The 57,671-nt window shown below is 42.1% G+C and carries 55 protein-coding genes and 2 tRNA genes (2 of these 57 only partly in view); 38 read left to right on the top strand and 19 right to left on the bottom strand.

Annotation, left to right across the window (positions count from 1 at the left end; translation table 11 throughout):
* The 3 genes from NKI27_RS11805 to NKI27_RS11795 form a co-directional block, all read left to right on the top strand.
* Positions 1-391 carry the 3' portion of a spermidine synthase gene (locus NKI27_RS11805; protein ID WP_265046251.1) on the top strand. 284 nt of this gene lie to the left of the window's left edge, so the window shows 391 of its 675 coding nt (coding positions 285-675); the start codon falls outside the window, past its left edge; the stop codon is at positions 389-391.
* A gap of 39 nt (positions 392-430) precedes the next feature.
* A complete protein-coding gene (locus tag NKI27_RS11800) occupies positions 431-1,369 on the top strand; it encodes an RluA family pseudouridine synthase (RefSeq protein WP_265046250.1) in 939 nt (312 codons plus the stop codon).
* A gap of 99 nt (positions 1,370-1,468) precedes the next feature.
* Positions 1,469-1,996: a VF530 family DNA-binding protein gene (locus NKI27_RS11795; RefSeq protein ID WP_265046249.1), complete on the top strand. Its 528-nt coding sequence runs from the start codon at positions 1,469-1,471 to the stop codon at positions 1,994-1,996.
* 37 nt (positions 1,997-2,033) lie between these two features.
* On the opposite strand, the gene elbB is transcribed toward NKI27_RS11795, so the two are convergent.
* The gene (gene elbB / locus NKI27_RS11790; RefSeq protein WP_265046248.1) at positions 2,034-2,696 is read right to left on the bottom strand and encodes an isoprenoid biosynthesis glyoxalase ElbB; all 663 of its coding nucleotides are present in this window, start codon (positions 2,694-2,696) and stop codon (positions 2,034-2,036) included.
* Between the two features lie 179 nt (positions 2,697-2,875).
* Between elbB and NKI27_RS11785 the strand changes: the two genes are divergently transcribed.
* Positions 2,876-4,036 (top strand): methyltransferase, encoded by a 1,161-nt coding sequence (locus NKI27_RS11785; RefSeq protein ID WP_265046247.1) that lies wholly within the window; start codon positions 2,876-2,878, stop codon positions 4,034-4,036.
* 69 nt (positions 4,037-4,105) lie between these two features.
* Here the strand turns inward: NKI27_RS11785 and NKI27_RS11780 are convergent, their stop codons facing one another.
* Positions 4,106-4,711, bottom strand: a complete 606-nt coding sequence (locus NKI27_RS11780) for a riboflavin synthase subunit alpha (protein ID WP_265046246.1) — start codon at positions 4,709-4,711, stop codon at positions 4,106-4,108.
* Positions 4,712-4,907: 196 nt separating this feature from the next.
* Between NKI27_RS11780 and NKI27_RS11775 the strand changes: the two genes are divergently transcribed.
* Positions 4,908-5,867 carry a tRNA dihydrouridine synthase gene (locus tag NKI27_RS11775; RefSeq protein ID WP_265046245.1) on the top strand — a complete coding sequence of 320 codons (960 nt, stop codon included), beginning with the start codon at positions 4,908-4,910 and terminating at the stop codon, positions 5,865-5,867.
* Positions 5,868-5,871: 4 nt separating this feature from the next.
* On the opposite strand, the gene NKI27_RS11770 is transcribed toward NKI27_RS11775, so the two are convergent.
* Complete coding sequence (locus NKI27_RS11770) at positions 5,872-6,282, bottom strand: CBS domain-containing protein (RefSeq protein WP_265046244.1); 411 nt, start codon at positions 6,280-6,282, stop codon at positions 5,872-5,874.
* A 213-nt stretch (positions 6,283-6,495) separates the two neighbouring features.
* On the opposite strand from NKI27_RS11770, the gene NKI27_RS11765 reads away from it, so the two are divergent.
* The 7 genes from NKI27_RS11765 to NKI27_RS11735 all read left to right on the top strand — a co-directional run bounded on the left by NKI27_RS11765 (position 6,496) and on the right by NKI27_RS11735 (position 13,788).
* The gene (locus tag NKI27_RS11765; protein ID WP_265046243.1) at positions 6,496-7,344 is read left to right on the top strand and encodes a hypothetical protein; all 849 of its coding nucleotides are present in this window, start codon (positions 6,496-6,498) and stop codon (positions 7,342-7,344) included.
* A gap of 372 nt (positions 7,345-7,716) precedes the next feature.
* A complete protein-coding gene (locus NKI27_RS11760) occupies positions 7,717-9,006 on the top strand; it encodes an ammonium transporter (protein WP_265046242.1) in 1,290 nt (429 codons plus the stop codon).
* Between the two features lie 434 nt (positions 9,007-9,440).
* Entirely contained in the window at positions 9,441-10,082 is a 642-nt protein-coding gene (locus tag NKI27_RS11755) for a TetR/AcrR family transcriptional regulator (protein ID WP_265046241.1), read from the top strand.
* 123 nt (positions 10,083-10,205) lie between these two features.
* On the top strand, positions 10,206-10,700 hold the full coding sequence (locus NKI27_RS11750; RefSeq protein WP_265046240.1) for a L,D-transpeptidase: 495 nt from the start codon (positions 10,206-10,208) through the stop codon (positions 10,698-10,700).
* Positions 10,701-10,736: 36 nt separating this feature from the next.
* The gene (nagZ, locus tag NKI27_RS11745; RefSeq protein WP_265046239.1) at positions 10,737-11,807 is read left to right on the top strand and encodes a beta-N-acetylhexosaminidase; all 1,071 of its coding nucleotides are present in this window, start codon (positions 10,737-10,739) and stop codon (positions 11,805-11,807) included.
* A 50-nt stretch (positions 11,808-11,857) separates the two neighbouring features.
* Positions 11,858-12,997, top strand: a complete 1,140-nt coding sequence (locus NKI27_RS11740; RefSeq protein ID WP_265046238.1) for a mechanosensitive ion channel family protein — start codon at positions 11,858-11,860, stop codon at positions 12,995-12,997.
* Positions 12,998-13,035: 38 nt separating this feature from the next.
* Positions 13,036-13,788: an S-methyl-5'-thioinosine phosphorylase gene (locus NKI27_RS11735; protein WP_265046237.1), complete on the top strand. Its 753-nt coding sequence runs from the start codon at positions 13,036-13,038 to the stop codon at positions 13,786-13,788.
* A 97-nt stretch (positions 13,789-13,885) separates the two neighbouring features.
* Here the strand turns inward: NKI27_RS11735 and NKI27_RS11730 are convergent, their stop codons facing one another.
* Together NKI27_RS11730 and mfd are read right to left on the bottom strand one after the other, a co-directional pair.
* Positions 13,886-14,752, bottom strand: coding sequence for a peptidoglycan binding protein CsiV (locus tag NKI27_RS11730; RefSeq protein WP_265046236.1), 867 nt, complete (start codon positions 14,750-14,752; stop codon positions 13,886-13,888).
* 57 nt (positions 14,753-14,809) lie between these two features.
* The gene (mfd, locus tag NKI27_RS11725) at positions 14,810-18,277 is read right to left on the bottom strand and encodes a transcription-repair coupling factor (RefSeq protein WP_265046235.1); all 3,468 of its coding nucleotides are present in this window, start codon (positions 18,275-18,277) and stop codon (positions 14,810-14,812) included.
* A 364-nt stretch (positions 18,278-18,641) separates the two neighbouring features.
* On the opposite strand from mfd, the gene NKI27_RS11720 reads away from it, so the two are divergent.
* The 10 genes from NKI27_RS11720 (at position 18,642) to sthA (ending at position 29,265) form a co-directional block, all read left to right on the top strand.
* A complete protein-coding gene (locus NKI27_RS11720) occupies positions 18,642-20,114 on the top strand; it encodes a glyceraldehyde-3-phosphate dehydrogenase (RefSeq protein WP_265046234.1) in 1,473 nt (490 codons plus the stop codon).
* A 469-nt stretch (positions 20,115-20,583) separates the two neighbouring features.
* Entirely contained in the window at positions 20,584-21,930 is a 1,347-nt protein-coding gene (locus tag NKI27_RS11715) for a Na(+)-translocating NADH-quinone reductase subunit A (RefSeq protein ID WP_265046233.1), read from the top strand.
* A gap of 2 nt (positions 21,931-21,932) precedes the next feature.
* Positions 21,933-23,132: an NADH:ubiquinone reductase (Na(+)-transporting) subunit B gene (locus NKI27_RS11710; RefSeq protein WP_265046232.1), complete on the top strand. Its 1,200-nt coding sequence runs from the start codon at positions 21,933-21,935 to the stop codon at positions 23,130-23,132.
* Positions 23,125-23,928, top strand: a complete 804-nt coding sequence (locus NKI27_RS11705) for a Na(+)-translocating NADH-quinone reductase subunit C (RefSeq protein WP_265046231.1) — start codon at positions 23,125-23,127, stop codon at positions 23,926-23,928. Before NKI27_RS11710 ends, NKI27_RS11705 begins: the two co-directional genes overlap by 8 nt.
* Before the next feature lies 1 nt (position 23,929).
* On the top strand, positions 23,930-24,595 hold the full coding sequence (locus tag NKI27_RS11700; protein ID WP_265046230.1) for an NADH:ubiquinone reductase (Na(+)-transporting) subunit D: 666 nt from the start codon (positions 23,930-23,932) through the stop codon (positions 24,593-24,595).
* Positions 24,595-25,206 (top strand): NADH:ubiquinone reductase (Na(+)-transporting) subunit E, encoded by a 612-nt coding sequence (nqrE, locus tag NKI27_RS11695; protein WP_265046229.1) that lies wholly within the window; start codon positions 24,595-24,597, stop codon positions 25,204-25,206. The genes NKI27_RS11700 and nqrE overlap by 1 nt, the downstream gene beginning before the upstream one ends.
* A 48-nt stretch (positions 25,207-25,254) precedes the next feature.
* On the top strand, positions 25,255-26,481 hold the full coding sequence (nqrF, locus tag NKI27_RS11690; RefSeq protein WP_265046228.1) for an NADH:ubiquinone reductase (Na(+)-transporting) subunit F: 1,227 nt from the start codon (positions 25,255-25,257) through the stop codon (positions 26,479-26,481).
* Positions 26,447-27,571 carry an FAD:protein FMN transferase gene (locus tag NKI27_RS11685; protein ID WP_265046227.1) on the top strand — a complete coding sequence of 375 codons (1,125 nt, stop codon included), beginning with the start codon at positions 26,447-26,449 and terminating at the stop codon, positions 27,569-27,571. Before nqrF ends, NKI27_RS11685 begins: the two co-directional genes overlap by 35 nt.
* Before the next feature lie 10 nt (positions 27,572-27,581).
* Positions 27,582-27,818 carry a (Na+)-NQR maturation NqrM gene (gene nqrM, locus NKI27_RS11680; protein WP_265046226.1) on the top strand — a complete coding sequence of 79 codons (237 nt, stop codon included), beginning with the start codon at positions 27,582-27,584 and terminating at the stop codon, positions 27,816-27,818.
* A 52-nt stretch (positions 27,819-27,870) separates the two neighbouring features.
* Entirely contained in the window at positions 27,871-29,265 is a 1,395-nt protein-coding gene (gene sthA, locus NKI27_RS11675) for a Si-specific NAD(P)(+) transhydrogenase (protein ID WP_265046225.1), read from the top strand.
* Between the two features lie 79 nt (positions 29,266-29,344).
* On the opposite strand, the gene NKI27_RS11670 is transcribed toward sthA, so the two are convergent.
* The 4 genes from NKI27_RS11670 to dusA all read right to left on the bottom strand — a co-directional run bounded on the left by NKI27_RS11670 (position 29,345) and on the right by dusA (position 32,668).
* Positions 29,345-30,082 (bottom strand): glycerophosphodiester phosphodiesterase, encoded by a 738-nt coding sequence (locus NKI27_RS11670; RefSeq protein WP_265046224.1) that lies wholly within the window; start codon positions 30,080-30,082, stop codon positions 29,345-29,347.
* Between the two features lie 27 nt (positions 30,083-30,109).
* Complete coding sequence (locus NKI27_RS11665; RefSeq protein ID WP_265046223.1) at positions 30,110-30,574, bottom strand: tellurite resistance TerB family protein; 465 nt, start codon at positions 30,572-30,574, stop codon at positions 30,110-30,112.
* Positions 30,571-31,527, bottom strand: coding sequence for a transaldolase (gene tal / locus NKI27_RS11660; RefSeq protein ID WP_265046222.1), 957 nt, complete (start codon positions 31,525-31,527; stop codon positions 30,571-30,573). Before tal ends, NKI27_RS11665 begins: the two co-directional genes overlap by 4 nt.
* A gap of 100 nt (positions 31,528-31,627) precedes the next feature.
* The gene (dusA, locus tag NKI27_RS11655) at positions 31,628-32,668 is read right to left on the bottom strand and encodes a tRNA dihydrouridine(20/20a) synthase DusA (protein ID WP_265049510.1); all 1,041 of its coding nucleotides are present in this window, start codon (positions 32,666-32,668) and stop codon (positions 31,628-31,630) included.
* 304 nt (positions 32,669-32,972) lie between these two features.
* Here dusA and NKI27_RS11650 point away from each other — a divergent pair, with 304 nt between their 5' ends.
* Positions 32,973-33,350, top strand: a complete 378-nt coding sequence (locus NKI27_RS11650; RefSeq protein ID WP_265046221.1) for a YajD family HNH nuclease — start codon at positions 32,973-32,975, stop codon at positions 33,348-33,350.
* Positions 33,351-33,420: 70 nt separating this feature from the next.
* Entirely contained in the window at positions 33,421-34,332 is a 912-nt protein-coding gene (locus NKI27_RS11645) for an AEC family transporter (protein WP_265046220.1), read from the top strand.
* Between the two features lie 28 nt (positions 34,333-34,360).
* Here NKI27_RS11645 and NKI27_RS11640 read toward each other — a convergent pair whose 3' ends face one another.
* Positions 34,361-35,362, bottom strand: coding sequence for a zinc ABC transporter substrate-binding protein (locus NKI27_RS11640; RefSeq protein ID WP_265046219.1), 1,002 nt, complete (start codon positions 35,360-35,362; stop codon positions 34,361-34,363).
* Between the two features lie 182 nt (positions 35,363-35,544).
* Between NKI27_RS11640 and NKI27_RS11635 the strand changes: the two genes are divergently transcribed.
* The 4 genes from NKI27_RS11635 (at position 35,545) to NKI27_RS11620 (ending at position 38,027) form a co-directional block, all read left to right on the top strand.
* Positions 35,545-36,177, top strand: coding sequence for an MBL fold metallo-hydrolase (locus tag NKI27_RS11635; protein ID WP_265049509.1), 633 nt, complete (start codon positions 35,545-35,547; stop codon positions 36,175-36,177).
* Positions 36,178-36,294: 117 nt separating this feature from the next.
* Positions 36,295-37,788, top strand: coding sequence for a glutamate--tRNA ligase (gltX, locus tag NKI27_RS11630; protein WP_265046218.1), 1,494 nt, complete (start codon positions 36,295-36,297; stop codon positions 37,786-37,788).
* A gap of 69 nt (positions 37,789-37,857) precedes the next feature.
* Positions 37,858-37,933 (top strand) — tRNA-Ala (locus tag NKI27_RS11625).
* Between the two features lie 18 nt (positions 37,934-37,951).
* Positions 37,952-38,027: transfer RNA gene (locus NKI27_RS11620), tRNA-Glu, on the top strand.
* A gap of 234 nt (positions 38,028-38,261) precedes the next feature.
* Here NKI27_RS11620 and NKI27_RS11615 read toward each other — a convergent pair.
* From NKI27_RS11615 to NKI27_RS11595, 5 genes are all read right to left on the bottom strand, one after another.
* Entirely contained in the window at positions 38,262-38,690 is a 429-nt protein-coding gene (locus NKI27_RS11615) for a DUF3010 family protein (protein ID WP_265046217.1), read from the bottom strand.
* Positions 38,691-38,787: 97 nt separating this feature from the next.
* Positions 38,788-39,639: a 6-pyruvoyl trahydropterin synthase family protein gene (locus tag NKI27_RS11610; protein WP_265046216.1), complete on the bottom strand. Its 852-nt coding sequence runs from the start codon at positions 39,637-39,639 to the stop codon at positions 38,788-38,790.
* A 196-nt stretch (positions 39,640-39,835) separates the two neighbouring features.
* Entirely contained in the window at positions 39,836-40,903 is a 1,068-nt protein-coding gene (locus tag NKI27_RS11605) for a response regulator (protein ID WP_265046215.1), read from the bottom strand.
* 86 nt (positions 40,904-40,989) lie between these two features.
* The gene (locus NKI27_RS11600) at positions 40,990-42,486 is read right to left on the bottom strand and encodes a PEGA domain-containing protein (RefSeq protein WP_265046214.1); all 1,497 of its coding nucleotides are present in this window, start codon (positions 42,484-42,486) and stop codon (positions 40,990-40,992) included.
* Positions 42,487-42,667: 181 nt separating this feature from the next.
* Positions 42,668-43,198: a hypothetical protein gene (locus tag NKI27_RS11595; RefSeq protein WP_265046213.1), complete on the bottom strand. Its 531-nt coding sequence runs from the start codon at positions 43,196-43,198 to the stop codon at positions 42,668-42,670.
* Positions 43,199-43,421: 223 nt separating this feature from the next.
* On the opposite strand from NKI27_RS11595, the gene NKI27_RS11590 reads away from it, so the two are divergent.
* The 3 genes from NKI27_RS11590 (at position 43,422) to NKI27_RS11580 (ending at position 47,358) form a co-directional block, all read left to right on the top strand.
* Positions 43,422-43,862, top strand: a complete 441-nt coding sequence (locus NKI27_RS11590; RefSeq protein ID WP_265046212.1) for a methylglyoxal synthase — start codon at positions 43,422-43,424, stop codon at positions 43,860-43,862.
* A 7-nt stretch (positions 43,863-43,869) separates the two neighbouring features.
* Positions 43,870-44,352 (top strand): DUF2846 domain-containing protein, encoded by a 483-nt coding sequence (locus tag NKI27_RS11585; RefSeq protein ID WP_265046211.1) that lies wholly within the window; start codon positions 43,870-43,872, stop codon positions 44,350-44,352.
* 72 nt (positions 44,353-44,424) lie between these two features.
* Complete coding sequence (locus tag NKI27_RS11580) at positions 44,425-47,358, top strand: insulinase family protein (protein WP_265046210.1); 2,934 nt, start codon at positions 44,425-44,427, stop codon at positions 47,356-47,358.
* 73 nt (positions 47,359-47,431) lie between these two features.
* On the opposite strand, the gene ppsR is transcribed toward NKI27_RS11580, so the two are convergent.
* The gene (gene ppsR, locus NKI27_RS11575; protein ID WP_265046209.1) at positions 47,432-48,250 is read right to left on the bottom strand and encodes a posphoenolpyruvate synthetase regulatory kinase/phosphorylase PpsR; all 819 of its coding nucleotides are present in this window, start codon (positions 48,248-48,250) and stop codon (positions 47,432-47,434) included.
* 281 nt (positions 48,251-48,531) lie between these two features.
* On the opposite strand from ppsR, the gene ppsA reads away from it, so the two are divergent.
* From ppsA to rraA, 4 genes are all read left to right on the top strand, one after another.
* On the top strand, positions 48,532-50,904 hold the full coding sequence (gene ppsA, locus NKI27_RS11570; protein WP_265046208.1) for a phosphoenolpyruvate synthase: 2,373 nt from the start codon (positions 48,532-48,534) through the stop codon (positions 50,902-50,904).
* Between the two features lie 82 nt (positions 50,905-50,986).
* Complete coding sequence (locus NKI27_RS11565) at positions 50,987-51,988, top strand: alpha/beta hydrolase (RefSeq protein ID WP_265046207.1); 1,002 nt, start codon at positions 50,987-50,989, stop codon at positions 51,986-51,988.
* A gap of 110 nt (positions 51,989-52,098) precedes the next feature.
* On the top strand, positions 52,099-52,779 hold the full coding sequence (locus NKI27_RS11560) for an NAD(P)H-binding protein (protein ID WP_265046206.1): 681 nt from the start codon (positions 52,099-52,101) through the stop codon (positions 52,777-52,779).
* A 10-nt stretch (positions 52,780-52,789) separates the two neighbouring features.
* Complete coding sequence (gene rraA / locus NKI27_RS11555; protein WP_265046205.1) at positions 52,790-53,275, top strand: ribonuclease E activity regulator RraA; 486 nt, start codon at positions 52,790-52,792, stop codon at positions 53,273-53,275.
* A 58-nt stretch (positions 53,276-53,333) separates the two neighbouring features.
* On the opposite strand, the gene NKI27_RS11550 is transcribed toward rraA, so the two are convergent.
* From NKI27_RS11550 to NKI27_RS11540, 3 genes are all read right to left on the bottom strand, one after another.
* Entirely contained in the window at positions 53,334-53,642 is a 309-nt protein-coding gene (locus NKI27_RS11550) for a PilZ domain-containing protein (RefSeq protein WP_265046204.1), read from the bottom strand.
* A 201-nt stretch (positions 53,643-53,843) separates the two neighbouring features.
* Positions 53,844-54,515, bottom strand: coding sequence for a TIGR04211 family SH3 domain-containing protein (locus NKI27_RS11545; protein WP_265046203.1), 672 nt, complete (start codon positions 54,513-54,515; stop codon positions 53,844-53,846).
* An 84-nt stretch (positions 54,516-54,599) separates the two neighbouring features.
* Positions 54,600-54,899 carry a YciI family protein gene (locus tag NKI27_RS11540; protein ID WP_265046202.1) on the bottom strand — a complete coding sequence of 100 codons (300 nt, stop codon included), beginning with the start codon at positions 54,897-54,899 and terminating at the stop codon, positions 54,600-54,602.
* Between the two features lie 174 nt (positions 54,900-55,073).
* Between NKI27_RS11540 and NKI27_RS11535 the strand changes: the two genes are divergently transcribed.
* From NKI27_RS11535 to NKI27_RS11525, 3 genes are all read left to right on the top strand, one after another.
* Positions 55,074-55,925, top strand: a complete 852-nt coding sequence (locus tag NKI27_RS11535) for a PHP domain-containing protein (RefSeq protein ID WP_265046201.1) — start codon at positions 55,074-55,076, stop codon at positions 55,923-55,925.
* Positions 55,926-56,081: 156 nt separating this feature from the next.
* Complete coding sequence (locus NKI27_RS11530) at positions 56,082-56,381, top strand: STAS domain-containing protein (RefSeq protein WP_265046200.1); 300 nt, start codon at positions 56,082-56,084, stop codon at positions 56,379-56,381.
* Positions 56,382-56,398: 17 nt separating this feature from the next.
* Positions 56,399-57,671 carry the 5' portion of a fused response regulator/phosphatase gene (locus tag NKI27_RS11525; RefSeq protein WP_265046199.1) on the top strand. It continues 407 nt past the right edge of the window, so the window shows 1,273 of its 1,680 coding nt (coding positions 1-1,273); its start codon is at positions 56,399-56,401; its stop codon lies beyond the right edge, outside the window.

Below are 57,671 nucleotides of genomic sequence, written 5' to 3'. Positions count from 1 at the left end.
GCTTGTGCCGGAGGTTGTGGAGTGGAATAGAGGGCCGCTAGGGGCTGCATCAGGTTATCCTTTAAATGACCCTAGAACAAAGATTCACTTGGGCGATGTCGGTCAGCTGATGAAGCGTGAAGAGGGCTTCTATGATGCGATTTTGCTCGATGTAGATAACGGGCCAGAAGGCTTAACACGCAAAGAGAACGATTGGATTTATTCACCTGAAGGTATCGCAGAAGCGCAAAGTGCACTTAAATCGGGCGGTATATTGGCGTATTGGTCAGCGGGTGAAGACCCCACATTTACCGAGCGTTTACGCCGTGCGGGCTTTCAGGTTACAGCTGAAACCGTCAGAGCGCACAAGCCCGGTAAAGGGGCTAAACATGTTATTTGGTTGGCATGGTAACCAGCAAGTAGGTCAACATTAAAATAGAGGCTCAGCACGTTGGATGCTCAATTTTCCTTTACTGTAACCCAGCGGCAAGCCTCTCAATCTTTACTCGATTGTTTGTTACCTTGTATACCTTATCTTAATGCCGATCAGTGGCTTTCGTTGCTGAATTCCGGCCACATTCAAGTCGATAATACGGCTGTTCGTGAAAGTGTAGTCATCGCCGAAGGGCAGCTTGTTAGCTATACGGTTCCTGATTACCAAGAAGCTGAGGTTGATACGAATTGGCGGTTACTCTGGTCTAACCATGAAATAGCGGCTATTCATAAACCTTCAAATCTGCCGGTTAACCGCACGACGCGAAACGTTTATAACACGCTAATTCAGCTTTTGCGTCGAGAAAGTCCCTGGCCTGAAGCCCATTTATTACATCGCCTAGATCTTGAAACCTCGGGAGTGTTGTTAGTCGCTCAGACTAATGCGATGGCTAAACAATATCAGCCCGAACTCTCTCGACTCATCAAACGAAAAATATATCATGCAATAGTCTATGGTGAGCCTACTTGGCAAGCGCTAGAGTATGAATGTGATTTATCGACGCTTGCAGATAGTCCTATTAGGTGCCAAATGCACAAAGTCGTAAATGGTGAAGGTAAAAAGAGTAAAACCGGGTTTAAAGTGTTGGGTCAGCGCGCTGGATTTTCATTGATTCAGTGCGAACTGTTTACTGGCCGAAAACACCAAATTCGAGCACAGCTCGCAAGTTTAGGGCACCCGATAGTGGGCGATAAAATATATAGTCTTAATGGTGAGATGTATTTAAAGCGATTAGAACAGCCACTTTCAGCCAGTGATGATCTAAAGTTACTGACAAGCCATCATCTATTACATGCGTGTGAAGTTCATTTAAATAATATATGGCAACAGGATGGAACAGATATAATTATTCAAGATCGAGACGTTTCTGAACAGTGGACTCGTTTTCTGCCTTAAGATGGAGCCGATAATCAAACAAAGTTATAACGGCTATAGGTTGTCTGTGTGCTCACAGGTATAATGCATGAACCTACACTAATTTGTTTGGATACTAACATGAATGATGAAGTCAACTACAAGAATAACCCGTTACACGGCTTGAGTTTAAAAAACTTGTTGATTGAATTGGTCGATTATTATGGTTTTGAGATTTTATTCGCCTACTTGAATATCAATTGCTTTAAGACTAATCCAAGCATTGAGTCCAGCGTGAAATTTCTTAAAAAAACCGATTGGGCGCGTGAAAAAGTCGAAAGCTTTTATTTGTATCAGTTTAAAAACTTGCCTAATGCGTCTTCTGAGCAGTTTTCTGTCCCTCCAAGAGATCGTATCGTACCTGAGGGTCATACGCCTGGAGAACCTGCGGAATTGAGTTTTGAAGATGCTGAGCGTTTACGCGAAAAACAAGCGAAGAAAGCAGCGGCCTACCGCTCGTCATCTGCGTCAGGTAAAAAGTATGGAGGGCAGCGCAGTGGCGGTTACGCTAGCAGTAGAGGGGGTGAGCGTAGCCATCCAAAACCTGCTAGCTCACCCAACTCTAACGATGGCGGTCGTGTAGATCCTTGGGCTAATTCAAGAAAGTAAGAACACTGAATGAGTCTTCCAGAATCACTCGCTAGGTCTATTTAGCATCAGTCATGTTGAGAACACTGCCGACTAATTTTTCTATGCCTGCTGCCGCCTCTGATATTCTTTCTGCTAGCATATAAGCAGGCGTAGAGACAATCTTGTTTTTCTCATCAATGACAACATCATCCACCTCACAATTAATATGCTTGGCGCCCATCGTATTAATGGCAGCAGCCGTATCAGGATCATTACCTATGGTGCATTCAGCGCCATGTTCATAAATACCCGCAATTAATGTCGGTGCGATACAGATATAGCCGGCAGGTTTCTTGGCTAGAGCAAAGGCTCGGGCAGCGGCTTTAACCTGAAGGTTAATAACCATTGATGCGCCGTTTACTGCAAAATCACTTAGATTCTTCGCTGCGCCAAATCCACCTGGGAAGATAATCGCATCAAATTCTTTTTCATTTAGGTCAGCTAAGTCTTTAATCTCACCGCGCGCTAAGCGAGCCGCTTCAACTAAAACATTGCGGGTCTCACCTACTGCAATATCCCCCTTTAAATGGTCTATAACATGAAGTTGCGGCGTGTTAGGCGCAAAGCACTGATACTGAGCATCGTGGCTATCGAGTGCTAGTAACGTAATTACCGTTTCATAGATTTCTGAACCATCAAATACGCCGCAGCCAGAGAGAATTACCGCTACTTTCTTCATTTATTGCTCCATATGTTTATGTTGAGTCGATAGAGACACATCTACGTTCGTGAGGGCTCTAATAGTTGATGAGTATGCATCACCTGTCAAGGCGCACTTTAGTACTATAAACCTAACGTATTTAGTGTGTACAATAGCGGGCTGTTTTATATCAATGATTAGAGGCGTGCAGGATCCCAATGACCGAAACCGAACTACAAACACCATTAGGCTTACTTACGCTAAAACGTTTCCCTGTAAGAGCTGCTGATAGGCTTAGAGCATGGGATGCTGCCGACGAGTTATTGATCAAACATCTGCATGAACAGCAGGCGGAGTTAAAGGACAAGAAACGTGTTTTAGTTTTTGACGATCAATTTGGTGCTATTACCAGCTTTATGTGCCAAATGCTGGCTGCTTCAGGTCACCCCGTCTCTATTGATGTAATAACGGACTCTCTTGTTTCTCAGCACGCCATTTCACAAAATGTTAAAGGTAATGGGTATGGTGAACGTGATGTTTCGTTTATCGACAACACGGCAATACCGGTTAAACCGTATGATTTAATTATTTACAAACTCCCTAGAAATCATGGCTATTTTGCCGATGTGATGCAACGTTTGCGAAGCAATATGAGCGACGATACACATATTGTGGGTGGTGTGATGGTTAAGTACTTACCTATGACGGTATTGACGACACTCGGTCAAATAGTCGGCGAGACAACCACCTCGCTAGCGACCAAAAAAGCGCGACTTATTTTTAGTCACTTTGATTCATCACTCACGCCTACAAATCCCTATCCAACCACCTATACCATTGAAGAAATTGATGTTGATTTACTTAATCACTCAAACGTATTCTCGCGTGATAGCTTGGATATCGGAACCCGTTTATTGTTAGCGGTCATGCCGGAATCTGATGACCTACTAACAATTGTTGATTTGGCTTGCGGTAATGGCGTAGTCGGTATTTCAGCTGCACAGTTAAACCCTAATGCAGACTTAATATTTTGTGATGAGTCGAATATGGCTGTGGCGTCGGCAAAAGCGAATGTCGCGCGTTATTTTCCAGAGCGTAATGCCGAGTTTTATCAAACGGATTGCTTAGAAGGCATAGCGAAAAACAGTGTTGATCTGGTGTTATGTAACCCACCATTCCATCAGCAAAATGCCATTAGTGAGCATGTTGGTTGGCAGATGTTTAAAGAGTCTTTGCAGTGTTTAAAGTCGGGTGGTGAGTTTTGGGTAGTAGGCAACCGACACTTGGATTACCACATTAAACTGAAAAAGTTATTTGGTAATGCAACGCTGGTAGATTCAAGTAATAAATTTGTAGTGATTAAATCGGTTAAACGATAACGACGTGTTTATACAGCACAAAAATATCCATATACCCATACACCTATAGGCGTATGGGTATTGAATGGATTAAATTTTTAGCCCTAAGCGCTCAATCGTATCAACAATGGTTTGGGTTTGATGATCTACTTCTAAGTTTATGATGTCGCCGGGGCTTGCAGCTCCAAAGGTCGTAATGTTTAGTGTTTCGGGTATTAGGTAAACATTAAACGTGTTATTGGCTACTTCTCCAACCGTTAAACTACAGCCGTTAACCGCTACGAACCCCTTAGGCAAAATATACTTAGTCCATTTAGTTGGCACTTTAAACGTAATAATGCAGTTGTTTTCAGTCTTTTCTACTGACGAAACCTCTACCGTCGTGTGAATATGGCCTGATAGTAAGTGCCCTCCAATTTCATCGCCAAACTTGGCTGCTCTTTCAAAATTAACAACACCATTAACCTTGAGTTGGCAGAGATTCGTGACGCGTAGGGTTTCCATCATTACATCAAAATAAACCGTATTATCAGTGAATTCAGAAACCGTTAGGCAGGTGCCATTGATGGCGATACTTGCACCTTGAGCGACATTATTTAAAGCAGTCTTGGGGAACTCTATGGCAATTCGAGAAAATAGATCTTTTGGGGCGATAGATTTAACAAAGGCAGTACCTTGAACAATACCTGTGAACATAAACGATTGACTCCTTGATTAAATCAATAACACGGATACTTAAAGTGAGGTGACGTTATTAAACAAATTGATGCTATGTAAAAGTTGAAAGGAATTATATCATACGCATCGTAATTCGTAGATGAGCGCTTGGGGTTTAATAAGTCGTGACAGATGTAAATGGTCGTATCAGTAATAAAGGGCGAGTGGTTTTTCAGTGAGAATATTTTTAGCTCCAATGGATGGCTTAACTGACGATATCATGCGCCAAATACTGACGCGAGTCGGCGGTATTGATGTGTGCGTGACTGAATTTGTCAGAATTACTAACACGCTATTGCCCAAAAAAGTATTTTATCGTGCTAGTCCAGAGTTACTTAATGGCGGGAAAACCCTCGCAGGGGTGCCTGTTAGGATGCAACTTTTGGGCAGTGACCCTGTTTGTTTGGCAGAAAATGCAGCATTAGCCGCATCCTTAGGGGCTCCCGCAATCGACCTTAACTTTGGTTGTCCCGCAAAAACGGTTAATAAGAGCAATGGGGGCGCTGTATTGCTGACAGACCCAGAAAACTTATTCAATATTGTTAAGGCGGTAAAAGCAGGCTTACAAGACGGTACGCCATTAACCGCTAAAATGAGATTAGGTTATGAAGATAAATCTCTTGCTTTAGCATGTGCTTCGGCAATAGAAGAGGCGGGCGCTGATGAGTTGATTGTACACGCAAGAACCAAAACTGAAGGTTACAGGCCTCCCGCCTATTGGGATTGGATAGCCAGAATACGAGAAGTGGTCAATCTACCGGTTGTCGCGAATGGTGAGGTATGGAGCGTAGAGGATTATTTGCGATGTAAAGAACAGAGCCAATGCAGCGATGTCATGATAGGGCGGGGCCTTATAAGTAACCCGAACTTAGCCAAACAGTGCAAACTATTGGTAGATGGCGAGCTTTTTACACCTCTTGTTTGGCCAGAGGTTGTCGCATTACTAATAGAGTTTTTTAACAATACTCTTGAGAAAATGGGCGAGAAACATGCAACTGGGCGAATAAAGCAGTGGTTGCGGTATTTATCGCGAGAGTTTCCAGAAGCTGAAGCGTTCTTTCTTACGGTAAGGCAAGATAAAACCCCTCAGCTCATCAGTGATAAACTTAGCATTTATCAGGCAAACCTCATTTAATCAACTAATGCTTTACCTTAGGTGTCGTGCCAAGCGCTCTTAGAACATCTGCGCGTGTAATAATGCCAATCACTTCATCGTTCTCTACTACAGGGTACAGTTTAGGTCGCTTACCTAACATTTCTTCAGCTAGATTAATAATATCAGTGTTAGGTGAGACTGATAATGGGTTTGTACGCATAATATCTCTAGCAACATGATTATGTTGGCTGTAATAGCTGTTATTAAGCATTTTCTTTAGGCAGTCTTTTTCAGAGATAAAACCAACCAGTTTTTTATCTTTGTCGAGTACTGGAGCACCCATCAGTTTATTCTTTACAAGTGTCTTAACAACTTCTTCGACACTGGTGTCAGGCGAAAAATATTCTGTGACTGGCTTCATGTAGTCACTTACTAAAAGCGATGATGTAGTCATTGCTAGTCCTCTGGTTTATTTGCTTTTATTATCTTATTTATAGTCAGCTTTCTGTGAAAATGACACTGAACTATTAAAGAGTTTTACTTCATATTATCGTAACAATGCTTCATGTTTAATGGTCTGACACTAATCAATTTTGAAAAACACTTAAAGATCAGCGAGCTGTGAACGATACAGTAATAAGTACCTTAACAAAAATGAAGTGCATAAATGGATAATGAGCAGGTAAAACAAACTAAGGTTGAAGGCAGCGCTTCCAATAGTGCTGTTTCTGGTGCGGCAGCGTATAGGCCAACAACCACTAAAGAATTAGACTTGGAAAAAAAGCGTAAAGAGCAAGAAAATGCTGAGTTTAAACGGGTAGCAGAGTTACGGAATAAGCAGCATGCACGAAAAAAACTTCTTGCTGATTGTCAGACGTTACTCAACGTTAATTACGACTGGTTGCTGCTTGATGATTACCCTGACAACCGCTCTGTAGCCATTGCTAAGCGAAGCCGTGATTATTGGCTTTTTATCTGCTGTATTGAATTTATCGTTTTTTGCGCAGGCGTTTTGGGGCTAGTCCCTGCTTGGGTAGGTGGGAGTGCGTTTGGTTTACTTTTTATTACGCTTTGTTTTTCAATTAAAACATTTAGGCGGTTTTTTATTTCTGAACCAACATACTACGAACTGCTACAAGAGCGTAAAAAACTAGAGTTTAGAGCACTTAATCATATTATGTTGCTCGAGGGGCAAGATGGGCTTGCTTGGCGCTGCCGAAGATTAACGAGTTACAACCAAAACTTAGATCGAAAAATATACCAAGGACTTATGGATGTTTCTGCTAATAAACGCTTATTCAGTTTCATTAGAGAAAAAAAACATATTCGTCTGTACCTACAGTTGATGCTAGAGGCAGAAAAAGCGTACAAAAGAGTGCAGAAAGAATATATGAAGAATCATTTTAACAATCTTGAAAATGGTATTGATGATACCGTTGTAGAACCCTCAGAAACTCAAGAGACGTCGGTAGTGGTACCGCCAGAACAGGTTGTGACGGTAACAGTGCCTGAGTAAAAACATTCTATAACATGGCCTTACATTCACGTTCAATGCTATGGTCACCGAGCACATATTCATGTTGCTCAATTTAATGCACCTTTCTGACTACATTAAACACCTTTATTTTCTATTTTTGCGCCTTATGGGTGCAACCTACCCTTGAATGGCACAGATCATGCTGATACTTGGTGCGTTTTGTTTTTAATTACCATTAAGTCATTTAACCCTGTTGTTAAAAATATAGCGTAACTAATTGAATATAAATAATAATATATTGTTATTTAACGTATTTAATTCAAATTTTTAGTGGTGCTGAGGCGTTATATTGGTGCGTGATTATGATATCGCACAGCCTTGGTGCATTGAATCAATTTTTTGGATGAAGGCATGAACAAATTAACTTTAACGTTTGGGGCATTAATGTTGCCTGGGTTGGCGCTAGCCGATGAAACACAGATGAATGGAGCCAATACGGCGTGGATGTTAACGGCTAGTGCGCTAGTGTTATTTATGACATTACCTGGGCTTGCTTTGTTTTATGGTGGCTTGGTGCGCTCTAAAAATGTGCTTTCTATTCTGATGCAGTGCTTCGCTATTGCGGCTGTCTCTTCACTGCTTTGGTTGATTATTGGATATAGTCTCACGTTTGGCGAAAGCAACGGGGTGATCGGTGACTTTAGTAAGGTGATGTTAACGGGGATTGGGCGAGATACGCTATCTGGAGATATTCCAGAGCCGTTATTTATGATATTTCAAATGACATTTGCGGTTATTACGCCTGCATTGATAATTGGCGGTTTTGCAGAGCGTATGCGTTTCTCTGCGGTGCTTCTTTTTAGCGCATTGTGGTTGTTGGCTGTTTATGTGCCCGTTGCGCATTGGGTTTGGGGCGGCGGTTGGCTTGCAGAAATGGGGCTCTATGACTTTGCCGGTGGCGTGGTTGTTCACATTACAGCGGGTGTGGCTGCATTAGTCGCGGCACTTGTATTAGGGCCACGAAAAGGGTTTCCGGGTACGGCGATGCCTCCACATAATATGACAATGACGGTTACTGGCGCTGGTATGCTATGGGTTGGGTGGTTTGGCTTTAATGGAGGCAGTGCGTTAGGCGCGAATGGTGATGCTGCCATGGCCATTCTAGTCACTCATATCTCAGCCGCCATGGGGGCTTTGGTATGGATGGCGATTGAATGGAAAAAATTTGGTAAGGGGAGTGCGTTAGGTGTTGTAACGGGTATGGTTGCAGGCTTAGGTGCCATCACCCCCGCGTCAGGGTTTGTAGGCCCAGGTGGAGCATTAGTGATTGGCTTATCGGCTGGGTTTGTGTGTTTTTATGCCACACAGTATGTAAAGCGAGTATTGAAGATAGATGATAGTTTAGATGTATTTCCGGTCCACGGTATTGGTGGTATTTTGGGTACGTTTTTAGTCGGTATTTTTGCATCTACAGAGTTGGGTGTTTTTAGCGGGTTTGGTTTTGCTGATGGTATTGTATCGATAGGCGGGCAGCTTAAAGTTCAGTTGATCGGAATTATTGTAACGACTGTCTATACCGCAGTAGTCACGTATGGAATATTAAAGCTTGTTGGTGTATTTACATCGCTTCGCGTTTCAGAAGAAGAGGAAGTAGAAGGTCTAGATACAGCGTATCATGAAGAAAAAGGCTACAACCTCTAATAAAACGGAAATAAGGGGCTACCGGCCCCTGAATTACCGAGAGACAAAAAATGCAAAGGTATATCTAAACGTAGGCTCAACAGAAAAGCCCGACCTACAAAACGTGGTTAAGTCTTTGCTTTGTGCAAAGCCCTCTATCTAAGTCGATTATCCTTTTTTGCTTTCAGAAAGTTGTCTATTTAGACGCCATTGATAGCGATTAAAATTACCCCATTCTATATACAATAAGTGATTGTCCGCACTCGATTTACGTTATTTATAGCTGCGTTAGATGCTTTAACGATCTGTTAAACATGCTTGACATAAGTACCAACCAAACGTATGTTTAAAACAATTGTTTGGAATGTTTATACTAATAAAAGCAAGAGGCTTTATTGGGTTATTAAACACTCTAATTCTTTAGTATAGTTTAATGAATAGATGAAGTTTTCAGCATGGCGCAATCAGATACGGTAGATCGAATACTTGATGCAGCAGAGGTTCTTTTCGCAGAACGGGGATTTTCTGAAACCTCATTGCGGATGATAACCAGTAAAGCAAAGGTTAATTTGGCGGCTGTTAATTACCACTTCGGGTCTAAAAATGCCCTGATTCAAGCTGTCTTTTCTCGATTTCTTTCTCCCTTCTCTAGCAACCTTGAGAACGAGTTAAAGCGTGTTTCTGAAAAACATGCAGGTAACCCGATTGATATAGAAACGTTAATGGGGCTTGTTATAACCTGCATTATTAAAGTGCCAACGCAGAGCAAAACCGGAGTATCCGTTTTTATGCGTTTACTGGGTTTGGCATATACTCAATCGCAAGGTCATTTACGTAAGTACCTCGAACAAGAATACAGCCGTGCGTTTAAGTTATTTATGAAGCATGTGCGTGAGGCTACCCCTGAGTTGTCGCCTGTTGATCGCTTTTGGCGAATTCAGTTTATGCTGGGTACAACCGCGTTTACGATGTCTAGTATAGAAGCACTATCGGGTATTCTTGAAAATGAAATGCATGTTAATAGTTCGACTGAAGAAGTCGTTAGGCGATTAGTGCCGTTTTTAGCTGCAGGCTTACAAGCTCCACTGCATAAATAAACGGCTTTACTGATTCAATACTTTCGTTTTATGTTTGTTTATTGTGGCAATCCGCGCTTTAAATTCGGGCTTTATAAGATTAAGGTGTATGGCATAAAGTGAAAGGACGGTTAAAATCAGTTTATGCCTAATATAGATGCCTCACTCTCCCTAGAAGTTAACATCCAACACCAAACGCTGACGCTTTTAAAATATGCTAAGCCTTGGTTGTGTTATCGAGTTTCAACTGCGCTCAATGGTGCAGGTGAAATGTCTAGTAGTGGCTGCACACCTCGCGGTCATCATATCGTTAGAGCCAAAATAGGCCAACAAAAACCGATCAACTCGGTTTTTGTTGCTCGTAGACCTACTGGTGAAATATATTCAGGAACACTAGCCAAGCAATACCCTAATAGAGATTGGATTCTTAGTCGCATCCTGTGGCTTTCTGGTACGCAGCCAGGTGTAAATAGATTAGGGGCTGTTGATACTATGCGCCGATATATTTATATTCATGGTACTCCTGATACGGAGCCTATGGGGGTTCCGTTATCCCACGGCTGTATCCGTATGAAAAATTTGGATATAGTCGATCTATTTGACAGGGTTTCAGTAGGGGCCCGTGTTATTATCGTTTAATCATCATGACTAAAAACCTAGGGAATAATAATTAACATGCAGAAGACGACACTATCTGCGAAGCTTTCGACGTCAGAACCTACCACGCACATAGGTCCCTTGATGGTTGATGTTGCAGGCTTGGTATTGAGTGAGGAGGATCGACAACTGCTCTCTAACCCGTTGGTGGGCGGTTTGATTCTTTTTACACGCAATTATTCATCATTAGACCAACTTTCTGCATTGATTGCCGATATAAGGGCGTGTAACCCGACTATATTGATTGCAGTTGATCATGAAGGTGGTCGTGTTCAGCGGTTTAGAGAAGGCTTTACTCGCATCCCCGCTATGCGAGTGTTTGGTGATCTCTATGCTTCAACCCCTACAAAGGCGATTGCCTTAGCCAAAGAGTGTGGTTGGCTGTTTGCGTCTGAATTAAGAGCATTTGATATTGATTTTAGCTTTGCCCCAGTGCTTGATCTTGATTACGGTGTTTCGTCTGTCATTGGTGATCGTGCATTTTCAGGTGATGTGACGGTTGTGGCAAACTTAGCATCGGCGTTGATCGAGGGTATGGCTGAGGCGGGTATGGCGTCCACTGGAAAGCACTTTCCGGGGCATGGTGCGATTGAGGCAGACTCACATGTGGCATTGCCTGTTGATAATAGACCCTTTTGTGATATTGAAACTCGCGATATTGAGCCGTTTAAACAACTTATGAAAAATGGTTTAAATGCGGTTATGCCCGCCCATGTTATTTATTCTGATTGCGATGAAAGTCCTGCCGGCTTTTCGTCCTTTTGGTTAAACGATATTCTGCGTACCAAGCTATCATTTGATGGGGTTATCTTTAGTGATGACTTGACCATGGAAGGTGCGAGTGTTGCTGGTAGTTATGCGGGTAGGGTAAAAGCTGCGTTAAAGGCCGGCTGCGATATGGTATTGGTGTGTAACAATAGGGCGGGTGCGTTAGAGGCTCTAAATTACCTAGAAACAGAAGGCCGTGGTGATATCAATCAACGATCGAAACCTAGGTTAACGAAGATGAAAGGCGCCAAACGTTTCGATATTCTTGCCCTTCAGCAGTCAGATCGGTGGCAGAGTGCGATTAAGGCAATTACACATTAAGTAAAATGTTTCATTGTATTGTTTTTGACATTATTAATTGAGGTTTAGGTATGGATTTCTCTGCTGTAGATCAGTGGTTCGAAACGCTGAATTTTGGCGATGAGGCTTATCGAGGAATGTTCCAGATTTTCGCTGTTGTGTTATTGACGGCGATTTTAAGTTTTGTATCGGGTAAGTTTTTCTCGCAGCTTGAAAAACAGCTCAATAAAACGAGAAACTTATGGGATGACACGTTGCTTCATGCTGGACGTAAGCCTGCTTCTTATATGATTTGGTTGCTGGGTTTATCGATTGCAGCACATACCGCCAACAGGTATTCAGGGTCAGAAATATTCTCAATTGTAGGCCCTATTCGAGAAGTAGGGGTTATTGCGTTGCTTTGCTGGTTTATTGTTCGATTTATTAGCGGTGCAGAGAAAATCGTAGTGTCACCTGAGAAAATGAAAGAACCCATGGATCTGACCACTGTGTCTGCGATGGGTAAATTACTTCGAGCATCAGTGCTTATTACGGCTGGGTTAATAGTGTTACAAACGTTGGGCTATAGTGTTTCAGGTGTGTTGGCGTTTGGCGGTATTGGTGGTATTGCGGTTGGCTTTGCTGCGAAAGACTTACTTGCAAACTTTTTTGGCGGCCTAATGGTGTATTTAGATCGACCGTTTAAAGTGGGTGATTGGGTGCGTTCTCCTGACAAAGAAATAGAAGGGACTGTTGAGCATATCGGCTGGCGCTTAACCACGATTAGAACCTTTGATAAGCGGCCTCTTTATGTACCCAATGCAACCTTTACGAGTATTTCGGTGCAAAACCCATCGAGAATGAGTCATCGACGGATTTATGAGACGATTGGTGTGCGTTATCAAGATGGCGCCAGTGTTAATAAAATCATTGCTAAAGTTAAAGATATGCTGATTGCGCATGATGAAATAGCGAGCGACCAAACTTTGATCGTGAACTTTGATGCGTTCGGAGCATCGTCATTAAATTTCTTTATTTATACGTTTACCAAGACCACTAACTGGATTAAATTTCACGAAGTTAAGCAAGATGTACTGATGAAAATTATGGCCATCATCGAAGAAGAGGGGGCTGAATTTGCGTTCCCAACGACGACTGTTCACTTGCCTGACGATTTGAAAATAACATCAAGCTCACCAGAATTTGCGGGCATCTCTGCGAACGAGAAATAATAAGTATTTGAACGCTGATATCAATAGAGACAACGGGTATGACTAACACGATAAAAAAGTTGGCAGTAATCGGGGGCACTGGATTAACAGAGCTTGAAGGCCTTGAAATTATTGAAAGCAAAGAGGTTGCAACACCTTACGGTAAGCCGAGTGGCCCTTTGGTTTTTGGTAAGCTAGACGGTAAAGAGGTAATCTTTCTTGCGCGCCACGGTAACCCACATCGTATTCCTCCTCATGAAGTTAATTATGCGGCTAATATCTTCGCACTCAAGCAAGAAGGGGTGACGAGCATTATTGGTGTTAATGCAGTTGGCGGAATTGAATATTTAATGGGGCCTGCTCATGTGGTGATTCCAGATCAATTAATTGACTACACTCACAGTAGAAAAAATACCTACTTTGAAGGCGAGATAGATGCCGTAACGCATATTGATTTTTCTTATCCGTACACGGAGTCAGTACGACAGCTATTAATCGATGCAGCTGAAGCGCATGATGTTGCCTATAGTGACTATGGTGTGTATGCCTGTACTCAAGGGCCAAGATTAGAAACTGCCGCAGAAGTTGCGCGATTAGAGCGTGATGGCTGTCATATTATCGGGATGACAGGAATGCCTGAGGCGGCCCTTGCTGCAGAGCTAGAGATTGAATATGCGTGCTTGGCGTTGGTTGTAAATTGGGCCGCAGGCAAAACAGCTAACATCATCACGATGGATGAGATAGACCAAGCGATTGATGAAGGTATGGGATACGTTCGACAGATATTGGTTGAAACGATTAAGCAGGCTTGATGTGCGGTGTATTAGATCACGGCGTCAAAGAAATGTAGTCTCAAATGGATACAAAGAGCGTGAGTTAATCACAGCTCTTTACTTATAACGATTTTGATTAGCGTGGGTTATACACAAACGGTGGATCCGTCGGCTCAATAGTCACTAATAAGCCAAACTTTGGGTGGTCGAGATAATGAATTTCGCCACTTCTCATCCTTCTGGACTCATCCAGATGAACGATATTGCTCGCAGTATAATTCGTATCAGCATCCTGTGAACTGAGCGCAAGATCAGGGGTGTTTGTGTCGCCTTGTTGGGCTTGGTTCGTTTTATTTGTCTGCTCGATGATATGATTTAGCATCATGCTACGGCTAGCATTTGATGCCGTATTAGAATTGTTTGTGGGGTCATTTAATTGAGTGATACGGGCTGCAACGTTGTCGTCTTCTAGTAGCCAGCTTTTCATGTTTATAGCAGGGCCAAGAGTGTAGTCGGCCATAAATAAATCGGCATGAAGGTGTAAGTAACGGCTTTTTCTAAAGGTTAGTGTCCCTTCAAGCTCATAATGTGGTCCATATTGTTCACCAGAAGTGATGATGAGCGGTGTGCCGGGTTGGTCTTTAATAAGGGGCTGCTTCCAGCCTGAAAATTCAAGCACTTTATAATTCTTGCTTCGCTTCAATGCGTTAAATGATTTGGTCAGGGTTAGTTTAGACGGGTCTAACCGCTGAAGTTGATTGCTAACCATCGGCTTGCCTTTGACCAACACAAAATGCTGATCTGAAGAGGGGATATCAATGGTCACATGTTCTTTATCCAGCTCATACGGCTGTATATTTTTAAACAATATGACTTCGATTTGATACCAGGTCACGGGCTGCTTGTTGCTTCCACTTGAGTAAACAGTGCTAGGCGTCGATAGCAGTGCTGTAAAAATCAGTGCGAGTGCTGTTGTGGTTGTTTTTAGCGTCAAGGTGTTCATTTGCTCTCAGTCAATTGGCGTCTAATGGCGAACTTTAACGTTTGGCTAGTCAAAGCTTTACGGTTGTGTACTTTTGCTTAATGTTGCTAGCAACTGATTAATTTGTTTAAGTTTACCATCTGTGTCGCCATGGTCTATCTCAAATTTCAGGGCGCTTGCGCCATCTAGTCGATATTTCGAAGGGTTGGCCTGAATGAGCTGGATAATAGTAAGTGGGTCAACATCCGTATCACCTGAAAACTCGACTCTACCCGAGGTTGCACCTGCATCGAGTTTTATAATGCCCAATGATTCGGCAATTAACTTAAGTTCAGTTTGCCTGAAAAGATTTTTGACTTGATCTGGGAGTAGGCCAAATCGATCAATCATCTCGACTTGTAGTTCAGTTAATTCAGACTTGTTTTTTGCGTTTGCGATGCGCTTATATAATATTAGGCGATTATGTACATCGGGTAGGTAATCATCGGGAATTAACGCTGCAATGCGAAGGTTAATTTCAGCGCCGTGTTTTAATGGTTTATCTAAATCAGGTGTCTTACCTTCTTTTATTGCTTCAACGGCTTGTTCCAGCATTTCCATGTAAAGTGTAAAGCCGATACTTTGAATTTGGCCGCTCTGTTCATCCCCTAATAATTCACCTGCGCCCCTAATTTCTAAGTCGTGTGTTGCTAGCATAAAGCCTGCGCCAAGATCTTGAGCTGCTGATATGGCTTCAAGCCGTTTAGTCGCATCGGGTGAAACTGATTTCTGGTTGGGTGTTAGTAGGTATGCGTAAGCTTGGTGGTGCGATCGACCTACACGCCCTCTAAGTTGATGAAGTTGAGCGAGGCCGAATTTATCTGCGCGTTCAATAATAATAGTGTTAGCACTTGGGATGTCGATCCCTGTTTCGATAATGGTAGAGCACACCAGTACATTGAAGCGTTTATGGTAAAAGTCTGACATGCGTTGTTCAAGTTCGCGCTCGCGCATCTGACCATGAGCTACACCGACACGAGCTTCTTGCACTAATGCTTGTATTTCTTCAGCAGCTTTGTCGATTGTCTTAACTTCGTTGTGGAGTAAATAAACTTGACCACCACGGAGTAATTCTCGAAGAATTGCTTCTTTTATAGTCGCCTCGTCTCGCTCTCTAACAAAGGTTTTTACTGACAGACGTCTGGCGGGTGGGGTTGCAATAATGGATAGGTCACGAATTCCGCCCATTGCCATATTTAATGTTCTAGGAATGGGGGTTGCCGTTAGATTAAGTATATCGACTTCAGCACGCAGTGATTTTAAGCGCTCTTTTTGCTGAACGCCAAATCGGTGTTCTTCATCAATAATGACTAAACCGAGCTCTTTAAACTTAACATCTTTTTGGATGAGTTTGTGGGTACCTATAATGATATCAGCCTTACCGTTTTCAATGGCAGATAACGCTTTGTTTTGTTCTGTTGTGGTGCGGAAACGAGATAATAGTTCTACTTGTACGGGTGTATCTGCGAACCGATCTTTGAATGATTCATAATGCTGCTGAGCGAGTAGGGTAGTCGGCACCAGAACGGCGACTTGTTTACCAGAATTTGTCGATATAAAGGCTGCGCGCATGGCAACTTCGGTTTTACCGAAACCTACATCTCCGCATATAAGGCGGTCCATGGGTCTTGAGCTTAACATGTCATTTTCAACTGCTTCGATTGCCGCAGCTTGGTCAGGCGTTTCTTCAAATGGGAAGCCAGCACAAAATACTTGGTAGCTTTCGTCTGGTTTAGTCGCGGCAAAGCCGACTCTGGCTTCTCGTCTCGCGTAAACATCTAATAACTCGGCTGCAGTATCTCTAATGCGTTCGGCCGCTTTTTGTTTAGCTGTAGACCACTTATCGCTACCAAGTTTATGAAGTGGGGCAAGAGACTCATCTGTACCGCTGTAGCGAGAAATAAGATGAAGCGACGATACCGGTACATAAAGTTTGGCACCTTGTGCGTATTCCAGCATTAGAAATTCATTGGTTTGCCCATCAAACTCAAGGGTTTGTAATCCTTGGTAGCGGCCTACACCGTTATCTATGTGGACTACTGGGGCCCCAATTCTAAGCTCTGATAAATTTTTAACCGCAATTTCGCCAGAATCTGTAGCGCTTTTTCGTCTACGACGTTGCATCACTCGCTGACCAAATAATTCTGACTCAGAAATGATCGTTATATTGCGAGAAGGGTCATTAAACCCATCTGATAGTGGTGCAATAGTAAGGCATAAGGGGGCTTTGCTATTTTGAAAATCATTCCAGTTGCGTACTTTTTGTACGGCCAATTGGTGGTCAGAAAACAACTCTTCTAAGGCTTCTTGCCTGCCGGCTGACTCTGCACATATCAGGATGCGAGAAGTAGAGGTGTCTTTAAAGGCTCTCAGGTTAGAAAGCGGATCTGATGCTTTTGCATCAACTGAAACATCTCCAAGGCTCGACGTTGACATGTTGGTAACAGAGGCGCCAGAGTCAAGCTCCTCTTTAACAATGCTAACTCTTGGGAATGACTTTAATTTTGAGAATAAATCATTGGTGGCAACAAATAATGCTTCAGGTGGGAGTATAGGCCTTAATCTATCGTGTCTGCGCTCTTCATAGCGATGATGAATATCGCGCCAGTAATGATCACTGACTTGATGGAGTTCAGGTGGTGTGAATATAAGTGTATTACTAGGCAGATAGTCAAAAAGCGTGGCGCTCTCATCGAAGAAAAGAGGTAGGTAATACTCTATTCCGGGTGGTTTAATACCTGATTGTACATCTTTATATATTGAACAGTCCTTTGTAGGGGCTGATTCAAATTGCTCGTGCCAGCGAGTTCGAAATGCTAATCGAGAACTTTTATCCCAAGGGAATTCATTGGCCGGTAGTAGATTTATTCGATCAATTTTGTCAAGTGATCGCTGAGTTTCAGTATCAAAGGTTCTTAGTGTTTCAACTTCATCATCAAACAGTTCGATTCTGATGGGTAATTCGCTGCCCATCGGATAAATATCAAGAATTGACCCTCTAATAGCATATTCACCATGTTCATAGACAGTGTCAACGTAGCGGTATCCGTTTGCTTCAAGCTCTAGGCGGTACTTATCGATGTTGAGTGTTTGACCTATTGATGTTAGTAAGCCGGCGCCCTGTAAAAAAGAAGTCGGCGCGAGTTTATGCAGTAGTGTGCTGATCGGTATGATTAATATGCCGCGTGTGAGCTTTGGGAGTGTGTAGAGGGTCTCGACACGTTGAGAAATAATATCTTCATGAGGTGAGAAGTTATCGTAGGGGAGTGTTTCCCAGTCAGGCAAATTAAGCACTTCGAGTTCACGGTCGTCGTTAAAAAACTTGAGTGCGGTTTCGTAGGTGAGCGCAGTATCAGTGTTTGGGGTAATTAAAAGACCCAAACCTTTGTGCTGTTTTATGGCTTCGAGAACAATAAGAGGCGAGAAACCAGGCGCTACTGCTCCCCATTGACGGTGGTCGGCAGGTGAAGAAGGTAAACCTGGAATGCTTAACGTTTTGGCGGTCATGTATAAGTCATTTATTGAGTCGGGTTGTCACAGAGGATAAGTGTACCAAGGGTGCATATAGTGCAAAGGCATACTTTCTTGTGTGTTAGTTGCAGATTATTCTAACCTCGATCGTTGTCACTGTCATGATGATATCGTGATTGAGTTCGAATAATGGCGCTATGGCTTAGAAGGTTGTCGCTCTGAGAGTGCTCTACTGAGGCTTGTAGTGGCTGTTTGTGTTATTGGTTATGGTGTGTCGATCATGGCATTACTATAATTGATTAAAATAAGAGCAAATTTCTTAAAACAGAATTTGCTTATAGTTAAACTAAGGTGGATAATATGCGGCCTTATTTTTTGTGCAACTTGAGAGGTGCCTAACGTGGCTCAGAACATTACGGATACGTGTTTTGTTGACTGGAACGAGCGAGAAACTATTGCTGAAGCAATGATTCCAATGATTGGACGTTTATATCGCAAAAACAATGTTGTTACATCAGTCTACGGCCGTGCCATTATAAATCAATCTGTAATCGGGCTTCTCAAGTCTCATCGATTTGTTAGACAGGTTGAAGATAATGAGTTGTCTGTTCACGACACTTATAAAGTACTACAGATTTTAGATGAGCTAGCGTTAGGTCATGCGCACGTTGATATTGGTAAGCTTGCCGTTAAATATCAAAAAGAAGCTGGTGATACATCACTAGAAGCATTTTTGAGAGAAGAGTTAGCGGATATCGTCGGTAAGTACGATGCAGAAGATGCTAAGCAGCACATTTCTAAAACTAAAGATGTTGTTCTATATGGCTTTGGCCGAATTGGTCGTTTACTTGCGCGCATCATGATAGAAAAAGCGGGCGGTGGTGCTAACCTTCGTCTACGTGCTATCGTCGTACGAAAAGGTAAGGCTGATAATGATTTAGAGAAACGTGCTAGCTTGTTACGTCGTGACTCTGTTCATGGCTCGTTTGATGGTACGATTTCTGTCGATGAAGAGCGTAAAGCGATCATCGCAAATGGTAACTACATCCAGGTTATTTACTCAAATTCTCCTTCAGAGGTTGATTACACCGAGTACGGTATTGATAACGCACTTGTTATTGATAATACGGGTATCTGGAGAGACGAAGCAGGTCTTGGTCAACACTTGCAGTGCAAGGGTGTAAGTAAGGTTCTATTGACTGCACCAGGTAAAGGCGATATCAAAAATATCGTTTATGGCATTAACAACAGCATGCTAACGCCTGACGATAAAATTGTTTCTGCTGCATCTTGTACCACAAACGCTATTACACCTGTGCTTAAAGCTGTAAATGATCAGTTTGGGGTTGTTAACGGTCACGTTGAAACAGTGCACGCTTACACTAACGACCAAAACCTGATTGATAACTATCATGCGGGCAGTCGTCGTGGACGAAGTGCGCCGCTTAACATGGTGTTAACTGAAACAGGCGCAGCTAAGGCTGTTTCTAAAGCGCTTCCAGAAATGGAAGGCAAGTTAACCGGTAACGCCATTCGTGTACCTACACCAAACGTATCAATGGCTATTCTTAACTTGAATCTTGAGAAAGAGACAACGTTAGAAGAAATGAATGCTTATTTGCGTGAAGTTTCTTTGCACTCAGAGCTTCAGAAGCAGATTGCATACACTAACTCTCCTGAGGTTGTGTCGTCTGACTTCGTAGGATCTCGTTCTGCAGGTATTGTCGACGCTCAGGCAACTATCGTGAATGGTAATCGTGCTATCCTTTATGTTTGGTACGATAACGAAGCAGGATATAGTGCTCAAGTTGTTCGTTTATCAAACGAAATGTGTGGCGTAGACTACTCTGTATTTCCAAAATTGAAAAAGTAGGCTGAAATGTAGTTGTTAATAAGTTTACCTTAAGGAATTAAGTGTCAGTTTATTACAAGTGCGTCTTAGTATTAAAAAAGCTCGGTTTTACCGAGCTTTTTTGCGTTTGGTGTACTAGGTTTAAAGTGGTTTCTATCTTATGGCTATGTAAGGCTAGGTTTTTAGTCGCTTTTGTACTACTAAATGGTTAGTGGTTTTTTCGCCTTCACTTGATCTTGTTCAAGGATATAGCAGAAGAGGCTCACTAATAGCGATTGAATGAATAGATTAACGATTAAATTGTGAAGTTGTATAGAAAAATAGCGCTATGCTCTTTATAATTGGGGCGTTTTTGGGTGCGTTAAAAATATAGCAGGCAAAACTTTCTGGTTCGGGAGCAACCAATAGGAGGTTTTGATTAAAAAATGCCTTAAGCATTTGTTATATGTTGGCGTAAACGTTTTAAGTTTCTGATGATTAGGCGGGGCTAATGATTAATATCAAGAAAGGCCTGGAATTACCTATATCTGGTGCCCCTGAGCAAAAGATTACCGATACAAAGACTGTGAGCAATGTGGCTCTAGTCGGGTTTGATTACATCGGTATGAAGCCAACTATGGCTGTTCAGGTGGGAGATAAGGTTAAGCGCGGGCAGTTGCTGTTTGAAGATAAGAAGACGGCAGGTGTTCGATTCACTTCTCCAGCAGCAGGTACTGTTAAAGAAGTTAATCGTGGCGAAAGGAGAGTGTTTCAATCTATCGTTATCGAAGTTGAGGGTGATGAAGCTGAGGTTTTCTCAAAATACGAAGAAAATCAATTAGCGAGCATCGAGCGACAACAGGTAGTCGATAATCTAGTACAGTCAGGTTTGTGGACGGCACTTCGTACGCGTCCATATAGCAAGGTTCCTGAGATTGATAGTACACCAAATTCAATCTTTGTTACGGCTATGGACACAAACCCTCTGGCTGCAGACCCTAAGTTGGTTATCAAAGAATCTGCAAATGACTTTAACAATGGTTTGGCTGTGCTAAAACAGTTAACCAATGGAAAAGTGTTTGTATGTGCAGATAAAGACTTTAATGTGTCTTTGCCTTCTGATAGCGCAATAGAATTGCAAACGTTCTCAGGTATTCATCCTGCAGGCAATGCCGGAACGCACATCCATTACCTTGATCCAGTAAGTGATAAAAAGACTGTTTGGTCTATTGGGTATCAAGATGTTATTGCTGTTGGGCAGTTGTTCACAACAGGTGAGCTAAATGTAGATCGCGTTATTTCTATTGCTGGGCCAAAGGTTAATAAGCCTCGTTTAATTCGAACGCGTGTAGGTGCTTGCTTAACTGACCTTGTTAAAGGTGAGACCGATAGCGGATCTAACAACCGAATTATTTCTGGTTCAGTATTTGGCGGTCGAAAAGCAACAGGTCCTGTCGCTTACTTAGGCCGTTATGCGAATCAGGTTTCTGTTTTAGAAGAAGGTGATAAGCGAGAGTTTATAGGTTGGTTGTCACCAGGCGCTAACAAGTTCTCGGTAATGAATATCTATCTGTCAAAGTTTACGTCAGGAAAGCTATTTAACTTCACCACCACCACGAATGGTAGTGAAAGGGCAATGGTTCCTGTTGGTGCTTACGAAGAAGTCATGCCGTTAGACATTTTACCGACTCAATTACTACGTGCACTTGTAGTGGGTGATACTGAGCAAGCTCAGAAGTTAGGCTGCCTAGAACTAGAAGAAGAAGATTTAGCACTTTGTTCATTTGTTTGCTCTGGCAAATATGAATATGGCCCAATTCTTCGCGATAATTTAACACTCATCGAGAAAGAGGGCTAATCATGGGATTAAGACAATTTCTAGATAAGATGGAGCCGCACTTTCATAAAGGTGGAAAGTATGAAAAGTGGTATGCGCTTTATGAAGCTGCAGACACTATCTTCTATACGCCTCCTAGTGTAACGGCGACTACTTCACATGTTCGTGATGGCATAGACCTCAAGCGCATGATGATCACGGTATGGTTATGTGCATTCCCCGCCATGTTTTTTGGTATGTGGAACATTGGTTTCCAAGCCAACACCTATATGGCTGAAACCGGCGCTGTAATGGGGAACGACTTACGATCTGTTGTTATCGCAATGCTAGCCGGCAATGATGCATCTTCAATTTGGGATAACATGATCTACGGTGCGACCTATTTTGTTCCGATATATTTCGTAGCATTTGTCGTAGGTGGATTTTGGGAAGTATTGTTCGCAATGGTTCGTGGGCACGAAGTTAACGAAGGTTTCTTTGTTACCTCAATCCTCTTTGCTCTGATTCTGCCGCCTGATATTCCATTATGGCAAGTTGCTTTGGGTATCTCGTTTGGTGTTGTTATTGGTAAAGAAGTGTTTGGTGGAACGGGTAAGAACTTCTTAAACCCAGCGCTAACAGGCCGCGCATTCTTATTCTTCGCATACCCATCAGAAATTTCTGGTGATGCTGTATGGACTGCAGTTGATGGCTTCAGTGGTGCAACAACATTAGGTGTTGCGGCTATTGGTGGTATGGACGCTGTTAAAGATCAGCTAACGTGGATGGATTCATTTTTAGGAACCGTACAAGGTTCTATCGGTGAAACGTCTGTCGTCGCTATTCTTATTGGTGGTGTTGTTCTACTGGCTACTAAGATTGCCTCTTGGCGAATAGTGTCTGGCGTAATGCTAGGTATGATTGCGACATCATTATTATTTAACACTATTGGTTCTGATACTAACCCAATGTTTGAAATGCCTTGGCACTGGCACTTAGTGGTAGGTGGTTTCTGCTTCGGTATGATCTTTATGGCAACAGACCCAGTCTCTGCATCGATGACGAATCAGGGTAAGTGGGCATTTGGTGCGCTGATCGGCATTATGGTTGTATTGATACGAGTAGTTAACCCTGCCTTCCCTGAAGGAATGATGTTAGCGATTCTGTTTGCAAACTTGTTTGCACCATTAATCGACCACGTCGTTACACAGGCCAACATTAAGCGGAGGTTAGCACGTGTCTAGTAATAAAGAGAGTACTCAGAAAACGATCATTGTTGCACTGCTGCTTTGTTTAGTTTGTTCTGTCGTTGTTGCAGCTTCGGTTGTTTTATTACGCCCGATACAAGAGAAAAATAAAGCGCTTAACTTGAAGCAAAATATACTTGCAGCCGCAGGTCTTCTCAAAGAGAACGCTACACCTGCAGATATTGAAACTACATTTGAGCGTATCACTGCCAAGTTGGTGGATTTAGATTCAGGTCAGTATGTTTTACCTGAGACTATAGGTGTTGCTTCAGCGATCGACTATGATCAAAAAAGCGCATCTAAAAATCCAAAGCTCTCTGACGTATTACCTGGAGAGCAAGATATCGCGAGCATTAAGCGCCGTGAAAAATATGCCAAGGTATATTTGGTTGAGCAGGATGGCGAAATAGAAACGATTATCGTACCTGTTCATGGCTATGGATTGTGGTCGACACTATACGGCTTTGTGGCATTGGAGAAAGATGCCAACACAGTCGCAGGTTTTGGTTTTTATCAGCACGGTGAAACGCCAGGACTAGGTGGAGAAGTTGATAATCCTAAGTGGAAAGCTCAGTGGCCTGGTAAAAAAATCTATGACTTTGATGTTAATAGCGAGCCAAAGATTGAGTTAATCAAAGGCAGTGTTGATGTTTCAAAGCCTGGTGCTGAATATAAAATCGATGGTCTTTCTGGTGCAACACTTACCAGTCGTGGTGTTACCAACTTAATACATTTTTGGTTGGGCGATCATGGTTTCCGTAAGTATCTAGACCGTGTAAGAGAGGGGGCTTAAAATGTCTGATATGACAATTAAAAAGGTTCTTCTGGACCCTATTGCCAATAACAACCCAATAGCCTTACAGATATTAGGTATCTGTTCTGCTCTAGCGGTAACAACAAGTCTACAGTTATCGATTGTTATGACTGTAGCAGTATGTTTGGTAACGGCATTCTCAAGTATGTCTGTATCGATGATACGTAACCATATTCCTTCAAGTATTCGTATTATCGTGCAGATGACGATCATAGCGACACTTGTAATCGTGGTTGACCAGCTACTTAGAGCGTTTGCTTATGAATTAAGTAAGCAATTATCGGTATTTGTTGGTCTTATTATTACCAACTGTATCGTAATGGGACGAGCTGAAGCCTTCGCCATGAAAAATGGTCCGGTAATGAGTTTTGTTGACGGTATTGGTAACGGTTTAGGTTACGGTGCAATGTTGATTGCTGTTGCTGTTGTTAGAGAGTTGTTAGGTTCTGGTTCTTTGTTCGGGATCGAAATCATGACAACGGTTAATAACGGTGGGTGGTATCAGCCAAATGGTATGTTGCTTCTTCCACCAAGTGCCTTCTTCATTATTGGTCTTATTATTTGGGGCTTACGTGCTTGGAAACCTGAGCAAAATGAAGCACCAGACTACAAGATCAAAGCACATGTTACTAAGGAGGCATTCTAATGTTTGAACATTATCTTAGCCTATTTATAAAAGCTGTTTTTGTTGAAAACATGGCGTTGGCATTCTTTCTGGGTATGTGTACCTTTTTGGCACTGTCTAAGAAAATTGATGCAGCCCTAGGTTTAGGTATCGCTGTTATCGTTGTGTTAGGTATTACCGTACCTATTAACAACCTTATTTATACATCTCTACTAAAAGACGGAGCGCTTGCTTGGGCGGGTTATCCTGAAGTTGATCTAAGCTTTTTGGGTCTACTCACTTATATTGGTGTTATTGCTGCATTGGTACAAATTCTTGAGATGGTTCTTGATAAGTACTTTCCGGACCTATACAACGCGTTGGGTGTATTCCTTCCGCTTATCACTGTAAATTGCGCGATCATGGGGGCTTCATTGTTCATGGTTGAGCGTGATTATACATTTGGTGAAAGTGCCGTTTATGGTCTCGGTGCAGGTGTTGGTTGGGCATTAGCGATCGTTGCACTAGCGGGTATCCGTGAAAAGCTTAAGTATAGTGATGTGCCAGATGGTCTTCGTGGTTTAGGTATTACCTTTATCACTGTGGGTCTTATGTCACTTGGTTTTATGTCATTTTCGGGAATTTCGCTATAACTAGCGGTAGTTCGAAACTGGTCTCACGAGAAAGAACAAGGTTAAAACATGAATGCAGAAATTATTTTAGGCGTGGTCATGTTTACCGTCATCGTACTATCACTGGTGGCGGTGATACTAGCAGCTAGAGCAAAGCTTGTTAGTACCGGGGATGTTACGATTGGCGTAAATGATAACCCAGAACATACGATCAAAACGCCCGCTGGCGGTAAGTTGTTACAGACACTCGCTTCAGAAGGGGTTTTTCTTGCCTCTGCTTGCGGTGGTGGTGGTACTTGCGCGCAGTGTAAGTGTAAAGTATTAAGCGGTGGTGGCTCTATGCTGCCAACAGAGCAGTCACATTTCACTAAGCGTGAAGAAGCTGAAGGATGGAGATTGTCCTGTCAGGTGGCTGTAAAAGAAGATATGGAAATTGAAGTAGAAGAAGAAGTTTTTGGTGTTAAGCAGTGGGAATGTACTGTTGCTTCAAACGAAAACGTAGCAACTTTCATTAAAGAGCTCGTGCTCACATTGCCTGAAGGCGAAAATGTAGATTTTCGTGCGGGGGGCTATGTACAACTAGAAGTACCTGCTCACGAAGTTGACTATAAAGACTTTGACATAGAAGAAGAGTACCGAGGTGATTGGGATAAATTTAACCTTTGGCAGTATAAGTCAGTGGTTAAAGAGCCTGTTATCCGTGCTTATTCTATGGCGAACTACCCAGAAGAGAAGGGTATTGTTAAGTTCAATATTCGTATCGCTTCACCGCCTCCGGGAACTAACTTCCCACCAGGCCAGATGTCATCTTATGTCTTCAATATGAAGCCAGGTGATAAGATCACTGTTTCAGGTCCATTTGGTGAGTTCTTTGCTAAGGATACCGAAAATGAAATGGTCTTCATTGGTGGGGGTGCCGGTATGGCGCCAATGCGATCACATATCTTTGATCAGCTTAAGCGTCTAGGATCTAAGCGTAAAATGTCTTTCTGGTATGGTGCGCGAAGCCTAAGAGAGATGTTCTACCAGGATGAATATGACATGCTGGCTAAAGAAAATGATAATTTCAATTGGCAGGTAGCGCTTTCTGACCCTCAGCCTGAGGATAATTGGGAAGGCTTAACTGGGTTTATCCATAACGTGCTGTACGAGAACTATCTAAAGGATCACCCAGCCCCAGAAGATTGTGAGTACTACATGTGTGGGCCGCCAATGATGAACGCTGCGGTTATCAAAATGCTTAAAGATTTAGGTGTTGAAGATGAAAATATACTATTGGATGATTTCGGAGGTTAACGAAGAGTCCATGTCTATATTTTCAATAAAGCCCGCCACGATGACAATGCTGAAAAGCATTGTCATTTTGGCGGGCTTATTTATTTCTGGTTGTGATTTAATCGCTGATTCTGATAGTAAAGAAAATAAGTCTGTTACTTCAGAACATATCTATGAGATATCTGGCCCAATAATGGGGAGCAGCTATCATATTAAAGTCGTATTGACCCCTGATGAAGGGGTGTTAGAAAATCTACGTGTAGGCGTAAGTGACTCGCTTATTCGTGTAGATAGACTCATGTCGACTTACAAACCTGATTCTGAAATATCGCGATTTAATTCTTCTCCACAGAACGAATGGTTTGCTGTTTCACCTGAAACGTTTGAAGTGATCGAATTAGGTCAGTTGATCAGCCAAAGAAGTGCTGGTAGCTATGATATGACGGTAGGGCCTTTGGTAAACAGTTGGGGGTTTGGGCCAACGGGCAAACCGGTTAAGATCCCTGACGAAGATCAGTTACAAAACGTGCTAACTCGCGTAGGCTTTACGCATTTAACACTAGACGCTGAAACTCGTTCTATATCGAAGAGCGCTGATATATACCTTGATCTTTCTTCGATAGCTAAAGGTTACGCAGTTGATGTAGTGGCTAATTTCTTAGAGTTGCAAGGCGTCAATAATTTCTTAGTCGAAGTAGGGGGTGAAATTCGTGCAAACGGCTTTAAACCAAACAAGGAGCCATGGAGGTTAGCAATTGAGTCACCTACCGCTGAAGAGCGGTCGATATATAAAGTGATTGAATTAACTAACGCAGGCTTGGCGACCTCCGGAGATTACCGGAACTATTACGAAGAAAACGGTGTCAGATATTCACATACGATTAACCCGTTAACCGGTATGCCCGTCCAGCATACGTTAACATCTGTGAGTGTCGTAAGACCGACCTCTGCAGAAGCAGATGCAATGGCTACCATGTTTATGGTTATGGGGCCTGAAAAGGGCTTTCAGTTTGCCGTCGACAACAACATTGCTGCGTATTTTATATTCAGGAGTGACTCTGGTTTTAAGAGTCAATCTACTCTACAGTTTGAACAGTATTTAGCTCAGTGAGGTGCTTAAAATGAATACATTTATGATTGTTTTTATATTTATGGGGTTCGTAATCCTAGCTATGTCTGTTGGCGTTTTGATGGGGCGTAAACCTATTTCGGGCTCTTGCGGCGGAATGGCAACATTGGGGATGGATGTTGCTTGTGACATTTGCAAGGGTGATAAAGATATTTGTGATGACGAACAAGAAAAAGTTAAAGCTAGAAAAGCAGTTAAAGACTTAAGTTACGATGCGACTAAAAGCTAAAGGCTTTTATTAAACTAGGCATATCAAGAATAATATTGGAGCGAAAAGGGTAATGGCTGAATATCATTATGACGTCGTGGTCATAGGGGCGGGACCTGCTGGGGAAGGTGCTGCAATGAATGCAGCGAAAAACGGCAAGCGAGTTGCTGTAATTGAAAATAAAGGAGCGGTTGGGGGAAACTGTACTCATCTAGGTACCATACCTTCAAAAGCGCTTAGACACGCGGTTAAGCAAATTATAACGTTTAACACTAATGCTATGTTCCGTGATATTGGCGAACCTCGTTGGTTTTCGTTTCCTCGTGTACTGAAGAATGCTGAGCGTGTCATTTCTAAGCAAGTTAAGCTTCGCACTCAGTTTTATGCTCGAAACCGTGTAGACCTTTACACTGGCACGGCGTACTTTGCTGACCCCCATAGAATAGAAATTAGAGGGTCTCAAACCTCTAGCGAAGTGCTAAATGCAAAAAACGTTGTAATAGCGACAGGTTCTAGGCCTTATTTACCTGCTGATATTAACTTCCGCCATACTCGAATTTATAACAGCGATACTATTCTTAAGTTAAGTCATACACCAAGAACGCTTGCTATCTATGGTGCAGGTGTCATCGGCTCAGAGTATGCTTCGATTTTTGCAGGTCTTGGAGTAAAAGTTGATCTTATTAACCCAGGTGATCGTCTTTTGTCATTTCTGGATGATGAAATTTCAGATGCACTGAGTTACCACTTGAGAAATAATGGCGTATTAGTCCGCCATAATGAAGAATATGAATCGGTTGAAGGTGACGAAAATAGCGTTGTTGTAACGTTAAAGTCTGGTAAAAAGTTAAGGGTAGATGCCTTTTTATGGTGTAACGGCCGAAGCGGAAATACTGATAACTTAGGACTTGAGAATGTAGGGCTTGAACCTAATTCTCGTGGCCAGTTAACCATCGATAAGCAATACCGTACTGAAGTAGAACATATTTATGCCGTAGGCGATGTTATTGGTTGGCCTGCGTTAGCAAGTGCCGCTTATGACCAAGGCCGTGCGGCTTCTTCAGAGTTAGTGGGGGATAGCTTTTATCGTTATGTTGATGATGTGCCGACCGGCATCTATACGATTCCTGAAATCAGTTCTGTAGGTAAAACAGAAAGAGAGCTAACAGACGAAAAAGTGCCTTATGAAGTAGGGCAGTCGTTCTTCAAAGATCTAGCGCGAGCACAGATTACTGGCGAACCTGTAGGCATGCTGAAAATCTTATTCCACCGTGATACTAAAGCGATTTTGGGTATTCACTGTTTCGGTGATCAGGCGGCTGAAATCGTTCACATCGGGCAAGCGATCATGGCTCAAGAAGGTGAAGCGAATTCGTTAGATTACTTCATTAACACCACGTTTAACTATCCGACGATGGCTGAAGCGTACCGTGTGGCAGCCTTGAATGGTTTAAATAGGATCTTTTGATTTAATCCTGACTAACGCCAATCACGCTTATATCTAAAGCGTGATTGGCTGTTCACTATTGTTAATCCTCTTTTTTCGGCTAGCTAGTTATCAATCCATTATTTTCGAAATAGATCATTGCGCTCGTAGGGAAGTCTGTAATGATACTATCTACCCCAAGCTCTCTTAGTTGAAGCATTTCATGTATGTTATTCACCGTCCAACATGAAAGGTGAATGCCTAATTTGTGTGTTTCTTTAGCTAAGTTTTCGCTGCATAAGGTGTAATTAAGACAAAGGTATTCGCAGCCAAGTGCCTTAGCCGTATTAATTGGCTTCGGAAAACGGTATTCGGCAACAAAACCAATTTTGATGCTTGGGTCTCTACGCCTTAGCTCTTTTAAAAACCAAGTGTTAGATGACGTGACAACGCAGGTAGCATTAAGTTTATTTGCTTGAATATACTCAACTAATCTATTGCACAGAATATTTAAGCGATCTTTAGAGCTCGTCTTGACTTCAAATTGCCAGTGCTCAACGTCTGGGCAGCTATTCACTACTTGCGTTAGGGTGGGGATATGACAGTGAGAGCTCCATGCGGCTGTATTCTTTCGAGCGTCAAGGTGTTCAATTTCGCTAAAGTTTGCGTCCTTAACTTTGGTGGCAACCCCTGTCGTTCTTTCTAATGTTTGGTCATGAATGACAATGAGTTGGCCGTCTTTAGTCAATTGTACATCAAGCTCAAATCGCCTTATTCCCTGTTTATAGGCGTGTATAAAACCTTCGAGAGTATTCTCAGGAGCCTCTCCTTTTGCTCCTCTATGACCGTATATCTTCACAGCGTTTAAATCCAATTGATACAGCGACTAACGAGTGGCAAATTCCTTTTGAGCATGGAATTTTGCCTCCATAAACTTTACATGAGGAACATAAATCAAATCAGAAATTTTACGTATGAGGTGTTCTTCATACTTATCAATTTTTCCATCTGCAAAAGCAACTTTCCACATAGAAAGTATGAGCTGATATTTCATTTCATCTTCGTAATTAGCGTTTACAAGTTCAGTAAATTGATAAAGAGAGGTTGATTGATCAGCCTCTTCTTTTGCCAGTTCGATTATCTCATCGACTTTATCATTATTGATACCAAACTCTTTGTTTGCTAATTCACGTATTACCTTAAGCTCCGCGTCATCGATCGATAGATCAACCTTCGACAATTCGATTAGTAACGCTATGCAGGTAAGTTCAACTTGCTTTTCATTTTCTTGCGGAGTGTGATTGGCGAGTTGAAGGTTGTCTTCGAAAAAGCGTTTGATCCTACTAATCATGCAGTGAAACCTTTTAACTTCTGTTCAAGTTTCACCTGGTCTTCAGCAAACTTACGAATCCCTTCCGCTAGCTTTTCCGTTGCCATAGGGTCAGCATTAAGCTCCCATCTAAATGACTTTTCATCTACGGGTAGGGCGGTTTTCTTACTGCCAGGGTTTGGAAATAGCTTGCGGGATAATTCGCCAGTGTCTTTAGACAGCGCTTCCATTAGTGCCGGACTAATTGTTAAACGGTCACAGCCCGCTAATTGCTCAATTTCACCGGTGTTTCTGAAACTTGCACCCATAACAACTGTGTCGTACCTGTTTTCTTTATAAAAATTATAAATTTCAGTCACTGATAATACACCAGGGTCTTCAGATGCGGGGTAATCTGTTATACCAGTGTCTTTCTTATACCAATCTAGTATTCGACCAACAAATGGTGAGATAAGGTAGGCTCCTGCTTCAGCTGCAGCAGCAGCTTGTGTGAAACTAAATAAAAGCGTTAAGTTGCAGTGAATGCCTTCTTTTTCAAGAATCTCTGCTGCTTTGATACCTTCCCATGTAGACGCAATTTTTATTAATACACGCTTAGGGTCGACATCTTGTTGTTCATAAAGGGAAATTAGCTTTCTGGCTTTATCGACGGTTGCTTGGGTATCAAATGATAATCGCGCATCAACTTCGGTCGAGACTTTACCAGGAACACAGTTTAAGATTTCTTTGCCTATCAAGACAGAAAGGTAATCTGTTGCATTATGGAGTGCTGTCGTTGAGTCACCACCTTGTTGTGATGCCCAGACGAGTGATTGCTCAATCAAAGGCTGATATTCAGGAATTTCAGCAGCATTGAGAAGAAGAGAAGGGTTGGTGGTTGCATCCTCTGGTTTCCATCGTTTAATGGCTTCTATATCACCAGTATCGGCTACAACCGTCGTTATTTTTCTTAGTTGTTCTAGCTTGTTCTCCATAACGCTTACTGCACCTTATTAAAACGAATAATAGTGTGTAAACAATACTGAACAGGGGCTTAGAGAACAAGCAAATTATCCTCAATAGTACTGTATTTTTCTAATTTTGACTGATTGTTTGTGCTTCTAGTGCTGCGGCTTGCTCTGACGTAACGATAGCGAGGGCATTTTTGAGGACATCAATAGTCGCACCGGGTTTATGTGCATTTTCGCTGATATATCGACGAAATTTACGGCCACCTGGCATGCTATGGAATATCCCCAAAATATGGCGTGTAATATGTCCAAGATAAGTGCCTTTTTTCATTTCTTCTTCAATATAAGGCAGCATTGCTTCGAGCACTTGTTGTCGAGTAAGCGAGCTTTCTGATTCACCATAAAGCGCTTGATCGACTTGATTAAGTAACCAAGGGTTTTGGTAGGCTTCTCGGCCCACCATAACACCGTCTAAGTGCTCAGTATGGCCGAGGCATTCATCAATGGTTTTTATACCGCCATTAACGATGATTTCTAGCGGCGGAAAATCTTTTTTAAGTTGGTAAGCTACGTCGTATTTAAGCGGAGGGATATCTCTATTCTCTTTTGGAGATAAGCCTTGAAGAATAGCTTTACGCGCATGAACGATAAATGTAGAACAGCCTGTTTCTGCAATTGTTTTGACAAAATGATGGAGTTCTTCATAGCTATCCTGATCGTCAATGCCAATACGGTGCTTAACCGTTACAGGGATTGATACCGTATTTTGCATAGCGTCAATGCACTCAGCGACTAATTCAGGATGCCCCATTAAACAGGCACCAATCATGTTGTTCTGAACGCGATCACTAGGGCAGCCAACGTTTAGATTAACTTCATCATACCCCAGGTCTTCAGCCATCTTAGCGCACACTGATAACTCATCAGGGTTACTCCCGCCAAGTTGAAGAGCAAGAGGGGATTCTTGCGTGTTGAATTGCAAATAACGATCTCTATCACCATGAATTAACGCACCTGTAGTGATCATTTCAGTGTAAAGAACCGCGTTTTTAGATATGAGGCGAGCGAAGTAGCGGTAGTGTCTATCAGTCCAGTCCAACATTGGTGCAACGCAAAATTTTCGATCAACTGCATTGCTGACTGTATCTGGGTTAGAGGTGTTCATATTCAATTAACTACCGCCTTTAAAACTGACCATTTTGAATCTTAATTAATGCCTCGGTGTTTACAAAAACGGTGCAACACTGGCAAGGGCTAGATGGTAGTGTGACATGACGATAATTACAACTAGAAGTAGTACTGAACACTCATGGTTCTAGTGTGTAATAAGACGATAAAAAAACCAATCTATGTAGGGGTGGACCTGCGTGTCCGCGTTTGTGAATAGATAATTAATCTTTAACTGATGCTGACTTTATTCGTTTTATGGGTGCTACAATATGAGTGTGTATGTGTAGGTAGATAATAGAATGACCTCAAAAAAAACCGATACTAGCAAGCTAGACAAAATTCTCGCTGAACAGAGAATCTACAACGCCCAGCGAGAAAAAGGCTATCGCGAACAAGCCTTAAAGTTATATCCGTGGATATGCGGACGTTGTACGCGTGAGTTCACTCGAGTGAATCTACGCGAGTTAACGGTGCATCACGTTGACCACAATCACGATAACAATCCAATAGACGGTAGTAACTGGGAGTTATTGTGTATCTATTGTCATGACCAAGAACATGAGAAATTTGTTAACTTTGTGCAGTACGGCAGTGGTTCAGATAGTGCCTCTTCACCTGCCACATTTAATCCTTTTGCGGATTTAAAAGAAAAAATGCGTAATAAAACTGATCAGTAACCCATTGATGATTTTTAGTGATGACTGTTTAGTCTAGCTCGCTCAGTTTATAAGATAAGGATATGCAGTAATGTCTGTCTCGCTGGCGCTTGTTCCTGTTTTTGGTCTTATCGTTCTAGGTTATTTACTAAGGCGGATGGGGTTTCCTGGTGACTCATTTTGGCCTCAGGCTGAAAAGTTCACCTACTTCTTATTGTTCCCTGCCATGTTGATATACAAACTCACCAATGCTGAGCGTGGCGGCGTTGAGTTAGGTGACATTACTATTATTGTTATCATGTTCCTGTTAACGGTATCGACGTTGTTAGTGGTTATGCAGCTAATACTTAAATGGCCTGGTGCTGTTTTTACTTCGATTTATCAGGGCGGTATTCGGTTTAACTCTTATGTAGGGCTAGCCGCGATTAGTGAGCTGTTTGGTGACGCTTATTTACCGTCAGCCGCGGTTGCGATGGCGATTATGATCCCTTTAATTAATCTGCTTTGCATATTAGCATTTTCAATATGGGGGGAGCGGGAAATAAAAGGGTTATCTGGGATCTTTAAAGCCGTTGCTACAAACCCTTTGATTGTTGCCTGTGTGGTGGGTATTACATTTAATATGTTAGGGGTAAGGTTTTATGCGGTTATTGATGGCATGATTAAACCGTTAAGCCAGTTGGCGCTTCCTATGGGGTTAATGGCAGTCGGTGCAGGGCTTAATTTAAAGGCGTTGCGGGGCGCGTCAACATCGTTTGCGGTTTCAAGTGTTATTAAACTATTGGTATTTCCGCTTGTCAGTTTAGCCATTTTGAGACTATTAGGGGCTGATGAGGTGACAAGTACAGTGGTTATTCTTCTTTCTTGTTTGCCTACGGCGTCATCATCTTACATTCTAGCTAGGCAGTTAGGGGGGGATGCAGACTTAATGGCAACAATCGTCAGTGGTCAAACGTTATTGGCGATTGCTACCATTCCGCTTATGGTTGTCTGGATTATTTAACTTCTTGTCGAGCTTAATTAAATAATCACTACTGTGAGCATTTAGTAAAGCTGTCTGCAATGGCTTTTATAAACTCGAAATAACCTGTTTCGGAATTATCAATATCGGTTGCCAGAGGGTCTGCTATGGTCAGAATTACGTCTGTGCCTTTAGTGATACTGTCGACATACGGTGCCTTAAAATTGGGCTCTTTAACTAAGCATATTTTCTTTTTCTGGCTGATTTCTCGTGTGAGTTGAGATAAGTGTTTAGCGCCAGGTCGAGCTTCTGGTGTTGGTGTTATTATGCCTGAAATTTCAAGTCCATAATGATCTGCAAAGTGAGTGAAGGCTTGATGAAAGGTGTAAGTTGCCACTTTGTTTTGAGTGTTTAATTGGTTTTTTATAGCTTGTTCGGTGCTTTTGAGGCGGCTTAAAAAGCGCTCCAGATTAAGCTTAAGTGGTGGCTGTGATTGCGGGTGCTGAAGTATAAGCTGTTCGTATATAGCTTCTGCAATTTGTTGCGTAAAGGCTGGGTCAAGCCAAATATGGGGGTCAAAGCTACCGCCATGTTCTGAAGAACTGTGGCCATGAGTGTCTGCTGCATGATGACCATGTCCATCATGATGGTCCTCTTCTGACTCTTCAGCGGGTCGTGTGTTCAGCTTAAGTGCCTTTGTGAGTGCGAGTTGTTTAACAGAAGATACTTTTAGCACTTTAACAAGAAATAGCTCTAGTTCTGGCCCAACCCATACAAATAAGTCTGCTTGATTTAAGCGCGTTCTCTGTGATGGCCTCAACTGGTAGTGATGAGGGTTGGCAGAGGGTGGGAGTAGTAAGTTGGATTGGCCTAAATCCCCTACGATTGCTGTGGTAATTAATTGGATAGGTTTTATAGAGCTCAGTACGTTAATGTCTTTTGTTGTGGAGGCGGTTGTAACCGTGGTGGTGTCAGCTTTCAACGTTCCAAATGTGGTCAGCGTAGCGAACACAATAGTCATTACAGTTGGAAGCAAGTTTGTATAACGGTTAATGCGTGGGTGTGAAGTCATTCAAATATCTTCTTATAAAAAGGTTTGAGAAAAGACGATGATAGAGACGAGGGGATTATATCATGGTGCTGATTTTAATCATAAGTAGCCCATTAATTGTGGTTATTTGATATAGTTTGATTCAATAAGGTGAGTAAATTTATCAAACTTTTTACGCGTTATTAGAGAGAGAATTGATGGCTATAAAGTATCAAATTGTGCCCGTGACAGCTTTTGAGCAAAATTGCACGGTATTGTGGTGTGATGTCACTAATAAAGCGGCTGTTGTTGACCCCGGAGGAAATTTAGAGCGTATTACAGCAGTCCTAAATAATGAAGGGCTAACCTTAGAGAAGATTTTACTCACTCATGCGCATATTGACCATGCGGGTGGGACTGCTGAACTAGCCAAAGCGTATTCAATCCCCATAGAAGGCCCCCATATAGACGATAAATTTTGGATTGATGCCTTGCCGCAGCAAAGTCAGATGTTTGGTTTTCCTTCTGTCGAAGTGTTTACGCCTAACCGCTGGTTAGAAGATGGTGATACGGTTACCGTCGGCGAGCAGACTTTAGATGTTGTTCATTGCCCAGGGCATACGCCAGGCCATGTTATTTTTCATAGTAAAGAAGCGGGGCTTGCGTCAGTAGGTGATGTTTTGTTTCACGGCGGTATTGGGCGTACAGACTTCCCCAAAGGCGATCATGCGACGTTGATTCGTTCGATCAAAGAAAAGTTATGGCCGTTAGGTAGTGACGTCTCATTTATTCCCGGTCACGGCCCGATGTCGACGTTTGGTGAAGAGCGAAGGAGTAATCCGTTTGTTGCCGATTAGTTTTTTCATCAAATTTAGGTTTAGGTAATCAGCCGTTTAACTAATTGATGTCTATATTATTGATTAGCGTATAATACGCTCCTTTTTTTAAGTCATTTGCAGAGAGATATTCATTTCATGACTGTTCGTACCCGCATTGCACCATCTCCAACGGGCGACCCTCACGTAGGGACCGCCTATATTGCACTGTTCAACATGTGTTTTGCTCGTCAACACGGCGGGCAATTCATTTTGCGTATCGAAGATACTGATCAGGTGCGTAGTACTGCTGAATCTGAGCAAGATATTCTTGGGGCGTTGCGTTGGTTAGGTTTGGATTGGGATGAAGGGCCTGACGTGGGTGGGCCAAAAGGACCTTACCGTCAAAGCGAACGTAAAGATGATTATAAAGCCTATGCCTTAGAGCTCGTCGAAAAAGGGCATGCTTTTTATTGTTTTAGAACACCAGAAGAGCTAGATAAAATTAGGGAAGAGCGAAAAGCTGCAGGACTAAACCCTGGCATAAAAGGCGATCTAGAGCTTTCTGATGATGAGGTAAACGCTAAGCTTGCAGCAGGCGTACCCCATGTTATTCGGATGAAAGTGCCTGATGAGGGGACTTGTGTAATCGAAGATATGCTACGTGGAACGATTGAAATAGACTGGTCGCAGGTAGATTGTCAAATCTTGCTAAAATCAGATGGAATGCCTACTTACCATTTGGCTAACGTGGTTGATGACCACCTAATGGAAATCACGCATGTTATTCGCGGTGAAGAGTGGATTAACTCAGCCCCTAAGCATCAGCTGCTATATCAGTATTTTGATTGGGATATGCCTGTGCTTTGCCACATGCCTTTATTGCGAAACCCAGATAAAAGTAAACTGAGTAAGCGCAAAAACCCAACCAGTATAAATTATTATGAGCGCATGGGCTTTATGCCTGAAGCGGTTGTAAATTATCTGGGCCGCATGGGGTGGTCAATGCCTGATGAAAGCGAAAAGTTTAGCTTAGAAGAAATGATTGAGAAGTTTGATATCTCTCGTGTATCGCTAGGCGGGCCAATTTTTGATGTTGAAAAGTTAAGTTGGTTAAACGGATTATGGATACGTGAAAACCTGTCTGATGAAGATTTTTCTAAGCGGTTACAGCAATGGGCATTTAATAGTGAACGAATGAAACCTCTTATTCCCCATGTAAAGGGGCGGGTCGATACGTTTAGTGATGTGGTGCCGCTAGCTGGGTTTATGTTCTCCGGTATGTTGGACTTAACGGTTGAAGATTTTAATCATAATAAGCTTGAAGAAGGGCAGGTTAAGAGAGTTTTACAGTTTGCACTGTGGAAGCTTGAAGCTCAGCGTCACTGGACAAAAGAGAACATTTTTGCTGATGTAAAAGCATTATCAAAGGCGATGGAATTAAAAATGGGTGAGTTTAACTTCCCTATATTTGTTGCAATCGCAGGAACGCCAAACTCTTGGTCTGTGATGGACTCTATGACGTTGTTAGGTCCCGACATGACAAGAGCACGATTACGTCATGCACTGAATTTACTGGGTGGCTTTTCTAAGAAAGAAACTAAGCGAGTAGAAAAAGAGTTTCAAGCGGTACTCGCTCAGATTGAAGCGTAACTGAAATAGATAGTAAAATGCTTGACTCGTCGGGGGTAACTCAATAATATACGCCCCCGATGACTGATTGGGGCCATAGCTCAGCTGGGAGAGCGCAACGCTGGCAGCGTTGAGGTCTGCGGTTCGATCCCGCATGGCTCCACCAAATCATCTTAAGTTCCGGGTCCCCATCGTCTAGAGGCCTAGGACACCGCCCTTTCACGGCGGTAACAGGGGTTCGACTCCCCTTGGGGACGCCAATTATTTTAAAAAACCTGAAGCACATTGTTTCAGGTTTTTTTTTGCCAAAAATAAATGGGTTTGCAAAGGGTTATGTTTAGATGGTTGTTGTGGGTCGGAGTGCATTCCGACACGGAGCTAATAACCCGCGCAACTCAGCTTGTCATAAAATTTGAAAAGTGCACACATTTAACGCTAAAAGGACAAGCAAGAGTACATAAAATCGCTTGCCCTTAAGTAGAGGTCTAAAAAACTTACTTCTTACGAGAAATAGAAGCAAAAGCGGTGGTAAAGGCCACTTCTTGAAAGCCTTTCAAGCCTGTGCTGGAAAATGCTACCGGTAAAGGACTGTAGCTCAAAAGCTCTTTGATCTCGGTGGCAGATAGTGTTTCTACTTCTAACCCTTCAATCAGCTGAATAGCCGCTTCCATTTTAAAGCCATTTGCGCTTCCGGCAAACTTTCCTTTTGTGGCTCGTTGACGAATAACCACTTTATCGACTTTGTAATCTTCCATTAACTTAGCAAATGCGAATTGGAATTCTGCTAATTGTTCGCTGCTGTAGACATCAATAAGGGTTAATCGACGAACTCGACAATCAGGAAGGTCAATTAAACCATCTGATAGGGACATTAGGCAGATAATTGCCTCATTTCCTTTTAACTCAACACCGCAGACTTTCATGATAAACACCACATAATAAAGAGACGAGCATTATAGCCTAAATAAAATCGAGAATGGAGGCTTATAAAACGTATAAAATTAACCTATTACAAGAGTTTTAGCGTTGGGCTATAGCGCCTTTACCAACACCTTCAAATGCTTTTACTTTAAATTGGCTTTTAGGGAATTTAGATTTTAAATTCTCTGCAATATGGGTTGCGATCCACTCAACGGTAGAGTCTGTGTCAATTAAATAGACCTGACGCGAAGGGAGTGTTAGTTGAAATGCCCCTTGAATTGAGGTGTACGCGAATGTTGTGTGAGCAATATCGTTAATAATAGGGTAATTTACAATATCTTCTTTAGAGCCTATGTATATATCTTCAAATGTGTTCGCCCATTGCTGCTCTAAGCTGGAGTCTTTTTCGCCGTCTTTGAAAATATTGATCGTTGATCGATGTCCGTGGGCAATACGCTGGCAATTACCTATATGTTTTTTAAGGCCGTGGCTGTAATGATAAAAGCAGCCTTCAATTATTTCTTCTCTAAGGGATACATTAATACCCGTCACATTAGAGGGGAGTTGCTGAAGTATTTTTTCGCAAAGGTAGGCAGATACATTGCCTTTATTGACCTCAATATCGGCTATTTGTGTAAGTGATTCAATAGGCGCTTTATGAATAATTTGTTCGCCACTATCGGCATTAAAAATGGCTTCAACTAAGGTGCCTTCGGTGGTGATTGATAAGTTGGGATGTGACGATGGTATCACCAGTTTGTGGTCTACTTCGTAATCAATGATGCTTTTAACTTTTTTCTTTACATCACCAAAATCAAATAACATTCCTTGTTCATCAAGTTCACCTTCAAGAATGACGTCAACAATCCAGCTTTCGCCTAATATCCCTCTTTGGGTATCTAAGTACGAAAAATCAATAACAGTCAGGTTGTCTACGAAGAGTTGATTCATGAAAAATTAGCCGGAGTTTCGAGTGGTGTGTGATGACCGGATTAGCAGGCGGTCTAAGTAAATGTAGATAAAAGTGCGGCTTATTGTAGCAGATAAATATCAACGCTAGAAAGAAGATCATTTTTCAGCCACAAAAAAGCACGGCGCTAGCCGTGCTTTTTTGTGGCTATCGATTAACGGCCATTAGTTTCGAACGTTAAAACATACCTGATAAGAATGCGATACCGGCACTAAATACACCAATGCTGGTCGCTAGCGCTATTACATACACTTTATTGGTGGCAGAACGTTGATTCTGTGTGTAGAGGTCAATAGTGCGTTGTGCGATGTCTTCAGCTGTCTCACGCGATATATCGTGAGCTTGCTGTATTGCTTCAGACTGCAGTGTTTGCCAGAATTCAGTGTCGATTGACTGTACTGACGTCATATGGTCTTTAAGTGCTTCCATTTGCTCTGCAGGCATGCCCTGAGTAGTTTGATTACTCAATATCTCAGCTTTGAGCTCTGCTAATTGGCTGCTTAAGAAAAGGCTAACTTCAGCTGCAATTTCTTCTTTAATGGCACTTGTTTTTTCATTGATTTGAGTGGCAAATGACTCAACAGTCGTATTTAGGCGTTCAGCTTGCTCTGCCTTTGATTCTTCAAGAATTCGTTTTAGGTGATCGTACTGTTCATCAAATAAGCTACTCAATAGTTCATGTAGGCGGTTATTAACGTTAGTTTTAACCGCTGAGCGTGCTACTTGCTCTATCATTTCTGTTGGAAGGGCAACTACATTGCTATTTAGCATGTCCTGGTCCTGCTGATCACTGTTATTTACATCTATTTCTTCGACCGTTAAGGCGTCTGCTTCTAACGGAATTTCAATCTGAGGTAAGTCACCGCGCTCTACGGCTTGGCCTAGTTCTTCTAAAAGAAGGCTGACGCCATCTGGTTGAGGTGGCTTAGTTAAAATATTATAAACGCCAAATTCCCTTGCTTCATCTGCAAACTCCTCTGATTTTTTAGAGGTGCACATAATAATAGGTATAGCGGAGGTATCCGGGTTACTTTTAATTGCTTTGGTTGCTTCTACGCCGTTCATCCCAGGCATTAGATGGTCCATAAAGATCACATCTGGATTGTCGTGGGAGCTCAGGTATTCTAATGCTTCTTCTGCGGAGCCTGCCATGCTGACATTGAGATCAATTTTCTCAAGTAATTTACTCAAGGCAAATCTTGCCACTTTTGAATCATCAACCAATAATGCACTTTTAATCGTCATTTCTAACCTCGGTTCTTAAACCACTCAAATCGCTTTAATTCATTGTAAGCTATTTGGCTATACTGTTTTAAGTAATGCTGTACCCGTTACCAGCCTTCCATGGGAGGGCATTGTGTTGCCCTATAGCTTTTCAAGCGATAACACACTCCCGGTTCAGTTGTTCTAGCTGTAAATATCTCACCTTCCGGCGTTGTTAATGTAGCCTTACCAAATGGTAGCCCAAATTTGAACGTACCTGTAATTTTACTTCCATTAGGGTTCATGAGTTCGCCTTTACCGTGGTATTGACCTTCCATGAATTGGCCTGCATATTTTTTGCCGTTTGTGTAAATTTCAACGCCTTTTCCGTGGAATTGACCTTTTGAAAACGAGCCTTCGTAATGCCTACCGTCAGGGTAGGTTAGAGAACCTTCGCCGTGAAATTGATTTTCGGAGAACCCACCTACGAATAATAGACCATCTTTTGTCGTTAATGAGCCTTGACCGTTTAATGAGCCGTTGACCCAGTATCCGTCATAGATATCACCGTTAGCCTTTGTGAGAGTCCCTTCACCATTAAACTCGCCATCCTTAAATATCCCGATAAAGGTATCACCTTCGCTGGTTATTAAAGTGCCATCACCTTGCATTACACCTTCAAACCACTGGCCTCGGTACTCTGTTCCATCAGGGTAGGTTATGCTGCCTATGCCATGAAATTTACCATTTACGAAAGCACCTTGGTATTGAATACCATCGTCCGAAAGGTAGCTCCCTTCGCCGGTTGTAATACCATTAATCCACTCGCCGTTTTTATAATTAACAGTGGTGTAGTGTTCAAGTTTTGCTTTTAGTGTTTGCTGTTTGCCGCGTAAAACGGATACATCTGCTTGCCAGCTTGAATATCCACTTTTAGCGACTTCTATTGCGTAGTTGCCCGGCTCAAGCTCAACCTCTAAGCGAGTTGGGCCGTAAGGCTTTCCGTTGATCAGCACCATATCGCCTTCAATATTTGATCGAATAATCAATTTGCCGGTCGTGGCAATTGGCTTGGGTTTAGGTTTCGGCTCAACTTTCACTACTTCTGGTTGTGGAGTAGGCGAGGTTGTTGGAATCGGTGCTGCTACGATAGGTGCAACTGCGATAACGGTTTCAGGTGTAGCGACAGCCGCTGATTCAGCGCTGTTTATGCCTTGAGTTGCTGTGGTTAACTCGGTTTCAGCTTTATTTAATGCTGTTGCTGTATCACGTTGAGTGTCGCTGGTATTTGATTCGTTTAATTGATTGTCAGCTTGCTCTGTGTTGTCAGCAAAAATTTGATCATCGCTAATGGGGGTTGTTTCAGCTTCAGGTTGAGGTGTTTTAGCTACCTGTTCTGAAGATGAAATGGCTGGGCTGTCATTGTTTATAGTGTCATGGTCAGTCGTTTTTTGCTGACTTGAATTGCTCGTTACTGCCGTTTTATTGTTGGGCTCTGAAACATTCGTGGTTGGAATGTTACTGCCTGAAAAAGGATTTTCACTACTAATATGAGCAAACCCTGCTGTTACTAAAAGCATTAGGAATAGAGCGTTTGCAAAAATAAGAGGCCTAACATCGACCATAGATACCGCACCTTAAATATTATTATGAATCAATAAAACTAACCTGGTTCAATGATGTTAGCGCTAAAAATAAGAGAATGTAACTGAATTAGAGGTTTCATAGTGTATTTGTAATATGTTTCACACTTTGTTCGCTACGTAGCGCACGGCATATGAGTAACATAGCTCACTTATTGAACGCTTAATGTTCTTTTTCGTTATTATTTTGTAATTCTTCCCAGGCTCTCATGTGTACATCTGCTTCGTATTCATAGGGAGACTTATACGGCGTAAGGACGAAATCGAAAATAGCAAAGATAAAGCCGACAGAAAACCACGCTATAAATAGTGTTTCTATTGTGTTCGCTTGAACCTGAGGGTTTGAGTTTACGAAGTTTTCTAAACTTGGCAGCAAACTAGAGACTGTAGCTACTGGATTAAATCGGTTGAGCACCAGAGGTAACCAAAAAGAAAGAAATATAGGGAAAAAACCAAACGACCATAAAAAACGACGTAATAAGTAAACCATCAGCGAACTAACAAAACGCTTACGTAGTTCAGGTACTTGCTTGATTTTCTCAAGGTACTTTTTTCGTTCTATCCAATACTGTTCGGGCGCGCCTAGGTGAGCGGTATGCTGGCCAACTTTTTCTGTTGGGGTATCTGATTGCAAAGCAGTACTGCCTGATGTAGTACCGTCTTTTTCGAGGGACTCATGTCGAAAACCTAGCATGCTTTGATTCCAAAATATTGTCGATTAACGGCGACGAAAGCTATTGTTTTATAACAAACTGAATAAAAACAACTTTATCATAAGCTTAATGGTAATCAATTAAAAGTAATCAAGAACTTTAAACAGTGAGACATGTAAACGTCTATGCCGTAAGATTGTTGTAATAGAACTAGGATCGATATAGCCTACACTTCAATCAATTTGATACCAGTCGGAGCAGTTAATGGCAGCGATTAAACGGGTTGCATTGGTAGCCCATGATAATAAAAAGAAGGTATTGCTCAATTGGGTTTTAAAAAATAAGGCTCGGCTATCCTCATGTGAGTTAATCACTACAGGGACTACGGGGTTGCTAATCAGTGATGCTTCTGGCTTGCCTGTGACGCGTGTTCATAGCGGCCCTTTGGGTGGCGATCAGCAGATAGGTGCTAGAATTTCAGAGCAGACGATTGATTTGTTAATTTTTTTCTGGGATCCACTTGAGCCGATGTCGCATGACCCTGACATTAAAGCGTTACTGCGAATTGCCACGCTATGGAATATTCCCATTGCATGTAATCAAAGCTCTGCTGACTTTATTGTTAGCTCACCCTTAATGGAGCATTACGAGCGATTAGTGCCCGACTTCTCTGTTTATGAAAAAAGACCTTTACCCAAAAGGTAGCTGACTGATGCGCAAGACGTTTTTATTACTGCTACTTTTAACTTATATGCAGCTCGGTTGTGCTACGTTTGTTGAACCAGTCCTTTTTGAGTCACCTGTTGCCTTAAAAGAAGGTCAGGCCGCTGTTTATTTATATAGAACTGATTTGTATGATTTAAAAGACGCATACCCATTCGTGTTTCTAAATGGCGAGAGTCAAGGAGCGCTAGAACACAAACATTATAAGTTGTGGATGCTTGATACTGGGCAGTATGAATGGATGATAAAAGCGGGTAGTGCCTGGGATGAACTAATGGCGGTTGATGACTGGGAAATACGCGAAAAGAAAATAACATTGGATGTTAGTGCCGGAAAGTATTACTTTTTAAGATTGAAGCCTAGTACTCAAGCACATGTCATGGGGTGGAGAGACGCTAAGTTAGAATTAGTTGCTGAAGATAACGCGATAAAAGGCATGGGCGGCAATGCGTTGTCTATCAATAATGAATAGTTGTGCCCAAGACACATCCTTTATTAAGCATTCTATCGAGATTACACGAAACTCACGAGGAAAATGATTTAAATGTCAGAAACAACATCATCGAACATGAGCTCACACCCTGCGTTTGAGCTATTGCGTACTCAAAAAATTGACTCACTAAAAGTCGAAATTGAAGAGTATATTCATTTAAAAACTGGCGCAAGACATTTACATTTAGCGGCTGATAACGATGAAAATGTGTTTCTAGTAGGTCTCAAAACTGTACCACAAGATAATAAGGGTGTTGCCCACATACTTGAGCATACAGCATTATGTGGTAGTGAGCGTTTTCCGGTTCGTGATCCCTTTTTTATGATGATAAGGCGTTCACTCAATACGTTTATGAATGCCTTTACGAGTAGCGACTGGACTGCATACCCGTTTGCTAGCAAAAACCGCAAAGACTTTGATAACTTATTATCGGTTTATCTTGATTCTGTATTCTTTTCGAGCTTAGACCGTTTAGATTTTGCGCAAGAAGGGCACCGTCTTGAGTTTGAGGAAACGAATAATGTCGAATCAAACTTAACCTATAAAGGTGTTGTTTATAACGAAATGAAAGGTGCGATGAGCTCGCCGATTAGTCAGTTATGGCAGACACTGACTAAGTATGTATTCCCAACAACAACCTATCATTATAATAGTGGTGGGGAGCCTGAGCATATTACTGACTTGTCGTATGATGAATTGATTGCGTTTTACCGAAAACATTACCATCCGAGTAATGCTGTGTTTTTGACATTTGGCAATATTCCTGCCTTTGAACATCATGAAAAATTTGAAGAATTAGTGTTAAATAAATTCGATAAACAGCATGAAGAAATTGTTGTAACTGACGAAAAACGTTACTTTTCTCCTGTTCGTATTCAGGAGAGTTACCCTGTTAATAGTGAAGATGAAACGCAGAAGAAAACACATATTGTCATGGGGTGGTTGTTAGGACATAGTTTTAACTTAGAGCAAAACCTAGAGGCCCATCTATTATCAAACGTCTTATTTGAAAACAGCGCCTCTCCCTTACAAAAAGCCTTAGAGACGACGTCTTTGGGTCATGCGCCTTCGCCACTGTGTGGCTTAGAAGACTCAAATCGAGAAATGACGTTTGTCTGTGGTGTTGAAGGGAGTGAGGTTGATAGTACTGAGGCCGTTGAAGTACTCGTTAATTCGGTGCTTGAGAAGGTCGCTGAAGAAGGTGTCGCAAAAGAACGACTTGAAGCGGTGTTGCATCAGTTAGAGCTTAGCCAACGTGAAATTTCTGGTGACCATTATCCTTATGGACTTCAATTAATTTTGGGTGCATTGTCGCCAATGCTTCACGGTGGAGATCCAGTCGAATTACTCGATCTTGAGCCCGTTATTGAAAACCTACGTAATAAAATTGAAGACCCTGATTACATTAAAGGCTTAGTGAAGCGTTTACTGCTTGAAAATCCACATCGTGTGACCTTGTCGTTAAAGCCTGATGCTTCGTATGAAGGGCAGCGTGAAAAAGCATTGCAGGCTGAATTGGCTAAGATTAAAGATCAGTTATCTAGTGAAGAAAAACAGCAGATTGTCGATCAGGCTAAAGCGCTTGCTGAAAGACAGTCTCAAAAGGATGACGAAACGATTTTACCAAAAGTAGGGATAGAAGATGTGCCGTTAGCACTGAGTATTCCAGAAAGCAAAACGTACGCATCTTCATCGAATATCGAGACTTATGGGCAGGGTACTAATGGCCTAGTGTATCACCAAGTTATTGTTGATCTTCCCGCGTTATCAGAAGACGAGATAAGCGTATTACCGATTTATACCAGTTGTTTAACAGAAATGGGGGCCGGTAACAGTAGTTATTTAGACATTCAGAATAAGCAGTCAGAAGTAACAGGGGGGATTGCAGCTTACTCCTCGATTAAAGGCTCAATAGACGATGAACAGAACGTGTCTGGGTATATTGTTTTCTCGGGTAAGGCATTGGCTCGAAACTCAGATGCGCTCGCCCTTCTAATGAAAGAAATTGTATTAGATGTTCGTTTTGATGAGTCTGAGCGACTTCATGAGTTAGTCTCTCAAATTAGAGCTAAAAAAGAACAGTCTATCACTAGTAACGGTCATGGTTTGGCTATGGGAGCCGCTACTAGCTTGATGAGCCCTATAGCGAAGCTCTCATTTAACTTAGGAGGGTTGCTTGGTATTAAGCATATCAAAGAACTGGATGATAGCTTATCGGACCCTAAAGCTCTTAAACGTCTTCAAGCGGCACTCAGCGACCTACATGAAAAGGTCTCTTCATCTAAGCGACGGTTTTTAGTGATTGCTGAGCCTGAGAAAGTAGATGAAGTTGCCCAATTTGCCTCAAATATATGGGATAGTGTTGAATCTGTAGATCATGAAGCCTTTTCACTTAAACCTGTTAGAGAGCAAGTTAAGCAAGGTTGGTTAACGGCCACACAAGTTAACTTTTGTGCAAAAGCATACCCGACTGTTGCAATAGAGCATGCAGATTCTGCGGCTTTAACCGTGTTGGGTGGTTTTTTACGTAATGGGTATTTACATCGAACCATTAGGGAGCAAGGAGGGGCTTATGGTGGTGGTGCGGGTCAGGACTCAGGTATTGCTGCGTTCAGGTTCTTTTCGTACCGTGATCCAAGATTAGAAGAAACATTGACAGACTTTGATCGTTCGTTAGAGTGGATGCAAACAGAAAACCATGAGGCGTCTGCACTAGAGGAGGCTGTTTTAGGAGTTGTCAGTCAGATTGATAAGCCTAAATCACCTGCAGGTGAGGCTAAGTCTGACTATCATAGCGAACTGTTTGGTCGAACTGCTGAGCAGCGAGTGCGATTTAGACAGCGTGTACTTGAGGTTACACTTGATGATCTAAAGCGAGTGACTAAGCGTTACTTTAGTCCTGAAAAGGCAAGTGTTGCAGTAGTGACGAGCCCGACAAATAGAGCACTAATAGAATCGCTCGGTTTAGATGTTCAAGAACTTTAATGCAGTGATCGTTATGAGAGGAGTCTAAGTAAGAGGAGACCAAGTATTGGTGTCTCCTCTCTGTTTATAAAGGCTACTTTGCTCTTCTTTCTATACCTGTAGCCACCAATATTCGGGTGGCTATTTCTTCTACTGAATAGTCTGTCGTATTCATAAACGTAATACGTTCTCGTCGATACATCATTTCAACTTCTTCTACTTCATGATTGCATTGTTTCATAGAGGCGTAGCGTGAGTTTGGTTTACGCTCATTTCGGATGACAGCAAGACGCTCAGGTTCAATAGTTAAACCAAATATTTTATGCTTAAACGCTTTGAGTGCTGTTGGTAATTTTTGGTCTTCAACATCTTCTTCAGTAATCGGGTAGTTAGCCGCCTTTATGCCATAGTTTAATGCTAGGTAGAGGCATGTGGGGGTTTTGCCACTCCTAGACACCCCAACTAGTATGACGTCTGCTTTATCGTAATGCCGCGTTCGTGCGCCATCATCGTTATCTAGGGCAAAGTTTACGGCATCAATTCTTCGCTCGTAATTGCTATTAGTGGTGATTGAGTGTGATTTGCCGACGGTATAGCAAGATTTTGAATGTAGTTCTTGTTCCAATGGACCTAAAAATGTACCAAAAATATCGATCATAAATCCATTGCTTTGGCCTATTTCATCTCTTATTTCACTGTTGACGATGGTATCAAATATGATCGGCTTGAAACCGTCAGCTTCTGCTGTTTTATTGATTGTCTTAACTGTTTCTTTAGCCTTATCAATGCAGTCTATATAAGGCAGTGTCATCTTATTAAATTCGATATTTTCAAATTGTGCCAATAAGCTTTGGCCTAGACCTTCAGCCGTAATACCTGTGCCATCAGATATAAAAAAAGCGGAACGTTTCATTGTTATACCCGTCTGTAAGTATGCGGTACGGAGTCTTCTTGTTAACGCACTCTCTTGTAGAATCAGGTGTTACAGAAGACTTACCATTTATTCGATTAAACCATAGCTACCGACATTTTTGTATCGAGAACTTACGTTAAGATTAGGTTAGTACTGAATTTTATGGCAAAAAATTAAGCTGAACGGGTTATTTGTTTGTGAAATTTTAGCCGAGATGAAGTATTATTGTTGAATAAATTTATTAGCATGGCCGATTACCTAAACGACAGGGGAGAAGTACTTTGGAAGACTACATTGTATCGTTTGAGCACCTTGGCATAGACGATGTTGACCGAGTAGGTGGAAAAAATGCGTCGCTAGGGGAGATGATAAGCAATCTTTCAAGTATGGGTGTTTCAGTGCCTGGTGGCTTTGCTACAACTTCTCATGCTTTTCGTGAGTTTCTAACACTCAATAATCTGACAGAGAAAATCAATACGGCTCTGACTCAGCTTGATGTAGAGGACGTTAACGCGTTAGCAAAAACGGGCGCAGATATACGCCGTTGGGTTTTAGAAGCCCCTTTACCAGAAAAACTAAATGACGCGATTAAGCAGGCTTATGCTGATTTATTAGATGGCAATGAAAGTATGGCTGTCGCTGTTCGTTCTTCCGCAACAGCCGAGGACCTTCCCGATGCCTCGTTTGCAGGGCAGCAAGAAACGTTTTTAAATATCGTTGGGCTGGATAATGTGAAGGTTGCTGTTAAAGAGGTGTTTGCCTCATTATTTAACGATCGCGCTATATCGTACCGCGTACATCACGGCTTTGACCATGCAGAAGTTGCTTTATCGGCAGGCATTCAAAAAATGGTTCGTAGTGAAACGGCGAGTAGCGGTGTGATGTTTACACTCGATACTGAGTCTGGTTTCAATGGTGTGGTATTTATTACGTCTTCTTATGGACTAGGTGAAACGGTTGTTCAGGGGGCTGTTAACCCAGATGAGTTTTATGTTCATAAGAAAACATTTGAAGCTGGCCGACCTGCAATATTGAGACGCAATCTTGGAAGTAAAGCGATTAAGATGATCTATACAGATCAGGCTAATGCGGGCAACTCAGTCGAAACAATCAAGGTCGATACAGAGCAGCGCTGTCTATTTTCGATCACTGATGAAGAAGTCTCTGAGCTAACACGTCAGGCTATTATTATTGAGAAACACTATAAGCGTCCGATGGATATCGAATGGGCCAAAGATGGTGATGATGGTAAGATTTATATCGTTCAGGCTCGTCCAGAAACAGTTAAAAGCCGTTCTTCAGGTTCAGTATTAGAACGCTATCTGATGAAAGAAACAGGTAAAGTATTGGTTGAAGGCCGCAGTATTGGACATAAGATTGGTAGTGGTCCTGTTAAGGTTATCAATAGCGTAAAAGAGATGGATAAAGTCAACGAAGGTGACATCTTAGTTGCCGATATGACTGATCCTGATTGGGAGCCTGTGATGAAACGAGCTTCTGCTATCATAACTGACCGAGGTGGGCGTACTTGTCACGCCGCGATTATCGCAAGAGAGCTTGGTGTTCCTGCTGTTGTAGGTTGCGGTAATGGCACAGAAAAATTGGTTGATGGACAAAATGTCACGGTTTCATGTGCTGAAGGTGATACGGGTTTTATCTACGAAGGGTTACTCGACTTCGAATTACAAGAAAATAATATCGATTCAATGCCTGCGTTGCCATTCAATATCATGATGAATGTGGGCAACCCCGATCGCGCTTTTGATTTCCAGTCATTGCCTAATGCTGGTGTCGGCTTGGCTCGACTAGAGTTCATCATCAACAGAATGATTGGTGTACACCCTAAGGCATTGCTTAACTTTGACTCATTGCCTCGCGAAACTAAACAAATTGTAGAAAAGCGTATTTCAGGATATGCATCACCAGTAGATTTTTATGTAGAAAAATTAGTCGAAGGTATCTCTACATTAGCAGCTGCATTTACGCCTAAGCGTGTCATTGTCAGACTTTCTGACTTTAAGTCTAATGAATACGCAAACTTGATTGGCGGTACGATTTACGAGCCTGATGAAGAAAACCCAATGCTTGGTTTTAGAGGGGCTTCACGCTATATCTCCGAAACCTTTAGAGACTGTTTTGAACTCGAATGTAGAGCGATGAAAAAAGTTCGAGACGAGATGGGGTTTACCAATGTAGAAATTATGGTCCCTTTTGTGCGCACAGTGGGTGAGGCTAAACAAGTCGTCGAGTTACTTGAAGAAAACGGTTTAAAACGCGGCGAGAATGGCCTTAAAGTCATTATGATGTGTGAGCTTCCCGCAAACGCATTGTTAGCTGAGCAGTTCCTCGAGTACTTTGATGGATTTTCTATTGGGTCAAATGACCTAACTCAATTGACGCTAGGTATAGATCGAGATTCTGGCATTATTGCTCACTTATTCGACGAGCGAAATGAAGCTATTAGAGTTTTACTGTCTAATGCTATTTCTGCGTGTAAGAAAGCAGGTAAGTATGTAGGTATCTGTGGTCAAGGTCCGTCAGATCACCCAGACTTTGCTAAATGGCTAATGGAGCAAGGGATTGACAGTGTTTCATTAAACCCTGACTCGGTCTTAGATACGTGGTTTTTCTTAGCAGATACCAACGTAAAATAAATATTAGGGCCTCCAATTAAAGGGGGCTCTTCTCTTTCATGTGATTTAATAGCTACGGATTGCTATTTACAATGAGGTACGGATGCAAAGTAGTAGTCAGCTCTTTCCGGTTCAGCTAGTGTCTGCTGAAGTAATCGGTTCGTTAGTTGAAGATATTTATCTTCTCAAGCCTAATAACTGTAAAGATAGGACCGTTGAGTTAGCGGTTACAAGATTAACTAAACAGTCCTCTGCGGCCTTAGGGATTCATGGGCAGCCTGTCATTCTCTTACATGGCGCATTTTCTAATCGGCGCCATTGGTTATCTGAAGAAGGTGAAGGTGTCGCTGATTTTTTGGTTGAGGCAGGCTATGACGTGTGGATCCCTGAAATGCGCGGTCACGGCCTTTCGTCTGTGAATCAAGATTTTGCAAATAATTCGCTTGATCAGACCGTTGAATATGACTTGCCCGCTATTCATAAGTTTGTTCTAGAGCAAACTGGAAAAAATGTAAGTTATATTGCTGAAGAGATGGGCGGTTTTTTAGTTCTCGGTGCTTTGGGGTTAGGTGTTATAGATCAGAAAACGATAACGAATTGTGTCTATATCGAAGAAGAAAAGCCTTTATCTTTGCGTCTAAATACAAAGATATTTGCAAAAAATGCACTATGGCGTTGGAGAAAACAGGGCGTTATTAGTGGTCAGCGATTAGGTATCGGTACAGAGAATGAAAGTTATTTGACGATTAAAGCGTATTTAAGCTGGCAAAACAGGCTTGCTTTTAATACACCTTCTGGGCTTTTACTTGAAGGTGCCTTAGCAAATATAGATGTGCCTGTGATGGTGGTCGGAACAAAGTCATCTGATGCTATAGGGCCCGTAAAGAATGCTAAGTGGATTTATAGTCAGTTAACCACGACATCGAAAAGTATCAAAATGTACGATTATAGTGAGTCCCAGACGTCGCGAGCTTACCCTAATGCGGGGATAACACTATTTCCTAATAAGGGTGGGTGTTGGGATGATATTATTTTATGGCTGGCTAACACGCCGACGGCCCTTGACTGTACTGACGCTCCCGACGCCATTTCAACACAAGGGTAATTATAGTCTGCTAGCTAACAAAGTGTTGCTTTGGCAGAAGGGCTGTTTTTGCAGAATGCTAGTATGATTAATCTACAGAATCATTATGGGCAATAAAAAGGGTGGTCTACATGAACAATAAAAGAACCGCTTTAATTGTTGGCGCTACAGGTCTTATCGGTGGGTATTGTGTTCGCCAAGCATTGGCTTCAGATCTGTATAGTGAGGTCATTGTTTTAGGGCGCCGTAAATTAAACTTAGCTCATAGCCGCTTAATTCAGATTGTAGGTGATCTTTCAGATTCAGGTGCCTTGCTAAAAGATTACAGTGTAAATGATGTTTATTGTTGTCTGGGAACAACGATAAAAAAAGCTAAAACGAAGTCTGCGTTTAAAAAAGTAGATTTGGAATACCCGTTATCCATAGCGCGTATTATGCGAGAGCAGGGGGCTGATCATTTTTGTGTTGTCAGTGCGGCGGGTGCCAATGCCAACTCACGCTTTTTTTATAATCGCGTTAAGGGTGAGCTTGAAAAAGCATTAGGGTCGTTAGAATACCCCTTTCTTACCATTATGCGCCCCTCACTGCTGACAGGTGATAGAGGCGAATACCGGTTAGGAGAGTCTGTCAGCAATGCTGTTGGCGCATTTATAAAGCCGCTAATGAAAGGTGTGTTGCTTGAAGTCAGCCCGGTTGAGGCTGAAAGGGTGGCAAGGGTTATGATCAAAGAGTCAGAAAAACTTGCTGATGGTTTGCGATACCAAAATATACTCGTGATAAAATCTCGACAAATTCAAGAATATAATTTTTAAGGAGTCTAATGTGCCGATAATAACGCCCGATCTATGTGATCAGTACCCAGATTTAGTGCAAGTTGTAGAGCCTATGTTTAACAACTATGGCGGTAGAGAATCCTTTGGAGGAGAAATTGTCACTGTTAAATGCTTTGAAGATAATTCAGTTGTAAAAGAGCAGGTCGCCACACCAGGTCACGGAAAAGTTATGGTGGTAGATGGTGGTGGCTCTATGCGTGCAGCACTGTTAGGCGATATGCTTGCTGAGAAGGCTGCAGATAATGGCTGGGAAGGCATTATAATATATGGCTGTATTCGTGATGTTGATGTCATCATGGAGACAGAGTTAGGTGTTCAGGCGCTGTCTACACACCCAATGAAAACGGATAAAAGAGGTCTTGGTGACCTTAATGTTCCAGTGACATTTGGTGGCGTGACTTTCAAGCCCGGTAATTTTATTTACGCGGATAATAACGGCGTAATCGTATCACCTGAAAAGCTTGAAGTAGAATAATAAAGCGTTTTTAGCTCACCTTGATGCACCTGTAACCATCGAGGTGAGCTAGTCGTGCTTAGGGCATATTTAGTATTTCTGTTCCAATCAAAAAGCGTCCATCCTCAGACTCCGCGCAGCGTATAACCTTAACCTTCGTTTCAAATGCTGGAAAAGCAGGGTTGCTTGACGGGAGAGATGTATGGAATTCGCTATTCTCAGCTAGAGCGTCACTGGTTTCAATCAGCATGCCAGTACCACTTAAATCTTTGCATACCGCTGTCATCGTTTTTTCTGAATCATCAAACGTCAAACGTATGGTCGTGTCGACCTTCATCCTTATAAAATCACGTTTTTCACTATAGTCACGAATGGTTGAATTGATCATAGCTTAAGGGCCCTTTTTGTTGTTGTCCTTAACTTTATACGTGTTATAACCAAGACTGTCAAAGTAGAAAAAGTTATAAAAAGGGATGGCTAGATAATATGTGGTGTGTTTGTTATCTGTTTCCCACTATATATGGGTAACAGATAACAAACAGAAGGTGCTTTAAAGCAGGGAGGCTAGTTCGATAATAAGTGGTTAACCTTATGCCCAGCTATCATTCTTTTTGGTTGGCTTTAACCAAGGTATAACCAGTGCGAGAATCACGCCTAACAGTACTAATGCTGCGCCGATCATCATAAAGCTCGTCTCACTTTTGTCTTTTAATCTTTGGTTGTCTGTTGTCAACAGCTCAACTTCATTTTTTAGTTCTTGATTTGTTTCGCGTAGCTCTCTGTTGCGTTGGTCGAGCGATAAGGCATTAGATGAAATATTTTTGACCTTCTTAAGCTCGCTGCTTGTTGATTCGCTCATGCGAGACAGTTGCTCATGATTAGCCGAAAGCGTCTGATGTTTAGCTTGTAGCTCTTTAAGCTCTGCTTGTAATTGATTTGATTTAGCTTGTGCCTTTTCTAGCTGTGAAGAGACTTTAATAAGACGGTCACGTGCTATTTCGTTTTTGACTAGGTAGCGAGTTGGAAGGTAGCCAACCACACCTTCAGGTGTTTTTATATGGCTGTAACCGGAGTCAGGATTGTGGCCTAGTAGCTCAACTTTGGTGCCACTTTTTACGCCTTTATGAACAATTCGGAATTGCAGTCCTTCCCCGCTTCTAAGGGGGACTAGTAGCGTGTCATCAATATACATAGATTCGGCAAGGCCAATAGATGGCATTGTTAATAACAAAAGAATGAGTAGGTATTTTTTCACGTTCATATTCCGGTCTTTATCTCGTAGTGGATATATTTGAAGTGTGCAGCAGCATCTTTGTATTTATGACACCCTGTTTTGCCACATCGCTTAGGGTAATACATGTTTAAAAGGTTTAACAGTGACCTTGCTATACACGCCGGCAGAAACATAAGGGTCATTGTCTGCCCATTTCTGAGCCTCTGCTAATGAGCTAAACTCAGCAATCACAAGACTGCCTGTAAAACCATGTTCGCCTGGGTCGTTGCTATCAATTGCGGGGTGAGGACCTGCGACGAATAATTGGCCTGCTTGCTTTAATAACTGAAGGCGCTCTAGGTGAGCGGGGCGTGAAAGTTTCCTTTTTTCGAGGCTATTAGGTATGTCTTCACTAATAATTGCGTAAAACATGCTATTCCTTTATTTCGTATCAGTATTATTGATACAGTTATTGTGAGTCATATTTGTTGGCATTATATAAGTAAGTTGAAATGAATTCATTTAAATGATCAAAATACTGCTATAAGCAGACCGTGATGTAATATGTTATTGTACACACACTTATATTTTTAGGTTCAATATTCAATGTCTCACCTATCTTCACTCATCGACCTTCATTGTCACAGTACTGCTTCAGATGGGACTTTAACCCCTTCAGATTTAGTGGCGCTAGCTTATCAAAAAGGTGTTAAGCATCTAGCCTTGACTGATCATGACACTATCAGTGGTTTGGATGAAGCGGCATCTACTGGAGATGCGCTAGGCGTTAATATTATTTCGGGTGTTGAATTTTCAGCACAGTGGAATAATCAAGGTATTCATATTCTTGGCTTAAACTTCGATCGGCAATCGCCTATCATTAAGTCGGCAGTTGAACGTCAAGAATCGAGCCGTTTCTTGCGCACTAAATCAATCAGTGAGCGATTAGAAAAGAAAGGGTTTGAGGGGCTTTATGAGGCTGCGTTAGTTTCCTCATCTGGCCAAGCGCCCGGAAGGCCGCATATTGCTTCAGCTATGGTAGAAAAGGGCTATGTAAGTAATGTGTCTGTCGCGTTTAAAAAATACCTTGGGGCAGGTAAAGTTGGTGATATTAGATCTGTATGGCCTGAGCTTAATGAGGTTGTTGGCTGGATTGTTGATGCCGGCGGTATTGCCATTATTGCACACCCAAGAAAATACAATATGACGGTTACAAAGCTACGGTCATTAATAGCTGATTTCAAAGCGTCTGGTGGTGAAGGGTTAGAAGTGATTACCTCTGGACAAAAACAAGGTGAGATTGGGCTTCTTGCTGATTTATGTACCAAATATGAGCTCAAAGGCTCTTTAGGTAGCGATTTTCACTCACCAACACAGCCTTGGGTTAAGCTCGGTGCAATACCTTCTTTACCTAAAAGCGTTAAACCTGTTTGGCTAGATTGGGCGTTATCTGTTTAGAGAGCGCCATTCTCGTGTTTATAACAATATTCATCATTATCTCGCTGGAAAAAACAGCGTGCCTGTCTAGACTTAGTTCTATTGATTAGTATTTGATAAATACCTAATTTTCGTATGCTAGCCCGTTATAACTTCAACCATGAAGGTGTCAAAATAGTGAATATTTCAACCACTGTTTCACAAGATAATACCGAATTGACGATATCTATTTTAGGAACATTTGATTTTAGTTGTGTGCAGGATTTTCGTGCCAGCTACTCTGGTGACGACCGCTATAAGAAATACACGGTAGACATGACAGAGGTAGATCATATTGATAGCTCTGCATTAGGAATGCTATTAAATATGAAAAAGACAGTAGGCGAGTTTACGGCTATTCGAATTGTTAATTGTAAGCCAAGCATCAAAAAAATATTCGAAATATCAAGGTTCGATAAAAAGTTTGATTTTAGTTAAGGGCTGGGTAAATAGTAATGAATGTCTTGATTGTTGACGACCAGCGAACGAATCGTGAAATTCTTACTTGGATATTAAAGGATCTTGGTCATGAGTGTGATCAAGCCGAGAATGGTGAAGAGGCCGTCAATATAGTTAAAGCTAAAGCACCTGACTTAATCCTAATGGATGTCGTGATGCCCGTCATGGATGGGTATCAAGCGACTAAAGAAATAAAGCAGCACCTTGGCAGCCAGTATGTGCCAGTTATATTTCTCACGGGGTTGGCGGATAAGTCAACACTCATTAAGTGTTTAGAGAGTGGTGGGGATGATTTTTTATCAAAGCCTGTTGATGAGATTGTATTGCTTGCAAAAATGAATGCACATGGCCGTACTCGTGAACTGAATGAACAGGTACGCAAGAAAAGTAGAGAGCTTGAGTATCACCACAATCGACTCCAGCAGGAGCACGCGATGGGTGAACACGTTCTTACTAATGCGATGAAAGATAGTGAACTTGATTCCCCTTGTATTAATCACTTTATTTCACCCGCATCGTTGTTTAACGGTGACTTATTGTTAGCTGCACAAAAGCCCGGTGGTGGGCTTTATGTATTTTTAGGTGATTTCACCGGACATGGTTTAGCGGCGTCTATTGGTGCGGTCCCTGTGTCACAAGCCTTTTATGCTATGACGGCTAAAGGCTTATCGTTAACAGAAATAGCCAGAACGTTAAATTTATCACTTTACAAATTTTTGCCTGATCATATGTTTTGTGCTGCGACACTGGTCGAGCTGAATCAAGTGGGTGATATGGCAAAATTATGGATGGGTGGATTACCGGATGGTGTCGTAATTTCTAAAGACTCAGGCTTAAAAGGAACAGTAACATCAAAGCATATGCCGTTAGGTATACTAGATGATGATGAATTTGAAGATGACTTAGAGTTTATAAAGCTAGCTGAAGGGGACTCGATTGTTTGTTACACCGACGGTATTACTGAAGGGATTAATAAACAAGGTGAGATGTTTGGTGAGGAGCGATTACAGTTACTGCTTGGTAAGCCTACTGATAACCCGCTTGAAGAGTTGATTGTAGGATTCAAACAGTTCAAAGGGGAGACCGAGCAAGAAGATGATATTAGTGTTGTGCAAATTAAATCAATGCCGACTGAATATACGCAGCAAGAGACAGGTTTCTGTGAGTCATCGCTCCCTTGGAGTATATCAACCACTTTATACGCGAGTGATTTGATTAAAACACAAGATCCAGCCGCTCAATTGCTGAATATGATGCCAAAAACGGAGA

The organism is Alkalimarinus alittae, from assembly GCF_026016465.1.
Lineage (GTDB): Bacteria > Pseudomonadota > Gammaproteobacteria > Pseudomonadales > Oleiphilaceae > Alkalimarinus > Alkalimarinus alittae.
This window is presented reverse-complemented; position numbering and strand designations above follow the sequence as displayed.

Bases quoted from the DNA above. Each gene is read 5' to 3' on its own strand.
- NKI27_RS11795 (WP_265046249.1), top strand. From the start codon at position 1,469: ATGAATGATGAAGTCAACTACAAGAATAACCCGTTACACGGCTTGAGT.
- elbB (WP_265046248.1), bottom strand. From the start codon at position 2,696: ATGAAGAAAGTAGCGGTAATTCTCTCTGGCTGCGGCGTATTTGATGGT.
- NKI27_RS11785 (WP_265046247.1), top strand. From the start codon at position 2,876: ATGACCGAAACCGAACTACAAACACCATTAGGCTTACTTACGCTAAAA.
- NKI27_RS11780 (WP_265046246.1), bottom strand. From the start codon at position 4,711: ATGTTCACAGGTATTGTTCAAGGTACTGCCTTTGTTAAATCTATCGCC.
- NKI27_RS11770 (WP_265046244.1), bottom strand. From the start codon at position 6,282: ATGACTACATCATCGCTTTTAGTAAGTGACTACATGAAGCCAGTCACA.
- NKI27_RS11765 (WP_265046243.1), top strand. From the start codon at position 6,496: ATGGATAATGAGCAGGTAAAACAAACTAAGGTTGAAGGCAGCGCTTCC.
- NKI27_RS11760 (WP_265046242.1), top strand. From the start codon at position 7,717: ATGAACAAATTAACTTTAACGTTTGGGGCATTAATGTTGCCTGGGTTG.
- NKI27_RS11755 (WP_265046241.1), top strand. From the start codon at position 9,441: ATGGCGCAATCAGATACGGTAGATCGAATACTTGATGCAGCAGAGGTT.
- NKI27_RS11750 (WP_265046240.1), top strand. From the start codon at position 10,206: ATGCCTAATATAGATGCCTCACTCTCCCTAGAAGTTAACATCCAACAC.
- nagZ (WP_265046239.1), top strand. From the start codon at position 10,737: ATGCAGAAGACGACACTATCTGCGAAGCTTTCGACGTCAGAACCTACC.
- NKI27_RS11740 (WP_265046238.1), top strand. From the start codon at position 11,858: ATGGATTTCTCTGCTGTAGATCAGTGGTTCGAAACGCTGAATTTTGGC.
- NKI27_RS11735 (WP_265046237.1), top strand. From the start codon at position 13,036: ATGACTAACACGATAAAAAAGTTGGCAGTAATCGGGGGCACTGGATTA.
- NKI27_RS11730 (WP_265046236.1), bottom strand. From the start codon at position 14,752: ATGAACACCTTGACGCTAAAAACAACCACAACAGCACTCGCACTGATT.
- mfd (WP_265046235.1), bottom strand. From the start codon at position 18,277: ATGACCGCCAAAACGTTAAGCATTCCAGGTTTACCTTCTTCACCTGCC.
- NKI27_RS11715 (WP_265046233.1), top strand. From the start codon at position 20,584: ATGATTAATATCAAGAAAGGCCTGGAATTACCTATATCTGGTGCCCCT.
- NKI27_RS11710 (WP_265046232.1), top strand. From the start codon at position 21,933: ATGGGATTAAGACAATTTCTAGATAAGATGGAGCCGCACTTTCATAAA.
- NKI27_RS11700 (WP_265046230.1), top strand. From the start codon at position 23,930: ATGTCTGATATGACAATTAAAAAGGTTCTTCTGGACCCTATTGCCAAT.
- nqrE (WP_265046229.1), top strand. From the start codon at position 24,595: ATGTTTGAACATTATCTTAGCCTATTTATAAAAGCTGTTTTTGTTGAA.
- nqrF (WP_265046228.1), top strand. From the start codon at position 25,255: ATGAATGCAGAAATTATTTTAGGCGTGGTCATGTTTACCGTCATCGTA.
- NKI27_RS11685 (WP_265046227.1), top strand. From the start codon at position 26,447: ATGAAAATATACTATTGGATGATTTCGGAGGTTAACGAAGAGTCCATG.
- nqrM (WP_265046226.1), top strand. From the start codon at position 27,582: ATGAATACATTTATGATTGTTTTTATATTTATGGGGTTCGTAATCCTA.
- sthA (WP_265046225.1), top strand. From the start codon at position 27,871: ATGGCTGAATATCATTATGACGTCGTGGTCATAGGGGCGGGACCTGCT.
- NKI27_RS11665 (WP_265046223.1), bottom strand. From the start codon at position 30,574: ATGATTAGTAGGATCAAACGCTTTTTCGAAGACAACCTTCAACTCGCC.
- tal (WP_265046222.1), bottom strand. From the start codon at position 31,527: ATGGAGAACAAGCTAGAACAACTAAGAAAAATAACGACGGTTGTAGCC.
- dusA (WP_265049510.1), bottom strand. From the start codon at position 32,668: ATGAACACCTCTAACCCAGATACAGTCAGCAATGCAGTTGATCGAAAA.
- NKI27_RS11650 (WP_265046221.1), top strand. From the start codon at position 32,973: ATGACCTCAAAAAAAACCGATACTAGCAAGCTAGACAAAATTCTCGCT.
- NKI27_RS11645 (WP_265046220.1), top strand. From the start codon at position 33,421: ATGTCTGTCTCGCTGGCGCTTGTTCCTGTTTTTGGTCTTATCGTTCTA.
- NKI27_RS11640 (WP_265046219.1), bottom strand. From the start codon at position 35,362: ATGACTTCACACCCACGCATTAACCGTTATACAAACTTGCTTCCAACT.
- gltX (WP_265046218.1), top strand. From the start codon at position 36,295: ATGACTGTTCGTACCCGCATTGCACCATCTCCAACGGGCGACCCTCAC.
- NKI27_RS11615 (WP_265046217.1), bottom strand. From the start codon at position 38,690: ATGAAAGTCTGCGGTGTTGAGTTAAAAGGAAATGAGGCAATTATCTGC.
- NKI27_RS11610 (WP_265046216.1), bottom strand. From the start codon at position 39,639: ATGAATCAACTCTTCGTAGACAACCTGACTGTTATTGATTTTTCGTAC.
- NKI27_RS11605 (WP_265046215.1), bottom strand. From the start codon at position 40,903: ATGACGATTAAAAGTGCATTATTGGTTGATGATTCAAAAGTGGCAAGA.
- NKI27_RS11600 (WP_265046214.1), bottom strand. From the start codon at position 42,486: ATGGTCGATGTTAGGCCTCTTATTTTTGCAAACGCTCTATTCCTAATG.
- NKI27_RS11595 (WP_265046213.1), bottom strand. From the start codon at position 43,198: ATGCTAGGTTTTCGACATGAGTCCCTCGAAAAAGACGGTACTACATCA.
- NKI27_RS11590 (WP_265046212.1), top strand. From the start codon at position 43,422: ATGGCAGCGATTAAACGGGTTGCATTGGTAGCCCATGATAATAAAAAG.
- NKI27_RS11585 (WP_265046211.1), top strand. From the start codon at position 43,870: ATGCGCAAGACGTTTTTATTACTGCTACTTTTAACTTATATGCAGCTC.
- NKI27_RS11580 (WP_265046210.1), top strand. From the start codon at position 44,425: ATGTCAGAAACAACATCATCGAACATGAGCTCACACCCTGCGTTTGAG.
- ppsR (WP_265046209.1), bottom strand. From the start codon at position 48,250: ATGAAACGTTCCGCTTTTTTTATATCTGATGGCACAGGTATTACGGCT.
- NKI27_RS11565 (WP_265046207.1), top strand. From the start codon at position 50,987: ATGCAAAGTAGTAGTCAGCTCTTTCCGGTTCAGCTAGTGTCTGCTGAA.
- NKI27_RS11560 (WP_265046206.1), top strand. From the start codon at position 52,099: ATGAACAATAAAAGAACCGCTTTAATTGTTGGCGCTACAGGTCTTATC.
- NKI27_RS11550 (WP_265046204.1), bottom strand. From the start codon at position 53,642: ATGATCAATTCAACCATTCGTGACTATAGTGAAAAACGTGATTTTATA.
- NKI27_RS11545 (WP_265046203.1), bottom strand. From the start codon at position 54,515: ATGAACGTGAAAAAATACCTACTCATTCTTTTGTTATTAACAATGCCA.
- NKI27_RS11540 (WP_265046202.1), bottom strand. From the start codon at position 54,899: ATGTTTTACGCAATTATTAGTGAAGACATACCTAATAGCCTCGAAAAA.
- NKI27_RS11535 (WP_265046201.1), top strand. From the start codon at position 55,074: ATGTCTCACCTATCTTCACTCATCGACCTTCATTGTCACAGTACTGCT.